General features: G+C 72.0%; 77 protein-coding genes (1 of these 77 cut by a window edge). 14 read left to right on the top strand and 63 right to left on the bottom strand.

Features of this window, described 5'->3' with window-relative positions; all coding sequences use genetic code 11:
- On the bottom strand, positions 1 to 15 hold the beginning of the coding sequence (locus ABZS66_RS19345; protein WP_354759391.1) for a hypothetical protein. 255 nt of this gene lie to the left of the window's left edge; only the first 15 of its 270 coding nucleotides appear in the window; it begins with the start codon at positions 13 to 15; the stop codon falls past the left edge of the window.
- A gap of 130 nt (positions 16 to 145) precedes the next feature.
- On the opposite strand from ABZS66_RS19345, the gene ABZS66_RS19340 reads away from it, so the two are divergent.
- The 10 genes from ABZS66_RS19340 to ABZS66_RS19295 all read left to right on the top strand — a co-directional run bounded on the left by ABZS66_RS19340 (position 146) and on the right by ABZS66_RS19295 (position 6,810).
- The gene (locus ABZS66_RS19340; RefSeq protein ID WP_354759389.1) at positions 146 to 1,222 is read left to right on the top strand and encodes a hypothetical protein; all 1,077 of its coding nucleotides are present in this window, start codon (positions 146 to 148) and stop codon (positions 1,220 to 1,222) included.
- Positions 1,223 to 1,247: 25 nt separating this feature from the next.
- On the top strand, positions 1,248 to 1,556 hold the full coding sequence (locus tag ABZS66_RS19335; protein WP_354759387.1) for a hypothetical protein: 309 nt from the start codon (positions 1,248 to 1,250) through the stop codon (positions 1,554 to 1,556).
- Complete coding sequence (locus tag ABZS66_RS19330) at positions 1,553 to 2,188, top strand: hypothetical protein (RefSeq protein WP_354759385.1); 636 nt, start codon at positions 1,553 to 1,555, stop codon at positions 2,186 to 2,188. The genes ABZS66_RS19335 and ABZS66_RS19330 overlap by 4 nt, the downstream gene beginning before the upstream one ends.
- Entirely contained in the window at positions 2,188 to 2,559 is a 372-nt protein-coding gene (locus tag ABZS66_RS19325; protein WP_354759383.1) for a hypothetical protein, read from the top strand. Before ABZS66_RS19330 ends, ABZS66_RS19325 begins: the two co-directional genes overlap by 1 nt.
- The gene (locus ABZS66_RS19320) at positions 2,552 to 4,069 is read left to right on the top strand and encodes a DNA translocase FtsK (protein ID WP_354759381.1); all 1,518 of its coding nucleotides are present in this window, start codon (positions 2,552 to 2,554) and stop codon (positions 4,067 to 4,069) included. The genes ABZS66_RS19325 and ABZS66_RS19320 overlap by 8 nt, the downstream gene beginning before the upstream one ends.
- Positions 4,070 to 4,141: 72 nt before the next feature.
- A complete protein-coding gene (locus ABZS66_RS19315) occupies positions 4,142 to 4,552 on the top strand; it encodes a hypothetical protein (protein ID WP_354759379.1) in 411 nt (136 codons plus the stop codon).
- On the top strand, positions 4,549 to 5,139 hold the full coding sequence (locus tag ABZS66_RS19310) for a hypothetical protein (protein ID WP_354759377.1): 591 nt from the start codon (positions 4,549 to 4,551) through the stop codon (positions 5,137 to 5,139). Before ABZS66_RS19315 ends, ABZS66_RS19310 begins: the two co-directional genes overlap by 4 nt.
- A gap of 201 nt (positions 5,140 to 5,340) precedes the next feature.
- On the top strand, positions 5,341 to 5,694 hold the full coding sequence (locus ABZS66_RS19305; protein WP_354759375.1) for a hypothetical protein: 354 nt from the start codon (positions 5,341 to 5,343) through the stop codon (positions 5,692 to 5,694).
- A 4-nt stretch (positions 5,695 to 5,698) separates the two neighbouring features.
- Positions 5,699 to 6,076 carry a hypothetical protein gene (locus tag ABZS66_RS19300; RefSeq protein ID WP_354759373.1) on the top strand — a complete coding sequence of 126 codons (378 nt, stop codon included), beginning with the start codon at positions 5,699 to 5,701 and terminating at the stop codon, positions 6,074 to 6,076.
- The gene (locus tag ABZS66_RS19295; RefSeq protein ID WP_354759371.1) at positions 6,073 to 6,810 is read left to right on the top strand and encodes a hypothetical protein; all 738 of its coding nucleotides are present in this window, start codon (positions 6,073 to 6,075) and stop codon (positions 6,808 to 6,810) included. Before ABZS66_RS19300 ends, ABZS66_RS19295 begins: the two co-directional genes overlap by 4 nt.
- An 87-nt stretch (positions 6,811 to 6,897) precedes the next feature.
- On the opposite strand, the gene ABZS66_RS19290 is transcribed toward ABZS66_RS19295, so the two are convergent.
- Entirely contained in the window at positions 6,898 to 7,302 is a 405-nt protein-coding gene (locus tag ABZS66_RS19290; RefSeq protein WP_354759369.1) for a hypothetical protein, read from the bottom strand.
- A 40-nt stretch (positions 7,303 to 7,342) separates the two neighbouring features.
- Here ABZS66_RS19290 and ABZS66_RS19285 point away from each other — a divergent pair, with 40 nt between their 5' ends.
- The gene (locus ABZS66_RS19285; RefSeq protein ID WP_354759367.1) at positions 7,343 to 7,570 is read left to right on the top strand and encodes a hypothetical protein; all 228 of its coding nucleotides are present in this window, start codon (positions 7,343 to 7,345) and stop codon (positions 7,568 to 7,570) included.
- Here ABZS66_RS19285 and ABZS66_RS19280 read toward each other — a convergent pair.
- From ABZS66_RS19280 to ABZS66_RS19265, 4 genes are read right to left on the bottom strand one after another with little or no spacing between them, the layout of a single operon-like run.
- Positions 7,567 to 8,007: a hypothetical protein gene (locus tag ABZS66_RS19280; protein WP_354759365.1), complete on the bottom strand. Its 441-nt coding sequence runs from the start codon at positions 8,005 to 8,007 to the stop codon at positions 7,567 to 7,569. The genes ABZS66_RS19285 and ABZS66_RS19280 overlap by 4 nt on opposite strands.
- A 2-nt stretch (positions 8,008 to 8,009) precedes the next feature.
- Complete coding sequence (locus tag ABZS66_RS19275) at positions 8,010 to 8,861, bottom strand: N-acetylmuramoyl-L-alanine amidase (protein ID WP_354759363.1); 852 nt, start codon at positions 8,859 to 8,861, stop codon at positions 8,010 to 8,012.
- A gap of 25 nt (positions 8,862 to 8,886) precedes the next feature.
- Positions 8,887 to 10,536: a hypothetical protein gene (locus ABZS66_RS19270; RefSeq protein WP_354759361.1), complete on the bottom strand. Its 1,650-nt coding sequence runs from the start codon at positions 10,534 to 10,536 to the stop codon at positions 8,887 to 8,889.
- The gene (locus ABZS66_RS19265; protein WP_354759359.1) at positions 10,533 to 12,854 is read right to left on the bottom strand and encodes a carbohydrate binding domain-containing protein; all 2,322 of its coding nucleotides are present in this window, start codon (positions 12,852 to 12,854) and stop codon (positions 10,533 to 10,535) included. The genes ABZS66_RS19270 and ABZS66_RS19265 overlap by 4 nt, the downstream gene beginning before the upstream one ends.
- 120 nt (positions 12,855 to 12,974) lie before the next feature.
- Here ABZS66_RS19265 and ABZS66_RS19260 point away from each other — a divergent pair, with 120 nt between their 5' ends.
- On the top strand, positions 12,975 to 13,097 hold the full coding sequence (locus ABZS66_RS19260) for a hypothetical protein (RefSeq protein WP_354759357.1): 123 nt from the start codon (positions 12,975 to 12,977) through the stop codon (positions 13,095 to 13,097).
- Here the strand turns inward: ABZS66_RS19260 and ABZS66_RS19255 are convergent.
- The 57 genes from ABZS66_RS19255 to ABZS66_RS18975 all read right to left on the bottom strand — a co-directional run bounded on the left by ABZS66_RS19255 (position 13,077) and on the right by ABZS66_RS18975 (position 49,555).
- Positions 13,077 to 15,965, bottom strand: coding sequence for a phage tail tape measure protein (locus ABZS66_RS19255; protein ID WP_354759355.1), 2,889 nt, complete (start codon positions 15,963 to 15,965; stop codon positions 13,077 to 13,079). The genes ABZS66_RS19260 and ABZS66_RS19255 overlap by 21 nt on opposite strands.
- 381 nt (positions 15,966 to 16,346) lie before the next feature.
- Positions 16,347 to 16,880, bottom strand: a complete 534-nt coding sequence (locus ABZS66_RS19250; RefSeq protein WP_354759353.1) for a hypothetical protein — start codon at positions 16,878 to 16,880, stop codon at positions 16,347 to 16,349.
- Positions 16,880 to 17,377, bottom strand: coding sequence for a hypothetical protein (locus tag ABZS66_RS19245; protein ID WP_354759351.1), 498 nt, complete (start codon positions 17,375 to 17,377; stop codon positions 16,880 to 16,882). Before ABZS66_RS19245 ends, ABZS66_RS19250 begins: the two co-directional genes overlap by 1 nt.
- Complete coding sequence (locus tag ABZS66_RS19240; RefSeq protein ID WP_354759349.1) at positions 17,374 to 17,679, bottom strand: hypothetical protein; 306 nt, start codon at positions 17,677 to 17,679, stop codon at positions 17,374 to 17,376. Before ABZS66_RS19240 ends, ABZS66_RS19245 begins: the two co-directional genes overlap by 4 nt.
- 6 nt (positions 17,680 to 17,685) lie before the next feature.
- Positions 17,686 to 18,015 carry a hypothetical protein gene (locus ABZS66_RS19235; RefSeq protein WP_354759347.1) on the bottom strand — a complete coding sequence of 110 codons (330 nt, stop codon included), beginning with the start codon at positions 18,013 to 18,015 and terminating at the stop codon, positions 17,686 to 17,688.
- 27 nt (positions 18,016 to 18,042) lie between these two features.
- Positions 18,043 to 18,471, bottom strand: a complete 429-nt coding sequence (locus tag ABZS66_RS19230; RefSeq protein ID WP_354759345.1) for a hypothetical protein — start codon at positions 18,469 to 18,471, stop codon at positions 18,043 to 18,045.
- 30 nt (positions 18,472 to 18,501) lie between these two features.
- Positions 18,502 to 18,792, bottom strand: coding sequence for a hypothetical protein (locus ABZS66_RS19225; protein ID WP_354759343.1), 291 nt, complete (start codon positions 18,790 to 18,792; stop codon positions 18,502 to 18,504).
- 95 nt (positions 18,793 to 18,887) lie between these two features.
- Complete coding sequence (locus tag ABZS66_RS19220) at positions 18,888 to 19,283, bottom strand: DUF6093 family protein (protein ID WP_354759341.1); 396 nt, start codon at positions 19,281 to 19,283, stop codon at positions 18,888 to 18,890.
- A 10-nt stretch (positions 19,284 to 19,293) separates the two neighbouring features.
- Positions 19,294 to 20,571 (bottom strand): hypothetical protein, encoded by a 1,278-nt coding sequence (locus tag ABZS66_RS19215; RefSeq protein ID WP_354759339.1) that lies wholly within the window; start codon positions 20,569 to 20,571, stop codon positions 19,294 to 19,296.
- 18 nt (positions 20,572 to 20,589) lie between these two features.
- Entirely contained in the window at positions 20,590 to 21,048 is a 459-nt protein-coding gene (locus tag ABZS66_RS19210; RefSeq protein WP_354759337.1) for a hypothetical protein, read from the bottom strand.
- 18 nt (positions 21,049 to 21,066) lie between these two features.
- Positions 21,067 to 21,480: a hypothetical protein gene (locus ABZS66_RS19205; RefSeq protein WP_354759335.1), complete on the bottom strand. Its 414-nt coding sequence runs from the start codon at positions 21,478 to 21,480 to the stop codon at positions 21,067 to 21,069.
- Between the two features lie 91 nt (positions 21,481 to 21,571).
- The gene (locus tag ABZS66_RS19200; RefSeq protein WP_354759333.1) at positions 21,572 to 22,057 is read right to left on the bottom strand and encodes a hypothetical protein; all 486 of its coding nucleotides are present in this window, start codon (positions 22,055 to 22,057) and stop codon (positions 21,572 to 21,574) included.
- 3 nt (positions 22,058 to 22,060) lie between these two features.
- The gene (locus ABZS66_RS19195) at positions 22,061 to 23,125 is read right to left on the bottom strand and encodes a major capsid protein (protein ID WP_354759331.1); all 1,065 of its coding nucleotides are present in this window, start codon (positions 23,123 to 23,125) and stop codon (positions 22,061 to 22,063) included.
- Positions 23,126 to 23,127: 2 nt separating this feature from the next.
- Positions 23,128 to 23,850, bottom strand: a complete 723-nt coding sequence (locus tag ABZS66_RS19190; protein ID WP_354759329.1) for a hypothetical protein — start codon at positions 23,848 to 23,850, stop codon at positions 23,128 to 23,130.
- A 65-nt stretch (positions 23,851 to 23,915) separates the two neighbouring features.
- A complete protein-coding gene (locus tag ABZS66_RS19185; RefSeq protein ID WP_354759327.1) occupies positions 23,916 to 24,683 on the bottom strand; it encodes a hypothetical protein in 768 nt (255 codons plus the stop codon).
- 57 nt (positions 24,684 to 24,740) lie between these two features.
- On the bottom strand, positions 24,741 to 25,733 hold the full coding sequence (locus ABZS66_RS19180; RefSeq protein ID WP_354759325.1) for a hypothetical protein: 993 nt from the start codon (positions 25,731 to 25,733) through the stop codon (positions 24,741 to 24,743).
- Positions 25,730 to 27,199 carry a phage portal protein gene (locus ABZS66_RS19175; RefSeq protein WP_354759437.1) on the bottom strand — a complete coding sequence of 490 codons (1,470 nt, stop codon included), beginning with the start codon at positions 27,197 to 27,199 and terminating at the stop codon, positions 25,730 to 25,732. Before ABZS66_RS19175 ends, ABZS66_RS19180 begins: the two co-directional genes overlap by 4 nt.
- A gap of 35 nt (positions 27,200 to 27,234) precedes the next feature.
- The gene (locus ABZS66_RS19170; RefSeq protein WP_354759323.1) at positions 27,235 to 28,881 is read right to left on the bottom strand and encodes a hypothetical protein; all 1,647 of its coding nucleotides are present in this window, start codon (positions 28,879 to 28,881) and stop codon (positions 27,235 to 27,237) included.
- Between the two features lie 5 nt (positions 28,882 to 28,886).
- Complete coding sequence (locus ABZS66_RS19165; protein WP_354759321.1) at positions 28,887 to 29,510, bottom strand: hypothetical protein; 624 nt, start codon at positions 29,508 to 29,510, stop codon at positions 28,887 to 28,889.
- A gap of 178 nt (positions 29,511 to 29,688) precedes the next feature.
- The gene (locus tag ABZS66_RS19160) at positions 29,689 to 29,904 is read right to left on the bottom strand and encodes a hypothetical protein (protein WP_354759319.1); all 216 of its coding nucleotides are present in this window, start codon (positions 29,902 to 29,904) and stop codon (positions 29,689 to 29,691) included.
- On the bottom strand, positions 29,901 to 30,143 hold the full coding sequence (locus ABZS66_RS19155) for a hypothetical protein (protein WP_354759317.1): 243 nt from the start codon (positions 30,141 to 30,143) through the stop codon (positions 29,901 to 29,903). The genes ABZS66_RS19160 and ABZS66_RS19155 overlap by 4 nt, the downstream gene beginning before the upstream one ends.
- A gap of 470 nt (positions 30,144 to 30,613) precedes the next feature.
- Positions 30,614 to 31,294 carry a hypothetical protein gene (locus ABZS66_RS19150; protein WP_354759315.1) on the bottom strand — a complete coding sequence of 227 codons (681 nt, stop codon included), beginning with the start codon at positions 31,292 to 31,294 and terminating at the stop codon, positions 30,614 to 30,616.
- Positions 31,291 to 31,473 (bottom strand): hypothetical protein, encoded by a 183-nt coding sequence (locus ABZS66_RS19145; protein ID WP_354759313.1) that lies wholly within the window; start codon positions 31,471 to 31,473, stop codon positions 31,291 to 31,293. Before ABZS66_RS19145 ends, ABZS66_RS19150 begins: the two co-directional genes overlap by 4 nt.
- The gene (locus ABZS66_RS19140; protein ID WP_354759311.1) at positions 31,466 to 31,885 is read right to left on the bottom strand and encodes a hypothetical protein; all 420 of its coding nucleotides are present in this window, start codon (positions 31,883 to 31,885) and stop codon (positions 31,466 to 31,468) included. The genes ABZS66_RS19145 and ABZS66_RS19140 overlap by 8 nt, the downstream gene beginning before the upstream one ends.
- Complete coding sequence (locus ABZS66_RS19135) at positions 31,885 to 32,280, bottom strand: helix-turn-helix transcriptional regulator (RefSeq protein WP_354759309.1); 396 nt, start codon at positions 32,278 to 32,280, stop codon at positions 31,885 to 31,887. The genes ABZS66_RS19140 and ABZS66_RS19135 overlap by 1 nt, the downstream gene beginning before the upstream one ends.
- Positions 32,270 to 32,875 (bottom strand): hypothetical protein, encoded by a 606-nt coding sequence (locus ABZS66_RS19130; RefSeq protein ID WP_354759307.1) that lies wholly within the window; start codon positions 32,873 to 32,875, stop codon positions 32,270 to 32,272. The genes ABZS66_RS19135 and ABZS66_RS19130 overlap by 11 nt, the downstream gene beginning before the upstream one ends.
- A gap of 26 nt (positions 32,876 to 32,901) precedes the next feature.
- Positions 32,902 to 33,711, bottom strand: a complete 810-nt coding sequence (locus ABZS66_RS19125; protein WP_354759305.1) for a hypothetical protein — start codon at positions 33,709 to 33,711, stop codon at positions 32,902 to 32,904.
- Positions 33,711 to 34,130: an HNH endonuclease gene (locus ABZS66_RS19120; RefSeq protein ID WP_354759303.1), complete on the bottom strand. Its 420-nt coding sequence runs from the start codon at positions 34,128 to 34,130 to the stop codon at positions 33,711 to 33,713. The genes ABZS66_RS19125 and ABZS66_RS19120 overlap by 1 nt, the downstream gene beginning before the upstream one ends.
- A 170-nt stretch (positions 34,131 to 34,300) precedes the next feature.
- The gene (locus tag ABZS66_RS19115; protein ID WP_354759301.1) at positions 34,301 to 35,131 is read right to left on the bottom strand and encodes a DUF2303 family protein; all 831 of its coding nucleotides are present in this window, start codon (positions 35,129 to 35,131) and stop codon (positions 34,301 to 34,303) included.
- Positions 35,131 to 35,496, bottom strand: a complete 366-nt coding sequence (locus tag ABZS66_RS19110) for a hypothetical protein (RefSeq protein ID WP_354759299.1) — start codon at positions 35,494 to 35,496, stop codon at positions 35,131 to 35,133. Before ABZS66_RS19110 ends, ABZS66_RS19115 begins: the two co-directional genes overlap by 1 nt.
- 89 nt (positions 35,497 to 35,585) lie before the next feature.
- Positions 35,586 to 35,870 (bottom strand): hypothetical protein, encoded by a 285-nt coding sequence (locus ABZS66_RS19105; RefSeq protein WP_354759297.1) that lies wholly within the window; start codon positions 35,868 to 35,870, stop codon positions 35,586 to 35,588.
- A gap of 4 nt (positions 35,871 to 35,874) precedes the next feature.
- Positions 35,875 to 36,096, bottom strand: a complete 222-nt coding sequence (locus ABZS66_RS19100) for a hypothetical protein (protein WP_354759295.1) — start codon at positions 36,094 to 36,096, stop codon at positions 35,875 to 35,877.
- Positions 36,093 to 36,293, bottom strand: coding sequence for a hypothetical protein (locus tag ABZS66_RS19095; protein ID WP_354759293.1), 201 nt, complete (start codon positions 36,291 to 36,293; stop codon positions 36,093 to 36,095). Before ABZS66_RS19095 ends, ABZS66_RS19100 begins: the two co-directional genes overlap by 4 nt.
- Entirely contained in the window at positions 36,290 to 36,880 is a 591-nt protein-coding gene (locus ABZS66_RS19090; RefSeq protein WP_354759291.1) for a hypothetical protein, read from the bottom strand. Before ABZS66_RS19090 ends, ABZS66_RS19095 begins: the two co-directional genes overlap by 4 nt.
- Positions 36,877 to 37,161, bottom strand: a complete 285-nt coding sequence (locus ABZS66_RS19085) for a hypothetical protein (RefSeq protein ID WP_354759289.1) — start codon at positions 37,159 to 37,161, stop codon at positions 36,877 to 36,879. The genes ABZS66_RS19090 and ABZS66_RS19085 overlap by 4 nt, the downstream gene beginning before the upstream one ends.
- Complete coding sequence (locus tag ABZS66_RS19080) at positions 37,154 to 37,492, bottom strand: ead/Ea22-like family protein (RefSeq protein ID WP_354759287.1); 339 nt, start codon at positions 37,490 to 37,492, stop codon at positions 37,154 to 37,156. Before ABZS66_RS19080 ends, ABZS66_RS19085 begins: the two co-directional genes overlap by 8 nt.
- Positions 37,482 to 37,865 (bottom strand): hypothetical protein, encoded by a 384-nt coding sequence (locus tag ABZS66_RS19075; protein WP_354759285.1) that lies wholly within the window; start codon positions 37,863 to 37,865, stop codon positions 37,482 to 37,484. Before ABZS66_RS19075 ends, ABZS66_RS19080 begins: the two co-directional genes overlap by 11 nt.
- Complete coding sequence (locus ABZS66_RS19070; RefSeq protein ID WP_354759283.1) at positions 37,858 to 38,325, bottom strand: hypothetical protein; 468 nt, start codon at positions 38,323 to 38,325, stop codon at positions 37,858 to 37,860. The genes ABZS66_RS19075 and ABZS66_RS19070 overlap by 8 nt, the downstream gene beginning before the upstream one ends.
- A gap of 3 nt (positions 38,326 to 38,328) precedes the next feature.
- The gene (locus ABZS66_RS19065; protein WP_354759281.1) at positions 38,329 to 39,306 is read right to left on the bottom strand and encodes a hypothetical protein; all 978 of its coding nucleotides are present in this window, start codon (positions 39,304 to 39,306) and stop codon (positions 38,329 to 38,331) included.
- Positions 39,303 to 39,839 carry a hypothetical protein gene (locus tag ABZS66_RS19060; protein ID WP_354759279.1) on the bottom strand — a complete coding sequence of 179 codons (537 nt, stop codon included), beginning with the start codon at positions 39,837 to 39,839 and terminating at the stop codon, positions 39,303 to 39,305. The genes ABZS66_RS19065 and ABZS66_RS19060 overlap by 4 nt, the downstream gene beginning before the upstream one ends.
- On the bottom strand, positions 39,836 to 40,729 hold the full coding sequence (locus tag ABZS66_RS19055) for a hypothetical protein (RefSeq protein WP_354759277.1): 894 nt from the start codon (positions 40,727 to 40,729) through the stop codon (positions 39,836 to 39,838). Before ABZS66_RS19055 ends, ABZS66_RS19060 begins: the two co-directional genes overlap by 4 nt.
- A complete protein-coding gene (locus ABZS66_RS19050) occupies positions 40,726 to 41,568 on the bottom strand; it encodes a PD-(D/E)XK nuclease-like domain-containing protein (protein WP_354759275.1) in 843 nt (280 codons plus the stop codon). The genes ABZS66_RS19055 and ABZS66_RS19050 overlap by 4 nt, the downstream gene beginning before the upstream one ends.
- Positions 41,565 to 41,867, bottom strand: a complete 303-nt coding sequence (locus tag ABZS66_RS19045; RefSeq protein ID WP_354759273.1) for a hypothetical protein — start codon at positions 41,865 to 41,867, stop codon at positions 41,565 to 41,567. Before ABZS66_RS19045 ends, ABZS66_RS19050 begins: the two co-directional genes overlap by 4 nt.
- Positions 41,868 to 41,872: 5 nt before the next feature.
- Complete coding sequence (locus ABZS66_RS19040; RefSeq protein WP_354759271.1) at positions 41,873 to 42,340, bottom strand: hypothetical protein; 468 nt, start codon at positions 42,338 to 42,340, stop codon at positions 41,873 to 41,875.
- Positions 42,337 to 42,543: a hypothetical protein gene (locus tag ABZS66_RS19035; RefSeq protein WP_354759269.1), complete on the bottom strand. Its 207-nt coding sequence runs from the start codon at positions 42,541 to 42,543 to the stop codon at positions 42,337 to 42,339. The genes ABZS66_RS19040 and ABZS66_RS19035 overlap by 4 nt, the downstream gene beginning before the upstream one ends.
- Positions 42,540 to 43,490 (bottom strand): hypothetical protein, encoded by a 951-nt coding sequence (locus ABZS66_RS19030; protein ID WP_354759267.1) that lies wholly within the window; start codon positions 43,488 to 43,490, stop codon positions 42,540 to 42,542. Before ABZS66_RS19030 ends, ABZS66_RS19035 begins: the two co-directional genes overlap by 4 nt.
- 95 nt (positions 43,491 to 43,585) lie before the next feature.
- The gene (locus ABZS66_RS19025) at positions 43,586 to 44,098 is read right to left on the bottom strand and encodes a hypothetical protein (RefSeq protein ID WP_354759265.1); all 513 of its coding nucleotides are present in this window, start codon (positions 44,096 to 44,098) and stop codon (positions 43,586 to 43,588) included.
- Positions 44,095 to 44,577, bottom strand: coding sequence for a hypothetical protein (locus ABZS66_RS19020; RefSeq protein ID WP_354759263.1), 483 nt, complete (start codon positions 44,575 to 44,577; stop codon positions 44,095 to 44,097). Before ABZS66_RS19020 ends, ABZS66_RS19025 begins: the two co-directional genes overlap by 4 nt.
- Positions 44,574 to 45,122 (bottom strand): hypothetical protein, encoded by a 549-nt coding sequence (locus ABZS66_RS19015; protein WP_354759261.1) that lies wholly within the window; start codon positions 45,120 to 45,122, stop codon positions 44,574 to 44,576. Before ABZS66_RS19015 ends, ABZS66_RS19020 begins: the two co-directional genes overlap by 4 nt.
- Positions 45,119 to 45,544: a hypothetical protein gene (locus ABZS66_RS19010; protein WP_354759259.1), complete on the bottom strand. Its 426-nt coding sequence runs from the start codon at positions 45,542 to 45,544 to the stop codon at positions 45,119 to 45,121. Before ABZS66_RS19010 ends, ABZS66_RS19015 begins: the two co-directional genes overlap by 4 nt.
- On the bottom strand, positions 45,541 to 45,771 hold the full coding sequence (locus ABZS66_RS19005) for a hypothetical protein (RefSeq protein ID WP_354759257.1): 231 nt from the start codon (positions 45,769 to 45,771) through the stop codon (positions 45,541 to 45,543). The genes ABZS66_RS19010 and ABZS66_RS19005 overlap by 4 nt, the downstream gene beginning before the upstream one ends.
- Positions 45,771 to 45,923 carry a hypothetical protein gene (locus ABZS66_RS19000; protein WP_354759255.1) on the bottom strand — a complete coding sequence of 51 codons (153 nt, stop codon included), beginning with the start codon at positions 45,921 to 45,923 and terminating at the stop codon, positions 45,771 to 45,773. Before ABZS66_RS19000 ends, ABZS66_RS19005 begins: the two co-directional genes overlap by 1 nt.
- Positions 45,920 to 46,225 carry a hypothetical protein gene (locus ABZS66_RS18995; protein ID WP_354759253.1) on the bottom strand — a complete coding sequence of 102 codons (306 nt, stop codon included), beginning with the start codon at positions 46,223 to 46,225 and terminating at the stop codon, positions 45,920 to 45,922. The genes ABZS66_RS19000 and ABZS66_RS18995 overlap by 4 nt, the downstream gene beginning before the upstream one ends.
- Positions 46,222 to 46,692 (bottom strand): hypothetical protein, encoded by a 471-nt coding sequence (locus ABZS66_RS18990; protein ID WP_354759251.1) that lies wholly within the window; start codon positions 46,690 to 46,692, stop codon positions 46,222 to 46,224. Before ABZS66_RS18990 ends, ABZS66_RS18995 begins: the two co-directional genes overlap by 4 nt.
- 3 nt (positions 46,693 to 46,695) lie before the next feature.
- Positions 46,696 to 48,090: a hypothetical protein gene (locus ABZS66_RS18985; protein ID WP_354759249.1), complete on the bottom strand. Its 1,395-nt coding sequence runs from the start codon at positions 48,088 to 48,090 to the stop codon at positions 46,696 to 46,698.
- Positions 48,087 to 49,163, bottom strand: coding sequence for a hypothetical protein (locus tag ABZS66_RS18980; RefSeq protein WP_354759247.1), 1,077 nt, complete (start codon positions 49,161 to 49,163; stop codon positions 48,087 to 48,089). The genes ABZS66_RS18985 and ABZS66_RS18980 overlap by 4 nt, the downstream gene beginning before the upstream one ends.
- A 125-nt stretch (positions 49,164 to 49,288) precedes the next feature.
- Positions 49,289 to 49,555 (bottom strand): helix-turn-helix domain-containing protein, encoded by a 267-nt coding sequence (locus ABZS66_RS18975; protein ID WP_354759245.1) that lies wholly within the window; start codon positions 49,553 to 49,555, stop codon positions 49,289 to 49,291.
- A 218-nt stretch (positions 49,556 to 49,773) separates the two neighbouring features.
- Between ABZS66_RS18975 and ABZS66_RS18970 the strand changes: the two genes are divergently transcribed.
- Both ABZS66_RS18970 and ABZS66_RS18965 read left to right on the top strand, forming a co-directional pair.
- The gene (locus ABZS66_RS18970; protein WP_354759243.1) at positions 49,774 to 50,226 is read left to right on the top strand and encodes a helix-turn-helix transcriptional regulator; all 453 of its coding nucleotides are present in this window, start codon (positions 49,774 to 49,776) and stop codon (positions 50,224 to 50,226) included.
- Positions 50,227 to 50,469: 243 nt separating this feature from the next.
- Positions 50,470 to 50,970: a hypothetical protein gene (locus ABZS66_RS18965; protein WP_354759241.1), complete on the top strand. Its 501-nt coding sequence runs from the start codon at positions 50,470 to 50,472 to the stop codon at positions 50,968 to 50,970.
- Positions 50,971 to 51,022 lie beyond the last annotated feature (52 nt).

Here is a 51,022-nt window from a genome sequence, read left to right as displayed (position 1 = left end):
GTCGTCGTCGGCCACCCGACCTCCCCTCATGTGGCGCCCATCCTCGCAGATCTCGCCAGTCTCGCGCGACACCCGTGCCCCCCACTCGGGAGAAAGTGTCTCCCAAGTCTCGCAAGTCTCACAAGTCCATGGCACACTGGTCGCCATGACGACGTCCCCCAGCGGCACCAACCGCCGCAGCCTCCTCACGGTCTTCTACGTCGCCGTCGTGCTCATCGCCCTGGCCGGCCAGGCCATCGGCGCTGTCGAGTGGCTCGGCTGGCCGCTCCTCGCCGCGCTCGCCGCCGTCGGCGCGCTCGAGTTCGGCGGTGTCGTGATCAGCCAGCACGCCCTCCAGCGCCAGCAGCTCGGCGAGCGCGCGATCGCCGCCCGCATCGGCTCCGCCGCGGTCGCCGGGTTCGCGGTGGCGTTCAACTGGCTGGGCCACGACGACAAGCTCGTCGCCGGGTTCTTCGCCGGCATGTCCGCCCTCGGCTACGGCGTCTGGCTCCTGGACTCGGCCGCGCGGCGGCGTGACCAGCTCCGCCAGCTCGGCATGCTCGCCGCCGTCCCGCCCGCCTTCGGCGCCGCCCGCTGGATCCGCCACCCGTGGCAGACCCGCGCCGCCCGTGCGCTCGCGATCGAGACGCCGGCGCTGGGCCTGCACGGCTCGATCGCCGCCGCGGCCGCCGCCCGGCGCCGCGACGCCCGGCACGCCGCGATCGCGGTGCTGCTGCGCCGCAAGCTGTCCCAGGGCCGTGACCGGGTCGCCGCCGAGCTGGCGATCGCCACCTACGACCTGGACGAGATCGCCGCCCGGCTCGCCGCCGGCGCGGACTACGACGGCCTGACCGCGCTGCTGTCCGCCGAGCTGACCGCGGCGCGCGTCGCGGGTGCCGAGCCGGTGTCCACCCCGGTGGCGGACATGACCGTGGACATCCGGGCGGACAAGACGACGCCTATGGACACCGTCGCGGCGCAGCCGGGCAAGCCCTCTGACCAGGCGATGAAGACCGAAGACGCGATGCTCGTGGCGCAGTCAATGTGGCTGCAGAACCCGGACATCGACCTGGCCATCATCGCCCGCTGTGTCGGGCGCAGTGTCAAGACCATCAAGCGCTACCTGGTCCCGGTCGGCGGGCCCGCGAGCACGCCGCCGGCGACCTCGCCGGAGCGAGACGACGTGCTGTGGCCGGACGGGCCCCGGCCGCCCCAGACCACCGCGGCGCTGGCCGCGGCCTGACCCGACGATCAAGGAGCAGCAGACCGTGGACATCAACCCGACGGGCCAGGTGCCGCCACATCGGCGCCTGGTCCGGATCAGGGCCTACCTGGTCGGCGACGGCCGGGAGGTCCTCGCCGACCGGCGGTATGTGCGCGCGCTGGACATGTCGGCGCCGGGCATGCCCCGCACCGAGGCCGACCTCAACCAGCTCCTCGAGCAGACCGCCCGGGAGCACGGTGAGGAGCGCGGCGCCGACGAGTACCGGCTGCAGCTGACCGACCCGGAGACCGGGGCGCTGGTCATGGACTGGCGGTACGCGCCGCCCCCGCCGGTGCGGTGGTGGGCGTGGTGACGATCCTGCTCGCCCCGTCTCCTGCCCCGTCGGCGCCGGCCGGCCCGGCAGGCGGCGCTGTCGCTAACGCGGCGGATCACATGATGTCGCCGACGGCGGTCGCGATCGTGCTGCTGCTCGCGCTGGTCGTCGACTGGATGAGCGTCGGCCCGAACTCGATCCGGGACAGGATCGCCTTCTGTCTGGGCCTACCGGCGATCTTCGAGGGGTTCAACGGGGGGCCGCTGGACCGGTGGACGGTCGGCGTGCTCGCCGCGGTGATCGACAAGCTCAAGGCCGCCGCCGGCGACGCGTACATCGCTGGCGCGGTCACCGAGAAAGTGATCGCCGCGCTGGTCGGGCTCCTGTTCATCTACACCATCGGCGTGCTGATGCCCGAGAAGTGGTCGACGAAGCTCGGCCCGTACGCGCGGCTCGCGTTCAGCGGCCGCGGCGGCGGACCGGCCGGCCCGGGAATGGGCGGCGCCGCAGGTCAGAAGCGGCTCAACTGGCGGCTGTGGACGTGCGCGGTGCTGCTCGGCGTGCTGTGCGAGCTGCCCGGCGGTCTCGTCGGTGAGCTGCTGCGCACGTTCGTGTGGGTCCTCGACTCGATCGCGGCGCCGCTGCCCGCCGCGCTGTTCGGAGGTGGCTGATGCACGGCGTCTCGTACAACCTCGTCCTGATCGGTGTGCCGCTGCTGTTCTGGGCGGCGGTGCGGTGGCGGACGATCGCGGCGTGGGCGGTCCGCGGGTGGCGGGAGCACCGCGCGCAGCGCGCCGCCCGGGCCGCTGAGGCGGGGGTCTTCCCCGGAACCGGGCACGGCCGGCCTGCCGATCGCGGGCCGCAGGTCACGCCCCCTGACGTCTCCCGGGGAAGACCCTCCGAGAGACCCTCGGGAGAGGGTCCGGGAGACCCCCCGGGGAAGACCCCTCCGCCGGCCGTGGAGACCCGCGGCGACGGCGTGACCGGGGTGTGGATCACCGTGCCCCGCGCCGACGGCACGGCCGGGGGCCGGGATGGGTGAGCGGGTGGCGCGGTGGGTCGACCGGGCCGTCGAGCGGGCCGCCCGCTCGCTCGGCCTGGACGACCCCGGGCCGCCGCAGGCCTCGCCCGTCCTGGCGGCGGTACCGCCTCGAGCGGTGCCGGCCCGCCCGGCGGCCACCGCGCCGCCGGCCGCCGCGGCGGTGGCGACCGCCGTGCTCGACGGCCAGGGCGCCGTGATCGCGCAGGTCCTCGCCGACTTCGGTGTCGACGCCATGGTGACCGGGTCGGTTACCGGCCCGGCGGTCACGACCTGGCGGCTGCGGCCCGGGCCGGGCGTCAAGGTCGAAAAGATCGCCGGCCTGACCGGCAACATGGCGATGGAGCTCGGCACCGCCCACGTGCGGGTGGTGCCGGTCGTCGACGGCGAGCCGGGCGTGATGGCGGTCGAGGTCCCCGCACCGCAGCGCACCGACGTGTGGCTGCCCGCCCTCCTGGGGCCGCTGGGCGACAGGCACCCGCTGCAGGTGGCGCTCGGCGCCGACACCTACGGCCGGCCCGTCCTGGACAACCTGGCCCGGATGCTGCACCTGCTCATCGCCGGCGCGACCGGCGCCGGCAAGTCCGAATTCTTGAACAGCCTGCTGTGCGGCCTGCTGTCGCAGGCCACCCCGGCCCAGCTGCGGCTGCTGCTGGTCGACCCGAAACGGGTCGAGCTGATCGCCTACGCGGGCGTGCCGCACCTCGTGACCCAGATCGTCACCGAGCCCGGGCCGGCCGTGTCCGCGCTCGAGTGGGCGACCGCGGAGATGGACCGCCGCTACCAGCTGCTCGCCGCGGCCGGCGTCTCCCACATCGACGCGTACAACGCGGCCGCGGCCGCCGCCGGCGAGGAGCCGCTGCCGTACCTGGTGGTCGTCGTCGACGAGCTCGCCGACCTGATGATCCTGGCCCGCGACGACGTCGAGACCAGCATCGAACGGCTCGCGCAGCTGGCCCGGGCCGCCGGCATCCACCTGGTCCTCGCGACGCAGCGCCCGACCGTCGACGTCGTCACCGGCCGGATCAAGGCCAACCTGCCCTCGCGGCTGGCGTTCGCCACGGTCAGCGCGACCGACTCCCGCACGATCCTCGACGCCGGCGGCGCCGAGCGGCTCCTCGGCGCCGGCGACGGCCTGTACCTCGGCCCCGGCACATCCAGCCTCCGCCGCGTGCAGGGCCCGCGCGTGTCGGCCGAGCACGTCCGCCAGGTCGTCGCGGCCGCCCGGGCCACCGGGCTGGCGCCGACCGGCATGCGGGTCACCCTGCCAGCGCTGCCGGCCCGGCCGGCGGCGGCCGACGCCGACGGCGACGAGCTGCTCGAGCGGGCCGAGGCTCTGGTCCGCTGGGCCGGGGAAGGGTCCGTGAACCGGCTGCGGCGCGAGTTCGGCGTCGGCCACGCCCGCGCCTCCCGGCTCCTGGATCTCCTCGAGCAGCGCGGCGTCGTCGGCCCGGCCGACGGCGTCAACCCCCGCCCCGTGCTCCCCGAGGAGCCAGCTGGCACCACCGAGTAACCGGATCCGGATCCAACCCGGGAGCGGCCAGCAGGGCCGGTCCCGCGACCCACCACGCCCAAGGAGGGCACCGTGCACAGGATTACCAGGTACGTCATCGCCGCGGGGGCGGTGTCCGTCGCCGCATCGCTCGGCGCCGCCAACCCCGCGGCCGCGGCCCCGGCTGGCAAGCCGGTCCGCTGCTACCAGCAGTCGCTCGAGCGGGCCGAGATCGGCCACTGGCCCGCCGGGAAGAACGGCCACACCGACCCGCTCGTCGTCGCGGCCGGCAGCCCCTGCCGCGACATCAACGTCCGCCAGGTCCGCGACGTCGACGGCAAGGCGGCGTGCCGCAAGCTCCGCGTCCGCTGGGCCAGCGGCAACACCACCGGCTGGAAGCGGGTCTGCCGCAGTTGGACCGTCATCGCCCGCAACGCCAGCGAGGGCGCCAGCTTCCAGATCGAGGCCCAGGGCCGGCCGGCCAGCGTGGGGGTGCGGTCGTGACCAGCTACCGCGAGATCTCCGACTACCGCGACGACCCGCGCGTCCACTGGGAGCCCGAAGAGCTCATCTCCCGCACCGTCGCCTACCTGCACGACTGGTGGGACCGGCGCAACAGCCGCTACGTCCAGGCGGTCGAGGACTTCGGCGCCGGCTGGGAGCCCATCGGCCAGTACTACGTCATCCGCGGCTCCAACAGCGACGACGCCACGATCACCGACCCCGGCGACCGCTACAACCAGCGGCTGCTGCGGTTCACCACCGCCGACGAGGCGATCGCGCACGTGCTCGGGGCGCCGCTGCAGACCGTCCTGGACCGGGAGGAGTACGCCGCGGCGGCCGCATCCGGCCTGCCCAACGGCGCCGGCACCGAGTGCCGGCTGGTCTTCCACGAGATCGCCGCCGGGGCCTGGCAGGCGGTCGGGACGGTGGTGTGGCAGGGCGGCTTCGCCATCCTGCACAGGTGGTCGCTCAGCTCTGAGGAGCTGCTCGCCGCCGGGCAGTGGGCGGTCGCGCACCACGCCGTCGACCACGCCGGCTACCCCATCCGGGAGGAGACCGCGTTCCTGGTCCACGCCACCGACCGGTAACCCGACACTGGCGGGCAGGCGATCCGCACGCCTGCCCGCCAGCGCATCCCAACTTCGAACCCCCACCCCACTGGTGCCGGGCCAGCGGAGCTGGACGCGCGCGACTGGCCCGGCAGGCCGCAGCTACCCGGCGGCCTGGACCCGAAACCACACCGAGCCTTGGTGTAGTCAGAACTACAAACGCGGTGTAGTCTGGACTACATGAGCGAGACGTACTTCCGCATCCAGACCGCCGACCGGGACCCGGCCGACCTGCTCGACCCCGAGCACCAGATCTCCGGGCACTGGAGCAACATCGAGTCCATGGACCGGCCCGGCGTCTCCGTCTGCGCCAGTCGGGAGGACCTCGCCCGCTACCTGGCCGGTGCGGGGATCCCGTTCGGCGTCGGTGAGTGGGTCCTCGTCGAGCTGCGCGGCGAGCGGTCCGACGTCGCGGACTACGACGCCGCGTTCGGCGCGCTCCTCGTCCACCCGACCGAGATCGTCGCGGTCGCCCCGCTCGACGACGAGTTCTACGACCTGGTCGGCGCCGCCTACGACGCGATGGTGGCGTGACCCGATGCCCAGCGACGACCTGATGGACTGGCTGGGCCCGGCCGCCGACGAACTCACGGCCGAGCAGATCGAGCGCGTGCGCGACGAGGCACGGCGGATCGCCGAGCGGTACCCCGACCCCGACGAGCAGCCCGAGCGCGACGCCGCTCTCTCCGCCACCGTGCAGTACCTGCTCGGCGAGACCAACGCCGCGGCCGCGAACAACGAGCTGCTCGAGGCCCGGCGTCGTGAGCGCGCCGCGTACGTCTCGGCGCTGCAGGTCGCGGTGATGATCGTCGGCGACCGGCAGCACGCCGGCCAGCCCCCCAACAAGGCCGGCGCGGCCCGGGCGGTGGGCATCGACCGGATGCGGCTGCTCGAGGCCCTCGGCGAGCGAGGATGAACAGCGACGACTGGCTGCGCCGCCTGCGCCGCGCCGGGGACGACGTCGCCGACGCCGGCGCGGCCGAGGACGCCGCGTACGCGGTCCTCGACGCGACCATCCGAGCGACCCGGCACGGTCGCACCCTCGCCCACCTGGTGACCGTGACCGGGCTGAGCAAGCCCCGCATCGACGAGGCACTCGCCGCGCCCGTCACGGCCACGCCGATCGACCCGGCCTACGGCGACACCGGCCTGCGGATCGCCGCGTACGCCGCGGTCGCGGCCACCTCCGCCTGGCTCACCGCCCGCGCGCGCCGCGACGTGCTCATCCTCCAGGCCGGCGTCGAGTCCGGACTGCCCTACCTGAAGATCGCCGAGGCGGCGCGCACGTCCCGCCGCTACGAGTGGCAGCTGCGCACCGGCCAGCTCGAGGTCCACCGCAACTCGCCACGCCAGCACGTGTTCCAGGGCGCCGGCAACGAAGCGGCCCGGGCCACCGAGAACGCCCGGCTGCGCCGCCAGCGCCAGGACGCGAAGCGGGACCCTGCCTCCATCCGAGCGCACGGGCTGCAGGGCTACCGGCTCGGCTGCCGCTGCGACGTCTGCACCGGCGCCCGCCGCGGAGTGCAAGACGGCACGATCGAGGTCCAGCACGGCATGCAGGGCTACCGCCACGGCTGCCGGTGCCCGGTCTGCAGCGAACAGCACGCCGCCTACTACCGCCGATGGCGTCGCCGGTCGACAGCCAGGTGACGATCAGCCCGCACACGCAAAGAAGCGGCCCGGCCACCCCCACGGAGGGGGCAGCCGGGCCGCTTCACGTCGTCCGCTCGATCGAGGTCAGGACCCGCCGTATGTCGCCCTGCTCGCCGCGGCCGCCACCGGGCGCGGCACCAGGCTCTCCGCACGGGAGATGGACGGCGTCACGCCGACGCCCAAGACGCCGAGGGCGGCGAGGACCAGGTTGACGACCTCGGCGCTGTCGACGCCGCCGATGATGACCGTCGTCGCGAGGTTCAGGACGGCGAGCAGCGCGGCGACACCCGTCTTGTAGGCGGCGCTGTGCGGCAGGTTCGGCACGAACCACACGCCGAAGACCGTGACCGTCTGGATCGCGATCTGCAGCTGCTCGCCCGGGTCGACCCGGCCGTCGGTCAGCGCCGAGGCGAGCACGGTGAGACCCGCGATCGCGACGGCGACGGTGGCGCGGCCGAACCGCGCCCACAGGTTGCGGAGCATGGACATTCCGACTCCTTCGTACGGACGTTCGAGCTAGGTTCGGGGGATGAAGCGTCCACCGCCGCCCGCCGGCTACGAGTGGACCGGCCACGGCATGGAGATCCAGCTGATCGACCCGGTCGGCTGCCCGGCCGGGCACCCGATCCGGTGGGGGCAGCGCGGCTACGCACCCTGCGCGCAGCACCACGGGCACCCGACATGGACCTGCCGCTGCGGGCAGGTGATCTACGGCCTCGACGGTGCGTTCCTCGCCGAGCTGCCGTGCCGGCGTTAGCGGCCGGTGGACGGCTGGGTGGCCAGCTGGAGCTCCAGGTGGTGGACCTGGGCGCGGAGCTCGGCCACCGTTGCGTCCCGTGCGGCGAGGTCAGCCCGGAGCCGATCCCGGTCGGCCTGCGTGGTGCGCAGCTCAGCGGCCAGATGCGCCTCAGCCTGCGACAGCTGCGCGACGCGGGACTCCAGCTCGAGCACCCGCAGCCGCAGCCGCTCGGCCTCCGCTGAGGTGGCACGCAGCGCGGTTTGCAGCCGCTCCAGCTCGGTGCGCAGGTCGGCGACGACCTGCTGGTAGATGTCCTGCCGCAGGACGTCGGTTTGGGCGGCCAGGTGGTCAGCCTGGGCGCGCCGGAGCCGACGACCGACAACCGCCCCGGTGATCACGCCACCGACGACGGTTCCGCCGGTGCCGATCAGCGCCGTGAGGATCGTCGGGTCCACGCTCAGGCCGTGGGCTTCGGGCTGCCCTCGACGCCGTCCTTCCACCACGGCGGCACGTCGCCGATGATGGTGCCGATGAGGGCCCGGTTGCCGACGACCCGGACCTGCCCGCCGAAGCCGAGCGGGAGGGTGCCGTCGCCGTGCAGCGTCTGCCGGTCGAGGAGCTCCTGCTGGTTCTTCACCCACTTGGCGGTCTTGCCGTCGGTGACGAACACCGCGCCGGTCGGGTCCTTGTCGTACCGCATGAGTGCGCTCACGTCGTCCTCCTGAACTGCCGGTTTCCCGGTCGCCTGCTTGGGCTGCCCGGCCAGCGCCGCGGCAACCTCACGTCGGAACTGGTCCATGTCGATCCCGTTGGGGTCGACCTTCTCGCCCGGCTGGTGCTCCTTGTGACCCGCCAGCTTCGCCGCCGGCAGGCCGAGCTGGCGCAGGATCGCGGCGAAGCCCAGCCGCAGCGAGGCGAGCTGCTCGGGGGGCCACGGCTCGCCGCGGTCGTCGTTCTCGGCCTCGACGCCCAGGACGTTGGTGTTGCCGACGCCCTTCAGCGGGCCCGCCCAGCCGGTCTTGACCGTGTTGCAGCGCCCGGCCGCGATGATGTGCCAGACGCCCTCCCGGTTGACGTACGCCGCGGCGATCGGCCCGGACAGCCCGGGCCGGCCGTCGCGGATGACGGCGATCGCGCCGGCGTCGTCACGCGCGTCCGCCGGTCCGGAGTTGGCCTTGTCCGCGGTGCCGTGGTAGATCACGCCGCGGATCGGGCCGTAGGTGTCGGAGCCGCGGGTCTTCCACCCGGCGACCTCGACGACGTCGACACCGGCGGCGCGCAGCACGTCAGCGAGCCAGGTCAGTCGCATGGTTACTCCTCTCAGGGGATGCCGGCTATCGGCGGCGGGTGATGCGGCGGCCCTGCAGCTGCGCGATCTGGCGGGGCACGGTCACCGGGTACGAGTCGAGCGACAGCGTCGCGGCGGCCGTCGACGCCTGGTAGGTCGTCTCCACGATCCGGAAGACGGTGACGCCGTCCCGCGCGGTGGCGTTGAGGGCGTCAACTCTGGGCAGGACGCCGCGGACCCGGATGAGCTCGCCCGGGCGGATTTCCCACGGCTCGACCATCCGGCCGGAGACCATGTCGAGGACGCGCCGGGCGACGGTGAGCGTGCCAGCGTTCGGCGGCTGCCGGTGCTGGGCCAGCCACTGGTCACCGACCTGTGTAGCGTCGGCCGCCGATCCCAGGTCATCGCCGAGATCGACGGGCCCGTCACGGACGATGCCGGCGGCGTCGAGCTCGGGCACGGTCTGAGTGCGGCGCACGCTGCGGATCTCGCCGGCGGCGTCGCGGTACCGGACCATGACCCCGTTGTAGAGCCCGTCAGCAGAGCCCGGCGAGTCGAAGCCGTCCACGACGTCGGCCTCGTACCTGACGACGGTGGGCCACTGCCGCCACTCGAAGCGGTGCTTCCCGGCAGCGTTCGCCTCCCACGCCGCCCAGTAGAAGTCCTGCTCCAGCTGCATCAGGTCGGCGAACATCTCGGCTGCGCTGATGCCGTCGGGGTAGGCCAGCCGCTGGATCGGGTAGGTCGTGGCGTCGATCCGCGCGTTCGGGCCGTCATAGCCGGGCAGGAGCCTGCCGAGGGCGTCCTCGACGGCATCCGACGCGAGGATCGTGTTGTTGGGGTATGACGCGCCGGTGAGCAGTTCGACGCCGGACTTGTTGTAGCGGGTGGCCTGCACGACCATGCCAGCCCACGCGCCCCACGTGACGTCGTCGCCGACCGACGTGGTCGCGCCGGTCCAGGCGAGGCGCACGTCGACCGCGTCCTTGCCCGCGGTCCAGTCGGTGCCGATGACCCGGGGCGACAGCCCGCCGCCCGCCGTGTTCCCGGCCTCGTTGCGGATCATCGCGAACGTCGACGCCCACGTCGGCGTGTCCCGTGCGAACGCACGCAGCCGCAGGTCGCTGGTGGTGCGACCCGCGTCCCACTTCCAGTCGAACCGGGCGACCCGCTGGCCGGCACGCGCGATCGGCAGGTAGGCCCGGCCGATGTAGCTCACGTTCGTGACCGGCGTCCCGTTGGGCATCTGGAGCGTCATGCTGGGCTCGCCCGGGAAGATCGTCATGTCGTCGCCGACCCTGGCCTGCCCGTCGGGGCACGCTGCGACCTCGACTGCCGTCCACCGGGACATGTCGTCGTCGACCAGGATCAGCGGCACCGTCCGGTCGGACGCGTGCGCGGACGGACCGAGCGCCACCAGGCGCCAGATCTGCCCGTCGTCGCCCGCGCCGCGGCCCGGGTCCTCGAGCCGGCCCTCGCAGACCACCGACCGGTTGCGAGCGTCGTAGACGATGCACCGTCCGTAGTAGGCGATCTCGTCCGGTTGCAAGATCAGCGGCCGGGCCAAGCTGATCTGAATGGACGCGAACCCACCAGGCACGACACTGCGGATCGTCAGGTCGCGGACCTCGGAGGTGACGTGCCGGTCAGCGCGGGACGTCACCAGCCGCACCGTGAGCGGGATCGTGAGGCTCACACCGCACCCCGCACATACAAAAACCTGGGCCAGTAGTAGGCCTTGATCGTCGTGGCTAGGGTCTTGTCGTCGCCGCCGACGACGGTGGCGACGTCGAGCAGCCACACGATCCGGGTTGTCTGCCCCGGCGAGACCATGGGCAGGCCGCCGGCCAGCTCGACCGGCTGGACCGACTGCGCGTCGCCGTTGATCCCGAGTGCGTAGATCTGGCCGGAAGCACCGTCGAGGATCATCGACGCGTTCGCGCTGGGCATGAACTCGGGCCACTTCATCGCTGCCTGCCGGTCGTCGGCGGGGACGAGGACAAACGCGTCCATGTCGAGGTTGCCGACCCCGGCGGCCCGCTCTGCGGTGAGCCGCCATTGCATGCCCGTCGCCGGCAGCGGCACACCGGAGTAGCCGTCCGTCACTGGATCCGCCCCCGCCGGCAGCTGGAACAGGCCCAGGTCGACCCATCTGGGCAAAATGTTGGGCACCGCGGCCGGGGCACCGACCACATTGACGCTGCCGAGGTTGACGGTCAGCAGCACGTTGATCGTGTCGCCGCCGCTGGTCTTGCGGCACCGCAGGAACGCCCGGTAGGTGCCTCGGCTGTCCACGCTCGGGACAGGCGGCCAGATCCCCCACTGTGCCCTGGTCGCAAACGCCGTCGTTGTCGAGAACGACGTCCGGACGAAGTTCTGCCCGAAACCGGACATGGCCGCGTCGTTGGCCTGGAGGCTGCTGTCGCTGTTCAGCGTCGACCCCTCGACCTGCCAGGACAGCGGCGCCTGGACCGGCGCGCCGCGGCGGCGGACACCCATCACAGACGTCCGCCGGCCGGTCACAGCCAGATCGGCGCCCTGCACCGACAGGAACAGTGGCGTCTCGACATCCCCGATGATCGAGGCGCCGTCGATGTCGAAGTAGCAGCCGTTCGCGTACGAACCGCCGATCTCGCCGATCTGCGCGTCGTCGACGTACACCTGCGTGGCGGCTGGCGGGTTGCTGCCGAGCGTCGGCCCGAACTGTGCGAAGGCGGCCCCGACGGGTGCCTGCACGGTGAACACGCGCCGGGCCCACGTCGCGGCACCCAGCGCGCTCGATCCGCCGTTGTCGGTCGACATATACGTGTGGGAGGCGTCGAGCCAGTCGACCGACGCCGACACGGACCCGTAGCCGGCGACGCTGTAGCACCACATCGACACCGTGTACCAACGGCCGGCGACCACCGGCGCCTCAGCGCGGGCGTACGCCTGCGCCGGCGTCCCGGTGGTCGTGAGCAGCAGCGACGCGGATCCCGTGCGGAACTGCGCCGTCGACCGGGCCAGTGTCGCCGACGTGCCGTTCCAGCCGGACGCGTCGATCTCGAAGTAGGGGTTCGAATTGAGCGGCGGGGACGGCTGGGTCGAGTCGTTGAACACCTCGAACGCCGGCGACAGCGTGGCCTCGTCCACATAGAGCAAGTTCCCAGCGGGCGGCGTGCCGGTCATCCGCACCCGCAACGACGCCTGCACCGCACCCGGCGGCGGTACCACGATCGTCTCGAGCAGCGTCCAGGTCAGCCCGGTCACCGCGACCGTGACACCGTCCGCGCTGTTCAGCGACCCGCCGGCGGATACGTTGGCACCGCCGGCATCCGTCCAGGCCGCGGCCAGGTCCACGTTGCGGGAGACCGAGCACCGCACCCACGCCGCCGCCCGGTACTGGACGCCCGGCGTCACCGGCACTGGGTCGGCCAACGCGAACACCAGCGAAGCGACACCCGACGGTGTGAGCAGCCCCGCCGCGACACCCTGATGGGACTGCGCCGTCGACCGCACGAACGTGCCGCCGGTCGGCGTCCAGCCGGCCACGTTGGCCTCGAAGTAGGGGTTCGAGTTCATCGGGGCGCACAGGTCGACCTTGACCCCGTACGCGAACGGCTCGGCCGGAATGATCAGGCTGCAGCGCTTCTGCGAGGGCTCCCAGATCACCCGCCCGAACTCGGGGAACAAGGTCCTGAAGAAGACGGGCTGGCTCGTGCCAGGCTGCCACCTCAGGATGTTGGCCGGGCGGCTGATTTCCCTCGTCAGGTTCTGCACATGCGCAGCGGCATCGTCCTCGGTCACGCCGTCCAGGAGCAGGAGTTCCAGGCGGAGGACTCGGTTGCCGTACGCGGCCGCAGTGACGGGCCGTCCATCAGTGAGCAACGACCCGCCGTAGGCCCGATCGACAGCTGGTGGCGTCAGGTCCGAGTCGGCCTGCAGCGACCATATGTCACCGCAGACGTCGAGCCGGACTGTCGGGTCCGTGCCGATGCGGTCGACGAATTGGACGAGATACGGCTCGTCGGCCATCTACTCTCCCTTGCGCGGTATGTCCGCCTTGCGGCCCGTCTGGGTGTTGGAACTGGGTCGTTCGTTCGACGGTCGAGACGAGCCGAACGGAGAGCGAGGGCGCCGCTACCATCGACGCCCATGGGTGCACTCAAGCCGTGGCATTTGGCCACCTGCGGGATCTGTGTTTTGGCCGTCGTGGCCGTCGTCGTGCTGATCGTTGTGCTGGTCAAGCGGCGCGGCTCATCCTCCGCGCCGAAGTAGGTCTGCCTCCCGGCCCTGCCCCTGGCCGACGAGGGTCCCGTTGAGGTAGACCTTGACGCCGCCAGACAGGGCGGCGACCATTTCTCGGGCCATCGCCCGCACGTCGGAGACCGTGGCTGCGGCCGCCGGAGCAGCGCTCGCCGACATAGGTGTGGGCCAGGCGGTGAAACGGTTGCCGCCGGCCGCCAGGATCCCGTCGTACGGTCCCTGGTTGGCGATGGCTCGCTGGGTCAGGGGGTACCCAAGGCGAGCGTCCGTCTCCGTGAGGATCTGGATCGACCGGCCACGCTTGGACTCGGCGAACGGGATGTAGGCCTCACCCTTGGTCTCCGGCTCGGCCCACACACGCCACGCGCCGGCGGGCGCGATCTGCGCGACGCGGTTGGGGTCACGGACCCCGCCCGCGGCGTAGAACTCCACCACCCCGCCGTCGGCCTGGTGCATAAGCATGCCCATGGAGATGCCCGGCGGCAGGTTCGCCCTGACGTTGATGTTGATCGTCTTGGAGCCTGGCACGCGCTCGAGGGACTCCTTCAGCAGCCTGATCTGCTCCTCGGCGTTGTCGGTGCCGTACAGCTGGACGTTCGTCAGTACCGTCTTCGGCATCTGCATGTATTGCTCCGCCAAAGCTTCGGCCTCGGCCCGGGTGAGGCCACTCTGGTCGAGTGTCTCGATGAGCCGCTGCTTGTAGCTCTCGAACGTCGCGGCGGCCTGGTCGACGCTGCCGGTCTGCTCGTACGTGGCCTGCGCGGCGGCCGCGGCCGACTTGGCGACCTCGTTCAGCATCTGCTGCGCGTCGCGACCCGCCTGGGTGTTCAGGTCGTAGCCGGTCTTCGACGCGTTGAGCTTGGCGTTGTGCTTGTCGAGTTGCTCGTCGAGCCCGTCTAGGGCGTCCTCGACGGCGATCTGGGCCTCCGACATGCTGATCGCACCGCCGTTGAACTGCTCCCACGCCGCCTGGAAACTGCCCAGGGATGAGATCACGGCTCGCAGGCTGCTGTTCATCATGATCAACGACTGGTTGTTGCGTTCGTTGACCTCGATGCCCTTGAGCTGGACCGCGTCGGCGTCCGCCATGGCGGCGACGTACTGAGGCAGGCCGGCCTTCAGCTCGTCGATGGACACGCCCTGTTTCTTCGCGGCCTCGGCGATGCGGTCGAAAGCCTTCTGGGCCTCCTCGGCATTGCCGGAGGTCACCATCTGGGCGAGTGCACTGTCGAGCTCACCCAGGCGCTGCTTCGCGTGGACGAGGCTCTCGTCGGCGACGTTCCCGAGGCCGGTGAGACCCTCGACGGTGCCGGCGAGCCAGTTGCCGAACTTGGCGCCGCCGCTGGTGTCGAGCGTGCCCAGGTCGTATTTCAGCAGCTCCAGGTCCCTCCCGAAGTTCTTCGCCGCCTCGCCGGCGACTTTGCCGCTGTTGGCGAACTCCTCGAGGTCCTTGGCGAGACGAGGGATCTTCAGGGCTTCCGCCGACGGGTCCGACCCGAACGCGGCCCACGCCGCCGAGAACGTCTGCAGCGCGATGGCAGCGACACCCAGCCGTGTCGCGGAGGACGCCATCACGCTCAGCGCCCGCGAGGCCCGCGCGCCGGTGGGCCCCATCTCGCTCATGGACCTGAGCGCCTCGTCTGTGGCCTGCTTAGCCTTGAGCAGGCCAGCGCCGGCGAGGAGCGCGGCACCGCCGACCCCTCCGAGCACGACCAGGCCGGTCTGGAGGGAGGCCGGTAGGGCGGAAGCCGAGTCGACGACAGAGTCCAGGCCTTGGACCAGCTTCCGCAGACCGCCGGACGCCCCGGAGCCGCTGTCGATGGCCAGGGTCTCGATCGATCCCCGCAGCCGCTCGAGGTCGCCGGCGAGGTTGTCGAGCTTCTTCGCGGCGACCTCGGCGGCGGCGCCCTGGTCGTTCACGTCCTCGGTGTACTCGCGGATGCCGCGGGCGCCCTGCTCGTAGAGGATGTTGGCCGCTCGCATGGCGTCGGCGCCGAAGATCGTCGCCAGGGCGGCGTTGCGCTGCTCCTGGGTCATGCCACCGAGCGACGTCTGCAGCTCGTCGGCGAGCTTCGCGACACCGACGAACGTGCCGCCGGTGTCGTACGCCTCGATGCCGAGGTCGTGCATCAGGTTCGCCGACTTCTCGGTCGGCGCCTGCAGCATCATCAGCATGGTCTTGAGGCTGGTACCGGCATCGGAACCAACCAGCGCGTGGTCGGCGAACGCGGCGAGGGTCCCGACGGTCTCCTCGAGCGTGATCCCGGCCGCGTTGGCGGCAAGCCCGCCCATCTTCAGGGCCTGGCCAAGCTCGTGGACGTCGGTGGCCGACTTGTTCGCCGCCGCCGACAGCACGTCGGCGATGTGGCCGACGTCGCGGCCGGACAGCTGGAAGACGTTCATCGTCTTGGCCGCCACGTCCGCGGCCTCGGCGAGGTCGAGGGACCCGGCTGCGGCCAGCGACAGGGCCCCGGTGAGGGCGCCGCCGAGGATCTGCGACGTGCTGAGGCCGGCCTTGGCCAGCTCGGCCTCCGCCTTCGCAGCCTCCGTCGCCGAGTAGGCGGTTGCCGCACCAGCGGCCAGGGCGGCCTCGCGCAGCTTCCCGAGTTCCTGCCCGGTCGCGTCGGCGACCGCACCCACCTCGGACATCTGCTTGTCGAACTGGGTGGAGGCCTTCACCGCGTACCCGGCCGCGGTCAGCAGCGCGAGCCCCATCCCGCCGGCCGCCATCGTGATGTCGTTGAGCTTGTGCGGCGCCTCCCGGCCCAGCTTGGCGAGCTCCTCGTTGAAGCCCTTCGTCGCCCGCACGGCGGTCCCGAACCCGGAGACGAGATCACCGACCTGCGCCTTGAGCGCGACGGACACGGTGCGGACGGCCATCGTCGGTTCCCCCCTCTCGTCGCTCGGCCCAGAAGATCAGCGCATGCGCCGCCGGTACGTCCGGGTTCTCGTCGTAGGACTTCCGGGCGTTCGCGATCGCGGTTGCCCGCTGGCACCGGATGGGCGCCGGGACACGCCAGCCGCCCTCGCTGTCGCGGTCCCAGCACTGGCGGAGGTCACCTCCGCAGACGTGGCAGCGGTTGGCCTCATGCTCGGCCAGCGCGAGCATCCAGCCCTGTTCGGTGGCGTCCCATTCGGACTCGACGGATTCGAACGACCGGACCAGCCGGCCGGTGGCGCCGTCGTACTCGTGGACCGTGACCCGCTGCGGGGTCCACCCATCGAACGCCCGGAGGCTGATGCCGAGCCGCCGCGCGGTCTCTACTCGGGTTCGGAGCCCTGAGTCAGCTGCGAGGCGGCGCGCGAGAAAGGGACATCGACATCGCGCACGTTGAGCGCCTGCGCGGCGCCGACGATCGTCCGCCACTGGCGTGCCGTGAGCACGTCCAGAACCTGGTTCCACTGCTCGGCGGTGATCACCGGATCGATGATCGACGCGCGGACCAGCGCCTCGAAGAACGTGTCACTGTTGTAGCCGAGGGCGGCGTGTTCCTGGTTCCCCTCCAGCGGCGGGTGCGCCTTGACCAGGGCGTCCCACGATCGACGGGCGAGCGCGCGCAGCCGCAACGCCACCGTCGACTGCTGCATCTGCTCGCGCAGCTCGGCCGCCTGCTCGGCGATGCGCCGCCGTGCCGCGCCCGACGTGAGCCGGCCGTCGCCGGCGGGCGCCTGCTCGGCCTCGTCGAACTGGCGGTCGAGTTCCTCCAGCTCGGCGACCAGGTCGCCGCGGAGACACACGGAGACGGTGCGCTCGGGCAGGCGGGCCTGCCCGAGCAGTTCCGCGAAGTCGGCCATCAGGAGACGACCACGTCGCGCCGGACGGTGCCGGTCACGAACATCTTCTGCATGACCTTGAGCACCGAGTTCGCCTCGGGCGGAGACTTCCGCTGGATGCCGCACTTCACCGGGTAGACGTCGACGATGTCGCCGGCCGCGATGTCGTCCTCGAAGTCGAGACCCCACCGGGTGACGATGTACCCGGCTGTGCGGTAGGCGAACGTGGTGTAGGCCTGGTTGTCGCCGGGCGAGGCCGGGTTGTGGACGTAGCCGAGCTCGAGGCTGTCCGTGTACCGGCCGGGCTGCTCGAACGTCTGGCGGGAGCAGAGCCGGTTGTCGACGATCGCCTGCTCGTCGGTGTTCGGCGTGAAGCCCGTGTCCGTCAGGTAGCACGAGGCGTCGAGGGCGCCGCCGGCGTTGCATTCGGCGGCGGTGGGGTTGGTCGGGTCGGCCAGGACGGGCACCCAGACTGCTTTGAGGCTGCCATCGGCGGGCACGGACGTCGGCTGGGTCATGACTGCTTCTCCTCGCTCTCAGCCGGCGCGGCCGGTCGGGTTCGCTGGCTCTTTCCTCGAGTGGCGGTCTCGCCGGTCGGGGATTCCGACTGGTCGCCGCTGTCGTGGAGCTCGCTGGGCGCCGGGCGGTTGGCCGGCTTCCCGTCCTTGTCGACGAGCGTCTTCGCGGGCCGCGGCCGCGCGTTCGGGCCGCTGTTCGCCGGGTACGACGCGATAGGGGTGACGCCGGGCCGCAGGGCCCGCTCCTCGACGTCGAACTCGTGCCCGGTGACGTCGTCCTTGACCCTGATCCAGTTGGGCATGGCCGCCTACCGCTTGACGACGGCGCGGGTGATCCCAGCACCAGTAGCGGACCAGGTCAGGTGTGCCTTCCCGTCGGACGGGTCGCGGTAGGCGTCGATCAGCGGGATCCACACCTCACCGGTGGTGGCCGCGATGGTCCACTGCGGGTCCGGGTTCGGCTCGCCGTAGGACGTGTTCCCCGGCACCACGATGGTCAGGGTGACCGATGACCCGGTGGTGTTCTTCGCGACCAGGAAGTAGCCGTCGCCGCACCTCGCGGTGTCGCCGGCGGCCGCGTTGTTGAGTGTCGGCTTCGTCCCCGCTTTACCCAGGGTGACAGGCAGAATCTCCGCCATCGATGCTCCTCGTCGTACGTTGTGCCCTCAGCCGGGCATGGACTCCAGGCGGTACACGTCGACCAGGTCGACGACGAGCCCTCCGGTGGACTCGTTGGGCTCGGGCGGCGGCTGGCTGGCCTCGTGCCGGATCGGCCAGCAGGCCCGCCCAGCGATGACCGGCTTGACGTCGAGCACTGCGGCAGCGACCTGGTCGGCGACCGCCTGAGCAGCGGTGGTGGTCTCACCCACGCAGTGGAAGTAGCCGCGGACGACCATGCGCGTCGACCGGCCGTCGAGCCGGCCACCCGACGGCCGTTCGGCGGCGAAGTAGGCCACCACGTACGGCGGTTTCCTGCCGGCGGGGACGATGCCCCGCCCGCTCCCGGGCGTCCCTGGCGCGACGGGCAGGACGACCAGCCCGGCGGACTCGCGGAGGAGCCCGAGGAACGCGTTGGCGTGCAGCTGCAGCGACACTCGCCACCTCCGTTCGAGCGATCGGCAGAGCTAGCTCAGGAGCTTCATCGGCACGCCCTCGAGCGCCAGCGCGAACTTCGGCTCTTCGGTCTGCAGCGCCGGGAGGCCGCCCGGGATCGGCGCGTTGTTCTCACTGCCGAACTCGATGAGGTTGGCCAAGGCTCCCTGGCGGCGCTGCTTATCAGGGCCGATCTCGGCGTTCACCGCGGTCAGGGTGTAGAACACGTCGAACGTCACCGCCGAGCCGAGCGCCGGCGCGTGGGCGATCCCGGACCACCGCTGCCGCCAGTCGTTCTTGATGTTCAGGGCACCCTTGGTCACGACCGCCCGCACCTCGTCCGGCGCCCGGCCCTGCGCCCTTGTCAGGAGCGCTAGAAGTTCGCGTTCACCGGTCACGGTTGCTGTTACGGCCACCATCAGCTCGTCACTTCCACGCAGGTCAGACGCCGGGCCGTCGCGTCGGTCTTGTCGGGCACGTCCCGGACCCGGAACGTCCTCCCGACCAGGTCGGGATCGTTGACCGAGGTGGTCATCTCCACGTCGTCGCCTTCCCGCAGCCCTGCCGCGGACATCGGCAGCTGCAGCTCGACGCGCAGCAGGACAAGCGACGCCTCTCCGATGTTCTCCCGCTGCGCCTCGGAGCCCCGCCGCTGCACCCGGCATCTGCCGTCGTAGAGGGTCTCGACCACCGAGGTCGTCTCGCCGGTGGTCTCATCGGTGTCGACCGCGGTGACCCGCGTGATCCGGCAGGTGTCGACCATGCCCCGCTCGGCGGCGCGGCGGCCGGCGGCCAGGACGCTCTCACGAGACACGGGCACCTCCTCAGGGGCGGATCACGCGGCCGGTGTCGGGTCGGATGACCCGGCCGGTGTTCGGGCGGGCGACGACGGGCCGTCCGTGGCTGGGCGCGGTGACAGCGTTCGCGGTGTCGGTCTCGGCGGCTTGGCCGAGGCTGCGCCGCTTGCTGCGCCCCAGCACGCTGGCGCTGCTGGTCTCGACGGCCTGGCCGAGCACCACGACGGACAGGGTCGACAGCGGCAGCGCGAGCTGGGTGTCGATCGCCTGGCCGAGGACGACGGCGCCGCCGAGCGTCAGCGGTCGGGCCGTGTCGGTCTCGACGGCGCCGCCGAGCGTGGTCCGCTTGGACCGGGCCAGCTGCATGCCGGTGTCGTTCTCGACAGCCTGGCCGAGGAGCCGCAGCTTGACCCGCGTCAGCGCGCCGCCGGTGTCCACCTCGATGGCCTGGCCGATTGCCCGGCGCTTCGACCGGGTGAGCGGGTTCGCCGTGCTGGTCTCGGTGGCCTGGCCGAGGCTGCGCCGCTTCGTGCGGGTCAGTGCGGCCGCGGTGTCCGACTCGACGGCCTGGCCGAGGACCACGGGCGGGTTACCGGCGGTGAAGAAGCCGCTGAGGGCAGCCGGTTCAGCAACGATCGTCGTGCCGGTGATCGCCGACGAGGTGGCGCCGTTCCCGGAGTCGTCCGGGACCGGGTCCGTGCTGGTGGCCTGGTTGAAGGGCCACGCGCCGACCAAGCCACTGCCCAGCCCGCCAGCGTCGAGCCAATCGGCCCAGGTGGCACCGCCGGCCGGGTCCAGGTCGAGCGTCTCGGCGTCGGACAGCTCACGATTCCACGTGGCCAGGCAGAACAGGTCGGCGTTCAGGAACTCGCTGGCGGGCCACTGGCCGATCCGCAGCTGTCCGGTGACGCCGGGCGCATCGTTGTCCGGGAGCGAGGTACCGGCCGTGACATCGGTGACCGCGCTGCTGGCGTCGAGGTTGATGACCCGGCCGCGGGGGAACGCCGATCCACCGTCGGCCTTCCGTACGACGAACACCGCGAGGTCACCAATCGGGGCGTCGCCGATATCGCGGGCCGCCACCCTCGTGCCGTAGTTCCACGCGTTTCCGGCGTGCTCGACCCACCAGCATTGATCATTGTTCGCCGTCGACGAGCCGATGCGGGTGTGGATGACCGCGCCGTCGGTCTGGTCGAAGAGGCGGGCGATGTACGCGAACGTGCGGGGGCCGCCGTCCAGCGTGCCCAGCACGCTGCCGATGTTCATCAGCAGGAAGTCGCTGCTGCCGTTGAAGCGCCGGCCCACGGCTGTACCCCCTCCGTGTTACTGCGCGCGGTAGAAGCCGGCGGCGGCCAAGGAGACCACCTGATCTGTGCCGTCGGTCGTGAACACGCAGTCGTGGTACGTCAGCGGGATGATCGAGCTGTCCGTGCCGGTCGTGGTGTCCGGGTCGTAGCAGACGATCGCCTTGCCGATGCTGTTGTTCGTCGCGCCACCCGCCGACGTGTAGGTGAGGTCGGCGGCGTCGGCGTCGAACCGGTTGGCGGTGTCGTCGACGGTGTTCGTGATCGACGCCAGGGTCTTGCGGGTGTAGTTCGTGAAGTCGGCCTCGTCGTTGGCTGCGGCGAGCAGCGCGGCCAGGTCGTCGTAGTTGTTGAGCGTGTCGTCGGCCTCGAGACCGCTGGCCTTGATTAGCACGACGATGAGCGCGTCGTTGGTTGCGGGCAGCTCGGTGTAGTACTTGACCTTGCCCTTGACGTTGTTGAAGACGCCGTCGGCCATCCCGGCCGCCTCCGTTTCCTAGTAGATCGGGCGCCGGTACGCCGGCGAGCACGCGTGCCGTGGGCGTGGGCTGGCTGGGGTGATGGTGTAGGCGCCGCCGCTGGTCCGCATGCCGAAGATCCGCCGGACCCGGTCTTTCTCGTCCTCGTCGAGTTCGGTGTCGCCGAGCGTCTCTGTGGCGTTCGTGTACTCGTAGTCGTCGATCCGCTCCGAGCGGCGCATCTCCGCGTTGAGGTACAGCCGGCGGGCGATGTCGAGGGCGAGGCCCTTGAGATCGGTGGCCTGTCCGGTGGTGAGTGCTGCCCACCGGGCCGGGCCGACGACCAGCCGGATTCCGGTGGTGGTCAGTTCCCGGGCCAGGGTGGCGCTGGATGCGTCGAGGTCCTGCTGGAGGTACGACGCGAGCTCGGTGAGCTCGAACAGCTCCGGCACGGGCCGCCTCCTTGAAGTTGTGTCCGGCTGTGGCTGCCGGCCCGCTCCGGCAGCCACAGCGGGTCTGGATTCCGCTCCCTCGAGGAGGGTGCTACTTGGTCGGCACGCCGGCGGTGTCGAGCGCGGCGATGATCTCGTCGCGCTTGGCGTCGGCGGCCACGTCGACGCCGTTGCGGGTGGCGTAGGCGGCCCACGATTCGCGGTCGGAGCCGGCACCGGCCCGCGGCGGCGGCTTGCTCGCGCTGTCGCCGGCCGGGCCCGGCTCGCCCGGCTCCCCCAGCTCGCCCGGTTCGACGTCGTCGTCCTCGTCCTCGTCCTCGTCCTCGTCGTCGACGTCGACGTCGTGCTGGTCGGCCAGGGCGGCCTCGGCGGCCTCCCGCGCGGCGTTGGCCTCGGCCAACTGGCGGCGCAGGTCGGCGACCTCGTCGACGGTGTCGGCGGGGTCGCCAGCGCTGGTCAGCAGGTGCTCGCCTACCTGGTCGGCGGCCCACCGCGGCACGGGCATGCCCTCGGTGAGCAGGGCGAGGGTGCCGTCGGAGGCGCGGACGATCGTGTTCGCGTTGAGGATCTTCGCCATGGGTTACAGCACCTTCACGGACATGACCAGGTCCGGGTCGGTGAGCACCGGCATCGCGATGCCGGTGACCAGCGTCCCGGTGTGGACGGGGTTCTCCGACTCCATCGCGACCGCGACGAGGCCGGGGGCGTTCTCGGCGCTGATCCGGTTGGCGCGCTGGATCTTCTTCGCCTCCTCGGTCAGGCCCCACTGGGTCCGGCCGACGATCATGCCGCCGGGCTGGCTGGGCCGCTTCGGCAGCAGGATCATCCGGTCGTCGGGGATCTGCCGGACCATCTTGCCGGTGTGGTCGGGGATCTCGGTGTCGTCGACGATCAGCTCCGGGAACTCCCGGTCGGTCAGCAGCGACCGCAGCGCCTGCTCGCTGATCGACGGCGGTGCCCCGATCAGCGTCGCGAGCAGGTTGCGCAGGTCGGTGTCCTTGAGCATGACGTTGCGGATGCGGGTGGAGATGATCGCCGCGCCGGGCACGACCTCACCGCCGGTGCCCTTCTTGTAGACCTGCTTGTACAGGTCGAACTGGCCGAGGATGTCCGGGGTCGGCGCCGACCACAGCGTCGCGGCGGTGATGTAGTTCGCCGCGGGCAGGCCGAAGTCGACGGAGCCGAGCTGGAGCCGGTTCTCCGGCGCCGCCTGGGTGCCGATCGTGACCTTCCCGGTCGAGATCACCTCACCCTGGGCGATCATGATGCGCTGCAGCGCGCCGCGGGTGAGGTTGACCAGGTCCTGGTCGAAGACGTCGGCGATGCCCTGCTCGTCGCCGGCGGCGCGGGCTGCGTCGAGCAGCTGCGCCTCCTCCTCGAGCAGCCACAGGATGCCGGACAGCGGCAGCATCCGGCCGGTGACCTCGTAGTTTTCGCCGCGGTCGAGCGGCACGGCCGGGGTGTTCCAGGGCCGGAACGGCATCGCCCGGCGCAGCGACCGGTCGGAGCGGCGGAACCGGTAGCGGTGGTCGCGGCGGGTCTGCGGCGGCAGCCACTGGTCCAGGACACCGCCGGGGAACGGGATCTGCCGAGCGACGAGGGTCATCTCCTCGGGGTCGGTCAGTTCGAGGGCCATCGTTGCCATGATCAGGCGCCCACCTTGTCGTAGTAGATGCTGGCGGCGAGGTCAGCGCGGGCGTTCTCGTCGAAGAGGCTGCCCGCGGGGAGCAGGTCCTCGTAGACGCGGCCGCGGTAGTAGAGGGCGGCGTCGACGTGCTTGCCGGCGCGGACCTGCCGGTCGTTGAGCAGGTGCCCGCGGGCGGTTTCGGTGCCGGCCGAGCCGAGCTCGGTGCCGCCGGCCGTGGTCGTGGTGACGGTGACCGTCGGGGTGCTGCCGCCGGTGAGGCCGGCCGAGTTCGCGGTCATCTGGGCCACGTTGGTGTTGGCCAGGGTCCCGACGAACGTGACCGTGACCGCGGTGCCGGGGTGCGGGCCGCCGGCGGTGGTGACGTTGCCGGCGCCGATCGTCGACAGCGCCTCGAGGGCGGTCTTCACCTGCGCGGCGGTCGCGTTGTAGGGGATCGCCGCGGTGGTCTGCCCGTTGAACGTCAGCGTGTACGTGCCGCCGGTCGGGGTGCCGGTAATCGTGACGGTCTGGACCTCTTCGGAACTGCCGCCGTACGGGGCGTACCGGCCGGTCGCGGTGACCTTCGCGATCACCACACCGGACGGGACGTAGCCGTCGGTGAAGACGGCGAGGAACGCGTCGGCGTCCAGGGTGATCGGGGCGACGTCGACGGGGAACTCGCCGGCCCAGCTGGGCCCGCCGGTCACCCCGGACGTCTTGGTCAGCCCGATGTCGCTGTACATGGATTCCCTCTTCTCGTGATCCGGGCCGCCGACCGTGCCTCATCCGGGGTACGTGCGGGGCTGGGTCAGCTGCTCGTTGGCTTCTTCAGGCCGAGGCGGACGAGCCGCGCGCTGGCCCGGTCCGCGGCGGAGGTGGTGGCCTTGTTCCGGGCGCCCTGGGAGGCGTCCTTCTGCTGGCCACGCTTCTTCGCTGGCGTGGCCGCCAGGTACGGCTTCTTCTTCAGCAGGTCGTCGATCGCCTCGGCGATCGCGTCCTCGTCGACGTCGCCGTCGTCGTCGACCTCGAACTGGCCGAGGTCGAGGTGGACGAGGGCGTCCTTCGGGTCGGAGAGCTTCCCCGTGGCGGCGGCCTTCACCTCTGACCGCACGATGCGGGCGTTGGCCTTGTCGGTCGCGGCCGTCGCCGCCTCCCGACGCTGCCGTTCGGTGTCGGCGTCCTTGTCGTCGCCGGCCTTCCTGTCGACCAGCGCCTTGACCTCGGCCGGCGTGGACACGCCGAGCTCCCTCGCCAGGGTGGTCCAGGGGCGTAGGGCGGCAGCGGCCTTGCGCCGCTTGTCCTTCTCCCGGGACAGGGCCTGCTCCCCGGCACGGCCGAGCGGCTTGTCCTTGTCCTGGTCCTTGCCCGAGTCCTGGTCATCGTCGCCGGCATCGTCCTGGTCGTCGTCGCCGGCGTCCTGGTCGTCGTCGCCGCCGTCCTCGTCGTCGTCTGCGTCGGGGGCGCCGCCACGGACGGGCCAGATCGGGGCACCGTTGCGGCGCAGCCCGATCGCGGTGAGGCCGGTGTAGGGGTGGACCGGCAGGTCTGGGCCTACCACCGGCAGTGTGATCTTCACGTGTGACTCCGTTGCGGAATCAGCCCGGCGCCTTGCGCGCCCGGGTGGTCTGAGTGGCTACCGCAGGTAGCCGTTGGCGCGTAGCAGCCGGATCGCCTCTTCCCGGTCGCCGTCGGCGATCCGGTAGATCGATTCGGGCATCAGCCGCGGCGCCTTCGCGCGCCGGTAGCGGTCGCCGGCGGCCTTCGTGGCGGTGGTGCTCGCGCCGAGCCGGCGACCGGCGACTCCGCGGGTCGTCGTGCCCTCGGTGGTGACCGCCAGGTCCCGGCCGGCCAGCCTGGTCGTGCTCATCCCGCGGCGGGCGTTGACGACCTGGCTGATGTCGGCGCCGTCGCGGATCGCCTCCGCCCCGGCTTTCGTGAACAGCCGGTTCTGGTCGGCGGTGGGGAGGCTGGCGAAGTACAGCCGCGGGTTGGTGCGCAGGTCACCGGCCCGGTCCTCAGCACTCGGGATATGCCGGCACCGGCAGCGGGGATGCCGCAGGAAGCCGGTGTTCCAGCGGTACCAGCGCCCGGCGAGGATCGCGCACCGCGAGCAGCACCGCCCGGAGATCATCCGGGTGTAGCCGCCGACCCGCCGGCGGGCGGTGAGCGCGACCTGGTCGGCGGCCCGGCCCGCGTCGCCGACCTGGGTGGTCGCGATCAGGTCCAGGGTGGCGTAGCCGGTGGCGAGGGCCCGCGTCGGCGTCGCCCCGGCGCGGATCGCGAGCTTCGCGGCGACGACCGGCCGCTGCAGCAGCGTCTCGAGGGCCCGGCCGTCGCTGGCGATCCCGGCGAGCCGCTCCGGCACGACCCGCCCGGCACCGGCCGGGTCGATGCCCTGCTCGGCGAGGACCGCGGTGAGGTATGCGTCGGCGGTGCCCGCCGCGGCGAGCTGCGCGGCGGTCACGGTGACCAGCGCGGTGTCGGACACCGCCAGCCATGACCCGTCGAGGTCGGCGAAGGTAACCGACGACCACAGTCGGCGCATAGCGGCGGACACGGACCGCATCAGCCGCCGCTGCCGGCCGGCGTGGCGCTCCGCGACCCGCAGCGCCCCGGCGGTGCTCACGCCTGCCCGCCGCTGTCGTCGTCCTCCTCGTCGTCGGTGCCGGGGCCGTCGAGGTCGGGCTGGTCGGCGCCGCTGCCCGCCTGCTGGCGGGCGATGTCGGCCAGGGGGTCGGCGGCCGCGGCCTTGGCGTCCTCGGCCTCCATCTGGTCGATCTCGGCCGGCTGGAAACCGAGCTTGATCCGGGTCTGCCGCAGCGGCACGATCCCGGCCTGGTACAGCTTCACGGCGGCGTCGGCGGCCTGCGCCACCGTCGGCGTGGCAGGGTCCCGCCACACCGGCTCGAGCCGGCGCAGCCGGGCGTCCCAGATCCCGGTCAGGGACCGGTGCCAGATCCGCATCGTGAGTTTCGCGGCCTCGCCGAGCGCGACCTGTTTGTCCTCGGCCCGGGCCACCATCCGCGAGTCCGACGCCCGGATCCCGTCCGCCGAGGCCGGGTTGTCGGTGTTGAACGACATGTAGTGCGGTGGCAGGTCCAGCATCTGCCCCGCCAGCTGCGCCAGCAGTTTGATCGTGTTGTGGAAGTTGGACAGGTCCGCCTCGGGGAACTGCCCGGCGGCGACTTCGTCCGGTTTCTTGTCGGTGGCCCACAGCCGGCCGGCGATCGACTGCCAGGTCGACAGGGCCTCACCGACCTCGTTGACGAAGTCGTCTTCCTTCATGCCGAACACCCAGCGGCGCGGCATCGCGTGGAACTCGCCGGAGATCATCATGTCGGTGGCCATTTTGTTGGCCGCGTCCGCGAGCGGGATCACGTCGCGGAACTCCGACGTGCCGCCCGGGCGCAGCAGCCGGTCCTCGTTCGGCCACTTCACGACCGGCACCACGCCGAAGCCGTGCTCGTCGCGCTCCTCCGGCAGCTCCCGCCACTCCCCGGAGGTCATCCGGTAGTGGCGGGTCTCGTCCGGCAGGTACAGCGTCGCGGCCTGGGTCTCGTAGTCGTCGATCCACCGCTTCACCGCGGCCGCGGTCTGCCGTGTGCGCGGGTCGGCTTCGCTGTACACCTGGGTGGGGTGCTCGACGGTGATGAGCGGCAACCCCTCGCCGTCGCTGTCCTCGTCGTCGCCGCGGCCGCCGATGATCGTGTACCAGCGGCCGTTGATCAGGCCCTCGATGATGCCCTGTCGGCTGCCGGCGACGAGCCCGTTGTCGATCCAGCCGCCCCAGATCTCATCGTCCAGGTCGTCGTCCGGGACCGAGGTGACCGGCCCGACCGGCGCCCGCCGCGGCCGCGCGTACCGGAACCCGATCAGCCGCAGCCGGTACAGGTAGGAGCGGGTACCCAGCCGGGGCCAGTTCAGCACCAGCTCGGTGATCCGGTCACCGAGCTCGTCCTGCAGCATCGGCGCCATGAACTGCAGCGGCTGCTGACCCTCGTAGTACAGGTCGTTGAGCTTCAGCCGCGGCTCGTCACGGACGAGTTCCTGGTACAGGTACCCGACGGCCTTGTCCGGGTCGGAGGGCAGCACCAACGTCGTCGCCCTCCTTCCGAGGCCTGCGCGTGTCAGCGGCGGACGATCATCTTCGACTTCACCTTGGGTTTCGGCCACAGCTTCGCCGCCGTGACGTCGCCCGCGGCCTCATGCGCGATGACCGAGGTCACTGCGGCGTCGATCTTCTGTTTCGGCGAGGCCTTCTTCAGCACGTACACCCGCCCGGTTCGGGCGGCCTTCCGGGCGTTGCGCACATGCCGTTTCGTGATTACGCAACCGTCGTGCGTGAACGTCGAATCGGCCTTGAGCACGTCGGTGTGCAGCCGTTCCACGGCGGCGTGCATCTGCACCGACCGGTACGTCTCGAACCGCACGACGCGTTTCTCACCGAACTTCGCCGCCCACCCGTCCCCTTCGGTCTTCCAGTCGGGCGGGTCGAACATGAACCGCACGACGTCGTACCGCTCGAAGATCTCGTCGACGGCGGCGGCGACCTCCAGTCGCGGCACCTGGCCGCCGTGGTCGGCGGGGTTCCAGATGCAGGGCTTGTGGTCAGGCCCGTAGGTTGGCGTGAACTGGTAGCCGTCCTCCGTCTCGAGCCGGATCGCCGTCCAGTCGTCGGTGTCCGACCCGTCGAGGCCACCCACGACCGGGGTGCCGTCCGGGACGTTCCGCGGCCTGGCCAGGGCGTCCCACTTCTCGCCGTCGAGCCACTCGCCGGCGCCGGCGTCCGGGATGTTCCAGTAGAACCGCAGCGCCTGACCGGGGTCCTTCTCTGCGATCTCGACGGCCTCGCCGTCGATCCGGTCCATGTTGACCCACTTGCCCGGGCCCATCGAGTCGCCGTAGGCGATCCGCAGCGCCCGGCGGCGCTCCGCCTTGTTCTGCAGCGACGGCCGCGGCGGGATGCGGTGGTCGCGGTGGACGTCCCGGGCCGACGACTCGTTCGTGCGCTGCGCGACGGACTGCTCCGACGGATCCCACGCGTTCGTGGTCTCCACCGCCCGGCCGCCGGTACCGGACAGGTTCCGGCGCTGGTTGTCGGCCAGTTTCCAGCCGCCGTTGCTCTCCAGCCAGCAGTGCGTCTCGTCCTGCACCGCGAACGTGATCCGCTGACCGAGCCGGGCCCGGCCTGAAGACGTCACGACCTCGATCAGGCCGCCGCCGGGCACGTTGATGTCGCTCTTGCCCAGGTCCGGGATCACGTTCGCGAGCGGGCCAGCCGAGATCATCGGCAGCAGGACCCGCCACACGTTGTCGGTCTGGTCCTCCGACGTCGCGGTGACCTGGATCCACACCGACGAACGCGGCCAGGGCCGGCCCATCGGCTCGCCCGGCTCGTAGACGTACTCCCAGCCGCAGCCGCAGCCGTGGTCGGCGCACCGGTACCGCTCGCCGCCCTCGGCCCAGCCCGCGAACCGGACCGGCCCGATCGCCTCGGCGCAGATCATCGCCGCCGTCAGCGGGCCCTTGCCCCACTTCTGCGGCCGGACGAGCTGGGACCTGCGGTACGCCCACGCCGCCTGCCACTCCTCGACGGTGGCCTTCGGACGCAGCCGGTAGTGGAACGTCAGGAACGTCCACATCTCGTCCGTGAGCAGGTACGGGTCACCGATCCGGTCGCCGTCCGGGATGACACAGTGCCGCTCGATCCACTCGCCGTTCAGCCAGCCGAGGCTCGGGAACTCACCCGGGTAACTCGGCCCGCGCCACGGCATCGCCGCTACGCCCCAGCCGGGTCAACGACTCTCAGCCGCTGCCTCGCCGACACCCCCGGCCCGGCCTGCGCGGCCGTCTGCTGCCGCTCCTGCCGTCGCGCCGCGGTCTCGTCGACGACGACCTTCCACCGCAGCCGCAGCATCGCCAGCGGGGTCAGCCCGAGCCGGTCCGACCACTGCCTGGCCTCCTTCGCCGAGTCCAGGTCGCCGAGCTCCGCCATCACTTTGTGCCGCACGTACTGCGCCACATCCCGCGTCCAGCCCAACGCCTCCCACTGCACCGCCTGCGGCAGCCGCCACAGCTCCTTCCACAGCGTCGCCTCGAGCTTGCGCTGCTCGCCGAGCTGCCGCTCCAGGATCAGCAGCGCCTCCTTGGCCCGGTCGAGCCTGCCCTCCGCCACGCCGCACGGCTTACCCGCAGCGCGCAGCTCCCCCAGGGCGAACTCGGCCTCCTCGACCTTCCACGACGCGAGGTCCCGCTTCGCGGTCAGCACCACGTCCGGGATCAACGGCCAGTTCGGCGCCCGCTTCCCGCCGCGGCCCTCCGACGGCAGCTCCGTCATCGCGACCGTGGCGTTGCGTCGGCGCCGGTCCACGTCCGCCTTGGGCGGTGGACCCATACCAGGCATGCGTGTTCACCCTCTCACGGCCTTGCGCCGCAATCGGTCTCCGTCACCTTGCGTGACGAAAAGGCTGTGCGTGGAACTCCCAGACCCGTACAGACGGGAAGCTGCCTCCCCGGCGGTCCTGCGGGAATCGGACATAGGGGTCATCCCCCCACCCCTGATTACGTTGGGTGACCTTCGGTCAGGGACCGAGGTCGGCGTGCACGATGTGCGGGAAGGCGTGCGTCCGCTCGACCATCACCATGGTGTCGGCCAGGTCTGCGAGCCTGGCCATCAGCTGGCCGTGCTGCTGCTGGTGGCCGGGGCACAGGTGGATGGTGGTGGCTGGCCCTCGGGTCAGGTCGCTCGGGCGGGGCGGGTGGCACATGCCGCACACGGGGCCCTGTGTCTGGGTCACGGTTCGCCTCGGGCGTAGTCGGCGTGCATCTTGATCCGTGCTGCCTCGACGATGCCGATCGCGAGGGGCCATTGCATGTCGCCACCCTGGTAGATGGTGGCGACGCCGGATGCGGTGTTGTCGCCGTCGTGGTCGACGGTGGCGACGAGGACGATCCAGCCGGCGGTGACGCCGGTCCAGCCTTCGGCTTTGGCGTGGGCGGCGATGGCTTCGTCGATGGCGTTTTCGGTGGCGCTCACGGCTTGGTCCTCAGCGTGGTGGGTGTGCGGCGCGTCCGCCGGCGGCGCGGTTGCAGCTGCTGTGCTCTGGCCCGGTCCAGCTGCGCCGGTCGTCGGTGTGGCCGAGGTCCCACGGTGTGCCGGGTCGGATGCGGCGGGTGGGCTCGAGGCAGCGCTGGGCGTGGCAGTCGACTCGGCCGGCGTCGACCTTGGGTTTCCACTGTGCGCGGAGGCGGTCGTGCTCGGTGGTGTAGCCGCGCTGCTGTCGGGTGCCTCGGGCGCGTTCGGCAACAGGTGCGCAGCGGCCGCAGCGGCGGTTGGGGGTGAGGTCGGGGCAGCTGCCGGGGTGGGCGGGGCAGCCGATGCAGCAGCAGACCCTGAGTGCTCGGGCCATGGTGTTCCCTTGGGGTTCCGGGAGCGTTTGGGCTGCTCGACCGGGCTGTGGGCACAGGCCACCTGTAGCAGCCAGTGTGTGATCACAGGGTACATGATCATGCGGCCTGGTTGTCAACACTCGTCTTTTGCCTGGCTGTGAGCCCTGCGACAAGCTCAGCGTCCGCGAAGCGGTACCAGCTGTTGCCGGTCCGCGGCCCGCCGGTGCGCACTGCCGGCAGCAGCCCGTACAGGCGGTCGCCGGCGGTCCGGGCGCGGCGCGCCCAGTCCCGGATCCGGGCGGCGTCGATCGGCCGCTCGGGCGTGGTGAGGCGGGCGGCGATGCCCTCGGCGGTGTCGTAGTAGTCGGCGAGCTCGCCGAGGTGCGCGCGGATGCGGCCGTCTTCGCCGACGAGCCACAGGGTCAGCTCGGCGCAGGTGGCGGGCTGGAGGGTGGGCAGGGCGGCCTCGATGCTGTCGAGCGGGTTGCCTGCGGTGGGCAGCTGCAGGCGGCGGACGATCCAGCGCAGGGTGTCGGTGACGCTGCCGGTGAGGTGCTCGGCGCGGGCGGACTGGCGCTCGGCGCGGGCGACGCCGCCGATGAGGACGCCGGCGGTGGGGTCGCCGTGTCCGCCGGTGCTGCCGCGGGTGCCATAGCGGGGGCTGCGGAGGCCGTCAGACTTCGCCCGCGGGATGCTTCGGGCCCAGACGAGGGCCTGGCCGACGCGGTAGCTCAGCGCGTCCAGGGCCGCCCTGAGGGAGTCGAGGGCGGCTTGGGCACGGTCGTGGTACAGGGTCACGGGGTGCGGCTCCGGCGGTGTGCGGCGACGAGGGCCCGGGCGTCGGCTGGGGAGAGCCAGCAGCCGCAGGGGTAGATGGCGATGACGTTGGCCTGGCTACCCTGCCCGACGTCGGGGCTGGGCTGGAGGCGGTCGACGTCGGCGCCGCAGGTGGGGCAGGTTGGTCGGAGGTCAGGCACGGCGGTCGCTCCCCTCGGACAGCTTCGCGGCCCGTGTCCAACGGAGCACGATGAACGGCAGCGGCAGGACGTAGACCGCCTGCGGTGCGACGTAGACGCCGATCCAGGCGTCCCGGGGCTCGACGTAGAGCTGGAGGCGTCCGAGGGTCAGGCGGCGCCGCGTGGACCTGTCCTCGGGCTGCTCGGCGAGCCGGGCCATGACGTCGGCGTCGGTCACCTCGGACTGGAGCTCGACGCTCGCCCCGTCCGGGACGCGGTACCAGCAGATGGTGGGTTCTTCCCAGTCGGGGGCGCTGGCCTGCAGCTCGAAGCGCATCCAGCCGGGGTGTGGCATGTCGGCGTTGAGGACCTCGAGCTTCAGGAGTGCCTGGGGCTCGGTGCCGCGGGTGACGACGAGCATGCGGCGGGGCATCAGGCACCGTCCTCGGGCTGCCCGGCGGGCTGTCGGTCTTGTACGTCGCAGACCAGGCACCGAAGGCCGGCTGGGATCGGCCGCGCTTGTTCGGTCGCCCAGATGTCGTCGCCGCACACGGCGCAGGTGGTGTCCTCGGGGACGACCACGAGCATGGCGGCGAGCGGTGTGAGTGTGACTTCGTAGCCGAGCGCCTTGGCCCACCGGCGCAGGTGCTGCAGCGACACGGAGTGCTTGCCCTGCTCGACCTCGCAGACGAAGCCGCTGGACAGCCCCGACATGGCTTGAAGCTGCCGGTATGACGTGCCCTGGTCGGTGCGGGCGGCGGCGAGCTGGTCGATGATCGGGTCACCCGCGCGCTCACGGTCGGCGTCGGGCTGCTGGTCAGGTGTCACGGTGGTCGCTCCCCTCGGCGACACGCCGGTGCGGCCAGCCGCACGGCAGCGGCTCGGCAGTCTCGCCCGGCTCCAGCGCGATGAGGAGGCCGTGGTCGAGCATGAGCTGGCGGTAGGCGGCCTGGTCGTAGGCGTCGGTGCCGCCGCCCGCCTGGCGCCACAGTTCGTACGCGGAGATCTCAGCCACGGTCGGCCTCTCGGGTGTGGGCTGGTCGGTCTCCCACGGGCCGACCACCTCGAGGTAGTCGGCGAGGTGCCGGCGGATCGGCTCCGTGGGGCGTACCGACTCGGGCGTGCTCGACCACCAGGTGGTGTAGCGCTCGTCGTCGCGGAGCGCGGCGACCGCCACGGCGAATCCGCGATCGACGCCCCGGTCATACGCTCCGGCGCGGTCCTCGGTGGCCTGGCGGCGGCCCTCGGCGATCAGCGCGAGCGCCTGCTCGCGGAGGTCGGCGAAGTTGATCCAGCCGCAGAGGCTGCACCGGCTGACGGAGATGCGGGCGTTGGGCTGGACGCTGTGGACCAGGTGGTGCGGCTCTCCGGGGAACGCCGAGCAGTAGTCGTCGGTCGATCCCTGCATGGGCTGGTCGGTCATGGAGATGCTCCTCCGGGCGGGTGTGGTCATCGGTGGCCCTGCCGGGGTGGGCGTGCTGCGCCGGCGACGGCGCGGGCTGCTGCGGCGCCGTTGCGTGCGCGGTCGGCCTGTGTCGGGTCGTGGGAGCAGACCTGGGTGCCGCGGTAGCCCTGGTCGTCGCAGAGCTTGCAGGCGTCGATGGCGGCTCTGGCTGTGGCGGCGTGGTCGCGGGCGCGGGCTTGTTGCGCGGCGGAGGCCGTTGCGACTTGTTCGCGATCCCAGCGTTCTCGGGCTTTGCGGGCGCTGGCGCAGCGGCCGCATGCGGGTGGGTCTGGGTCTTCGAGGTGTTCGGGGCATTGGGCGGGGGGTGCTTCTCGCGCGCTCGCGCGCGTCCCTTCCTTTCCTTTCCCTTCCTTTCCTTTCCTGTCACGAGGGCTCGATGCAGGCTCGCGAGGGCTCGCGAGTGTTTCGCGAGTGTCCTGACCTGCGGGTACGTCCGCTTGGCCGGGCTCGACGATGGACCCCTCAGTCGGGGCGGGGATAGTGCTCTTCGACGGCCGGTCGACCTTCTGGTGTTCGTCCCAGTTGGTCACCTGCAGGTAGGTTCGGCCGTCGACCGCGTACCGGTACAGCAGACCGGCGGCGATGAGTTCGTCCAGGTCCTCGGTGACGTCGCGCAGTGAGACGGCGTCGAGGGGCCACACGGCGGCCTTGATCAGCTTCACGTTGTCCCGGTGCCGGCCGTAGTCGTCGCAGTGCGTCCACAGGCCGATCCATGTCAGGCGCGTGCGGAACTGCAGCGCGGACACGGTCTCGGAGATGAAGAAGTCAGGCTTGATCGTGCGGATACGTGGCATCAGCGCACCGCCGCCATGGCAGCGCGGAGTTCGGCGGACATCCTGACAACGACCCGGCGAGCGCACTCCTCCAGCTGGAACAGCGGAGGGATGCCCTCTGCGACGACCTGGCCGGCCAGCGGGTTGATGTAGTCGTCACCGAGGTGGTCGCTGACGATGTTCAGCAGCGTGCTAGCGAGGCTCTGGATGGTGCGCTCGTCGATGTCGTCGATCGTGCCGGAGATGAGCATGCTGGCCTTCCCTGCGTTGCAGTCCTCGCAGGCGGTGACCAGGTTGGTGGGCTCGGTCTTGCCGCCCAGGGCTTCGGGGACGACGTGGTCGGGGCGGAGCTGGGCTTCGTCCGGCGTGGCGCCGCAGTAGCGGCAGCGGAAGCCGTCGCGGCGGAACACCTCGAAGCGCAGTCGCTTCGGAACGCTCATTGGCTCCCCATGTATTGATCTCAATTGATTGTTGATCTAGTGCGCCGCCGGCCCGACCCACAGGGAAGTAGGGTCGGGCCGAGCGATCTTGCAGGTCGATTGGCGGCGACGGTCGCACGAGTTGTGCGAGTTCATCGCCAAATGTGGCTAATTTCTGGAGACAAACCTGCTCATGCCGGCGTCCCGCGCAGCACGGTGGTGGCGCAGGCCTCGGTGACCTCGGCGACGACGCCTTCGAACGCGGCGTCGACGATGTCGTCGGGCCGGTCGAGGCGGTACTGGAGCTTGAGCTGGCCCTGGACGAGGCGGTGCCGGAACCGGGCCACGAACTGGTCAGCGACCGGGGCGCCCTTGAACACGAACAGGGCGAGTTCGATCTCGGCGGGGATGGCCAGCTGCCCCTGCGTGCCGGAGCGGGACTCGGTCTCCTCGGTGTAGTTGAGGACGCGCTGGCCGTCGGCGAGCCGGTGCCCGGACGCCCAGGAAACCTTCGTGGTGGCCTGGATCGACTGGGCGACCTCGAGCATCTCCGCCGCCGGCGGGCTGATGATGTCGGTGCGGTTGTCCTCGAGGAAGTTCGCGAACTCTTCCTGGGACATGTCGATGCCCGACTTGCTGGTCCACGCCTTGTAGGCGGTGGTGTGCTCGAGCTGCAGGACGAGGCGGTGCTGGCCCCAGCCGGTGGCGTCGAGGGCGGAGCCGTGGGTGTCGATCACGGCGGTGACCTTGAGCCCGTCGCGGGTGGCGTAGACCTCGGACCGGCCGGGCTGGTGGTGCTTACCCCAGTACGCGGCGAAGCTCGCGACGTCACGGACGGTCGTGGCGCCGGTCTTGCGCTTGGGCTGCTCGCGGTAGCCGTCGCCGGTGAAGTCGAGGGTGACCGGGCCGTTCGGGCCCATCGCGACGTACAGCTTGCCGGGCTCGACGTGTGACGGCTCGGTGGCCGCGGTGGCGAGGTCGGCGATCTCGGTGACGGCGGAGCCGTCGACGGTGGTGGTCATCAGGCGTTGGCTGCCTTTCCGGTGGGCAGGCCGCGGAGCGGCAGCTGCGGCTGGCGGGGGTCATCGCGGGTGAGGACCCCGGACGGGGTGGCGAAGAAGACGGAGGCGGGTGCGGCGTCCTCGCCCTCGGGGACCTTTGCGGTCGACGAGCCGGTGACCATGACGGCGTGTTCGCCGGCCTTCCGCATCGGCTCGACCCTGACGGTCAGGGTGATCTGGCCTTTCTTGCCGGTGGAGGCGACCGCAGTGGTCAGCTCGGCCAGCTGGGCGGAGAGGCGGGCGGCGAGCCGGCCGCCGCCGATCTCGGCGAGGATCGCGGCGAACGGCCGGACCTGGCCGTCGTCGTCCTCGGGCGTTTCGGGCACTTCGTGTCCTTCCTGGTTGGGTGGGCCACTCGCCAGCGGCGAGCGGGAGGTACAGGGTCAGCAGCCGCAGGCGCCGTTGGACGCGGGAATCACAGCCAGCACTTCGGGCAGGCGTCGCGGCCGGTCTTCCCTCGAGGCAGGACCCGGGCGATCGCCGCCTGCGGGTCCTCGTCGACGGACAGGCCCTCGTCGGAGCGCTGCAGGACGGTGAGGTCCTCGTCGGGCCGGTCACCGCAGCAGTCGAGCCCCGATGGGGTTTCGTTGCCGGGGACGTTGAACAGCAGGTCGCCGGGCTCGACGGTGGTGGCGCAGGAGCCGCAGGCGCCGGGGTGCTGGGCGACGAACGCGCGGCGCGCGCCGACCTGGACGGCCATGTGATCAGTCCTCCTGATGCTCGCCGAGGCGTCTGCGCTCGGCGTCGGTGATGTCGGGGTCGACTGCGGGCAGCTGGTCGACGTGGAGCTCGCTGGGATAGGGCTTGCGGCCGATCGGGAGGTTGCAGACGGTGCAGCAGCCGGGCACGTCGACCGACTCGACAGGGACGTGGGGGCGGGTGCGCCTGGTGACGGCGGCCGACCGGGGGACGATCCGGCCGGTCACGGCGGCCGCCGCACGTGCGGGTCGCGGGGAACCCAGGGCCGCCACGGGTCGCCCGCGGCGGCTGCGACACGGCCGAAGAGCCGGACGTGCGGCTCGGACGAGCCGACGCCGAGGTGCGGGCGTGCGCCGAGCAGCAGCGCACGCCGGCGGTACCGCTCGAACGCCATGAGCCGGCGTCGGGCCCGGGCCGCAGTCATGGCTGCCTCGCGTCCGCGCGGATGGCCCGGGCCATCCAGCCAGCGCAGAGCATCCCGGGCCGGCCGTCGGCCCGGAACGGGATGCCGGAGACGATCGGCGGCTGCCAGTCGGCGGTGGACCCCTCGATCCGCCGGCCGTCGGGGTGCTGCCAGTACGCGGGCCGGCGCATGCCGTCGTGGCAGTAAAACGCCTGGCCGAGGGCGGCCAGCTCGAACAGGGCCTCCTCGAGGAAGCCCTCGGCGCGTTCGGGCGAGCCTTTCCGGAAGGCACAGTCGCCGCACATCGAGCCGCGGACGGTGATGTCCTCGGCCCGCTCGGGCGGCTGGGGTGGCTGCTGCTCGAGTTCGAAGACCGGTGTCCAGCAGGTGCACCGGTCGGGGCCGCCGAGGTCGTTGCCGATGCAGCAGCCGACCGGCCAGTCGGCCTCGTCGGGGTGCTGCTCAGCCCAGGTGCGGGCCGGGTAGGAGGTGTGGCCGGCGTCCGCGAGCTGGTTGGCGATGGTGGTGACCTCGTCGGGGACGGTGACGCCGGCGGCCCGGGCCTGGTCCACGATCCGCTGTACGGCGCGCAGCTCGAAGGTGCTCATCGCCGCCCCCGCCGGTGGGAGGCCGCGTGCGGGCAGTTGGCGAAGTGCGACCGGTAGCGGTGGCGGACGCCGAACAGCTGCGCCGGGTTGGTGGTGACGACGGCGAGCGGCGGCAGGCTCGTGCCGCGGTGGGTGAGCTTGATGTTGCCGTCGTCGGCCGGGGTCGAGTCGACGGGCATCCGCTTGCCGCTGGTGGTGACGGTCCAGATGACGAGCGCGCCGCAGGTGCACGCCGATGTCGGGTACGCCGGCGGTGGGGGCGTCGAGGCCTCGTCAGCCATGGTCGGCCTCCTCGCGGAGCACGGCGCGGGCGAGTGCGATCAGGTGCTGGCCGTTGATCCCGTCCCAGCCAGCGAACGGGGTTCGTATCGCGTAGCTGTCGAGCAGGTCGGCGAGGGCCAGCGCGACCGGCGGGTGCATGGCGGTGATCAGCGCCCGGTCGCTGTCGCGCGGGAACCGGCCCTCGGCGATGCCGACGGAGTAGACCACCCGCCGACGGTCGGGGCCTTGGACGCTGCCGGTGATGTCCTCGGTCCACGGCCCCGGCGTGGCGGCCTCGGCGATCTCGCGGAGCTTGGCCGCGGCGCGAGTGAGGAGCTCCTCAGCCGGCATCGAGCACCTCCGTGAGGGGTCCGTCGGTGCGCTGGAGCTCGAGGAAGGGGAGGCTGTCTCCGGCCGGGGCTGCGTAGGTGGAGCCGTACTGCGACACGCGCCGGTAGACGCGGCCGGAGGCGCCGCGAACGGCCTCGACGTCGGGGACCTGCAGCTTCGGCCAGGTGCGCGGCTCGCGCGGCGGGGTGATGTCGGTGAGGGGGCCGTACGTCAGGACGTAGGCCCAGGTGCCCGAGTCGCCCGTCATGGCGCCCTCGACGCACTCCCAGAAGTCGTCGAGGGGCGCCTTCACCCAGATTGAGCCGCCCATCCCCTGCACTCGCGTGACGCCGGGCGGGGAATGTGGCACTTCGAACACCTGCGGCTCAGCCACGGTTGCTCGCCTCCTGCAGCGCGAGCGCCGGTCCGCAGGTCGGGCATTCGCGGCGGACGTCGGGTGCGGGCAGGCCGGCCATGGCGTGGTCGAGGTCGTCGTTGGAGGCGTCGCCGAGGGTGGTGCCGCAGCCGTTGCAGGCCCGCTTGACGGTGACGCGGGTGCGGGTGCGCCCGTCGGGCCCGGTGGTCTTCTCGTCGAGGGTCCAGGCGCGCAGGCCGGTGGCGCCGGCGAGGCCCATGTGGACCCGGCCGTCCCACAGGGGGCTGCCCTCGGTGGTGGTCTCGCCGCGGCGCTCCTCGATGAGCCTGGCGATGATCGTGGCCTGCTGGCCAGCGTGGTTCTCCAGGTTGCTGATGAAGAGGCTGCGCTGGTTGTTGAACTCGCGGATCTCGGCGAGCGCGGCGTCCAGGTCCGGGACCTGCACGGCGGCCGTCGGGGTGGGGCTGGTCGTGGTCATGGGTCAGATCTCCCGGGGCATGACGAGGACGTGGACGGGGACGAGGGGCCGGCGGCAGTCGGGGCAGTCGCCGGGGTCGAAGCGCCGCTGCGAGCAGCGGCGGCAGAACCAGGCGGTGTACGCGAGCAGCGCCTGCCCGTCCAGGGCCACCACGTCGGGCCGTCGGGCTTCGGCGAGCTCGGCCCGGACGGCGTCGAGTTCGGCTTGCCGGGCGGTGTGCTCCCGGGCCAGCAGCGTCGCCTCGCGGCGGTCGCGCTCGGTCTGCCAGATCACATCGGCGCGGGAGACGTGGTCCCAGCCGGGCTGCCCTTCCCGGCCGACGAGGGTCTTGAGGCGGGCGACCTCGGGAAGGATCTGGTCGAGCCCGTCGACGCCGAGGACGGCCATCAGCCGGTGGTCGGTGGCGGCGTGTGTGCCCGGGCAGGTGGGGTCGGAGGTGGCGGCCGCCGCACGGGGAACGTCGGCCGCCACCTCCTGGTCCGCGTCGCCGTGGGGGGCCGCCGGCGGCCGACTGGGTTCGGCCCGGCGGGAGCGACGCGGGGGTTTCACCGGCTGCTGGTCGGCCGGCTCCCGGAACGTGACTGGCGCGGCGGTGGGTGCCGGGGCAGGCGTGGCCGGCGGCTGGGGAGCGTCGGCCGGTGCGGGCGTCGTGGGAGCGGGTGCGGCATCGGTGGCCTCCGTGGTGAAGCCGCGGCATGCGCAGCGGGTGCAGGGCGAGCCGGAGCCGCTCTGCTGGTGCTTGCCGCGCCGGTGCGGGCACCGCGCGCATGGCGGGTCGAGGAGGTTGAGGGCGCGACCGTCCGGCGGCTGCACTGCCGGGGCGGGGGCTGGCTCGGCGCCTGCGGTTGCTTCGGTCAGGTCGTCGGGGCTGAGCGTGCACCAGCAGCCGGTTCGGCCGCAGCCGGTGGACGCGCTGTGGAGCCGGCCGGGGTGGCTGCAGGCGTAGCAGGCGGCGGCGAGGCCCGGCTTGACGGCGGTCATCGCCGGCGCCCGAGCAGGTGGGCGAGGGCCTCGTCGTCGGTGAGGACGGTGAGCCGCGGCGCCGGCCCGGTCCGGACGTGCTCGGCGACGGCGCGCATCGCGTCCTGCCACCGCGGCACCGCCAGCCCGGACGGGCGGCCCGGGACGAGGCGGAGCACGACGCGGATGTCGTCGTACATCTGCCGCAGGCCCTGGATCTGCCCGTCGGTGAGGGAGACGACCTCGACGTCCGGGCCGGGCTCGGGGTCCCAGCCGACAATCACGATCGGCCCGTAGTAGGGGCGCACGACCGCGCCGAGCGAGGCGAGCAGGCACGACCCGACGAGGTTGCGCTGGTAAGGGGAGGTCGGCAGCGCGCTGACGCCGTTGACGTACGCGGCGGTGCGGACGTGCTCAGGGCCGTACACGGCGGCGGCGTTCGGGAGTCCGACCCGGTCGGAGCCCTCGGGGCCGACATCGCGCAGCGCCACGTCGTAGCGGGGTGCGGTGCGCTGCCGCAGCTGCCCGTCCTCGTCGACGATCACGTACTTCACCGGACGCTCCCCTCGCCCGGCGCGTCGGCTGGCGGCCCGGCGACGGGTGGCCAGTCGCCGCCTTCCGCCGACGCGTGGTCGGGGCTCGGGGCGGGCCTCGGCGCCGGCCCGCCCAGCTCGGCGACGGTCACCAGCTCCGGCGGGAACTCGTCGCCAACGGTCGTCTCACCCTGCTGGATCGACCGGTACACCACGCCCAGGTCGGCGACGTCCGCCGCGGTCCACTGGCCGCGCTTGCGGTCAAGCCGCTTCTCGATCTGCGGCACCTTGATCCCGATCCCGGCGAACGCCTGGACGAGGTTCGCGATGCGCTCGACAAGCGGCTTGCCGTCGCCGCGTTCGATCGTCTGCCGGCAGATGTCCTGCGCCTCAGCAACGAAGTCCGCCGGCAGGGCCGAGAAGATGCACTCGCGGACCGCCCGGGCGCCGATGTTCTGGTTGTTGAGGTAGACGTCGCCGAGGTCGGTGAGCGGCTTCCGCTCGCGGCCGACCATCCGCTGGTGCGGCACTTGCAGGGTGCGGGACGGCCGGACGTTGGTCTGCTGGTCCCAGGCGAACGTGCGGACCTCGGACATGCCGCGCTCGTCGTCGCGGGACAGCTCGTGGACGCCGTAGTCGAGGTTCCCCCAGATCCGCGCGAGCTCGCGGGCGAGGTGGATCGACGGCCTGGATGTGCCGCGGTTCTTCACCGTGTAGAACGCACGCTCGGCGAGGCTGAGCCGGGAACAGGCGGCCTGCATGTCGGCCCAGGCGCGGCGGATGTCGCGCGGGCATTGCTGCGCCACCTGCACCGCGGCGAGGACCTCGGCAACCGCACGGGCCTGCTCGACAGCGGTCGTCTGGGTGGGCCGGGCCAGGGCCGCGGGCATGGGGTTGAGATCGGTGGTCATGCGGTGCCCTCTCGGTGTTCTGCCCACGGGGGCAGGGAGACGTAGTCGATGTCTTCGCCATAGCCGGGCCACTGGCCGGAGGCGGTGCAGTCGGCGAAGATCTGCGTGGCCCAGTCCTTCAGGTCGCGGCCGGTTCGCAGCGCCGGCGGGTCCAGCTGGACGCAGCTGACCAGGTACGGGGCTTGTTTCTCCTGGAAGATCAGGACGAACAGCGTGTCCGCGTCGCCGAGGCTCAGGGCCCGCACTCCGTCGCGGTAGAACGCGCCCTGGATGTGGTAGCCGTACGAGTGGATGACCTTCGGCAGAGCGTCGGGGTGCGCGCTGAGGCAGGTCTTGTAGTCGACGACGACGGTCCGGCCGCCGGCCCGCTCGTGCAGCCAGTCGACGCGGGCACGTTCAGCCACGCCGGTGAGGCGGTCGGTCCAGAACAGCGACAGCTCCGGACGGCCGTGCGCGGGGTTGAGCAGCGCGGCGGCCATCGGGTGCCGGGCGAGCTGCCCGGCCATCGCCTTGATCTCGTCGTACGGCCCGCGCTTGAGGGGGATGCCGCCAGCGGCGCGGATCGCCGCCACCTGCGCCTTGACCTCGGTGGTGTCCCAACGGTCGCGGTCGACGAGGACGAGCTTCGGGCCGATGCCGAGGACTTCCTTGTGCGCGGCCTGGCCCAGCTCGAACACGGCGCGCTGCTCGGGGTTGTCCTGCCGGTGCTTGAACATGGCCGGGCAGTTCGGCGGCAGCAGCAACTTGGCGCCGGACGACGACAGCGCCGGATCGGCGTGGTACGCGTCGGCGGGCATGCCGTCGTAGACCCCGACATCGGCGGCGGCCGGGGCGGTCACCGGTCACCGCCGACGTACCGCGCCCACACCTTGCCGACCCGCGCGGATCCCCGCTCAGCCGCCGGCGCGGTGCGGGCCTTGGTCTCGAACGACCGCGCCGGCGCGAACGGTCCCATGCCGGCACGGATGTAGGCCGCCAGCGCCGCGTGGGTCTCGCCACGCCGGTCGACCTGGCCCTCAGCGATGACCGCCCACTCGCCGGGCCGGGCCCGCAGCTCGTCGGCGAGCGGCCGCCACCGGTCGGCGCGCTGCGCTGCCCGGACCTTCCGGCTGTCCGGCGGCTCTTCCCACCGCAGCACGGCGCTCACCGCTCGCCGCCGGGGAGGAGTGCCAGCATCCGGCCGGTCTCGTAGGCCTCAGCGATCCGGGGCAGGGTGTGCTCGCCGACGGTGCGCCCGTCGGGCATCACGATGTGCGCGAGGAACTCCTGCTCGACGGTGGTGATCCCGGCCTCGACCGCCTCGAGCTTGGCCTTGATGACCAGCGCGAGTGCCCGCCAGCGTTGCCGGACGCCCTGCTCGTATGCCTCGTCGATCGAGGCCTCGCTGCGCCGGTAGCCGCGGCTGGGCGTGTGTGTGAACTCGCGGTCGTTGCGGTTGGGCATCGGCAGCCGGAACAGCACCCGGCGGTGCGCGATCTCGAACATCACGGTCGCGGCCGCCGCGTCCCAGCCGTAGGCGAACGCGGTCGCGCGGTACCGGCGCAGCGTCTTCTCGATCTCGGTGCGGCTGCGGTCGCTGGAAACTTCGGTCCGGTCGGCGTAGCGGCTCACCAGCCACCACCCCACGGGTCGCGGACCGGGGCGCCTCCGGTCGCGTGGCCGGTGGCCCGGCCCTTCGCGCGGGCCTTGGCCTCCTTGGCGGCCATGCGCCGAGCGGTGCGGTTGCCGGCCGGGTCGGCCTGGATGTAGCCGATCGGGATGTCGCGCTTGCGGGTGCTGACGCGGGGCTTCTTGCCCTTGCCGCGGCTGCTCACCGGTTGTCTCCGTTCTGGGGTTGGTGGGCTGGGCAGACGCCGGCGGCGGTCAGGTCGGTGGACCCGCACGGCTCGAGGCCGGTGTCGGGCAGCACGGGGCAGGTGGCCGGGCCATCGGGGTGCTCGTCGGCGGCGATCGCGCGAAGGCCGGTGAGCATGTCCTCGGCGAGGCGACGAGCGGTCGGCGCGGTCGGGAAGACCGGCTTCAGTCCGTCCTCGCCGGCCCACGGCTGCTGCGGGTGCGCGGTCTGGCAGTGCCAGTCGCGGAGCCGCAGGCGGTAGGTGTCGGTGCCGAGCTCACGGTCGTAGGTGCGGCAGCTGCGTGCGAGTTCTCGGTGGTCGCCCATCTGGCCGGCCATCAGGAGGACCCTGCCGACCGGTGTGAACTGGTCGCCGACTGTGCCGGAGATCGCGTGGTGGATGAAGCGCCGTCCGCCGAGCTGGAGCAGCTGGGCGACGGCGACGGGGGCGGGCACTGCACCGTCGGGGACCACGACCGGTGGAACGCCGCCCGCGTGGCGCGGTGCGACGGTGACGTCGATGAGGACGGTGCCGTCCAGCTCCGCGCCGTACAGGCGGGTCGAGCCGAAGTCGCTGGTGGTGATGGAGACGAGCACCGCGGCGGCCGGGTCGGCGAGCACGCCGCGGGCCCAGTCGACGGCGGCCAGGCGCCGCTTGAGGTGCGACGGGCGGACCTCCGCGAGCCGCTGGGCGCCCCAGCAGCCGTCGCACAGGCGCCGGTTGTGGTTGTCCCAGGTCTGCAGCGGCTCGCCGCTGACCGCGGCGCAGCGGGCGCAGGTCCGGTCCGCGGTCCACCGGGCGAGCCGGCCGGGACTGAGCGGCGGCAGCTCCTGCGAGGCCTCGACCTCGTACAGCGGCGCGTGCTGGTTGCCGTGGTAGAACAGCGTCGCGACCGGCTCCTGGCCCTCCGCGGGCCGACGCCGCATCCGCTTGAGCATCGTGGCCGTGGCCAGATGGGAGGGAATCTCCCCGGTCCGGTACATGGGCCGGCCGGCTGGGCAGTGAGTCTTGCGGCGGCTCGTCATCGCACGCTCCGGTAGGCGATCTTGGCGTCGCGGTTGTCGAGGCGGGCGCGCGCGTCGGCGAGCTGGTCGCTGAGCGCCACGTTGGCCCGGCGGTGCCGCTCGGCCTCGCCGCGCCAGTACAGCTCGGTGTCGCCGCCGCACACGCACGCCGCCGCGGCCGCGGTGCGGGCGCTGAGGAGGCCGTTGAGCCGGTCCACCTCGGCGCGGGCACTGGCCAGCTGCTGCTCCAGCTCCGTCGGGCTCTGCCGCTCCAGATGCAAGGCCACCTGCTGCAGCTGGTCCCAGGCCGCGTCGTGCTCGGCCTGGCTCGGTGTGCGCTCCAGCTCGTTCTCCAGCTGCCTGACACGCGCCCGGGCCGCCTCGCGCTCGCCGGTGCGGATGGCCAGCTCGCCGTTGAGGACGTCGAGCAATCGGCGGAGGGTGGCCAGCTCATCGGCGGCAGGGGCGGCCGGGACGGGCCCGGACCGCTCGAGCCAGGCCCGGACCCGGGCGATCCGCGCGGCGATCACGACAGGCCCGGCGACTGCTGGTAGACGGTGTCGAGCTGAGCGATGAGCACGGCCATCGCGAGCTCTTCGACGGCGTCGTGGACGGAGGCCATTGCGCCGTCGACGGTGTACGCGGACTGCGGCGGCTGGCCGGCGAGAGCCCACTCGGCGCGGGCGAGGCCGTACGCGGCGACGAGGGCGAGGATGTGGTCGAGCACCGGCAGGGCCGGGGCTGCTTGACCACCAACACCCTCTTCTGCGGATGTGGCCGGCCCCGCCGGTGCAGTCTCGGGGGAGGTGACGGCGATGAGCGCGGCGCGCAGCTGGGCGGGCGTCAGGCCGTCGAGGATGTCGTTGATCAGGCCGGCCATCGCGACGGCCAGGTCCTCGCGGCCGCCGGCGGCGTGCCGGAGGCGGGAGGTCTGCAGCGCGCGGATGCGGGTCAGGGCGACCTCGACGGCGGCCGTGGCCGCGGTCGGGTCGTGGGTGAGGTCGGTCATGCTGCCGCTCCCGTCGTGGCGGCCGCGGCCAGCGCGGCGAGGTCCTCGGTGGTGATCTGCTCGCGCGGCCCGGCGAGGAGGGTGGCCAGGTCGATCTCGTCGCAGCTGGTGTCGACGAGGTTGACCACGCGCCAGCGGCGCTGGACTGCATCGCTCTCGTCGAGGGCATGGCGGGTCGGCTGCGCGGTGCTCAACTCGGCGACAACGGCCTGACGCTCGGCGACGGCGACCTTGGTGACGCTGTCGCGGTAGGTCTCGCCGGTGCCGTCGTGGCGGCGGATCTCCGTCGTGAGACGGCGGGCGCGGCGCACGCGCAGGACGATGCGGCGCTGGGTGCTGCGCCGGCGCGGGATCGCCACCACCCGGGGCAGCAGCACGTCGGGCCGCGGGACGCGGATCCGAAACCCGGCCTGCCACAGCGCCACCGCCGCGGCGCCGATCAGTCCCAGCACGAGGGCGACGCAGATCGACCGCCACGCGAGCAGCAGCTGGTCCGGCGTGATCCAGCCCTCGACGTGGGGGATCATCACCGTGGGCGGGATCATGCCGGCCGCCCGAAGCGGGTCCGGACGACCTGCCCGAACTCGGTGTGGACGTGGGTGGCGTCGTCGAGCAGCCTGCCGGACGTCCACACGGGCGCGTACGGGTTCGGCATGTCCGGCAGCCCGTACGGAATCGGCTCGTCGACGATCTCGCTGCGGGCCGCCCGGGCCGCGGCTTCGACGACCGGGACGCCCTGCACGACGAGGACGAACCGCTGGTGCAGCCGCCAGTACGCCTGCCGGTCGCGGCGGGTAGTGGCTGCGGCCCGCTCGGCGTCGACCTGGCGCAGCGCGCGCTCGGTGGCTCGGCGGGCCCGGTCCGCCCGTCCGTACGACCGGTCGATCGTGGCGAAGACCACGATGCCGAGGGCGATGAGGATCAGGGCGACGCCGAACGCGTCGCCGTGGTTGTCGAGGAAGTTCATGGGCGTATCCCCTGGTTGTGCGCTTTGATCAGTGGGCAGCGGTTGCAGGCGACGGCGTTCTGCGCGACGGCCCGGGCGACGGTCATGGCGACCAGCGGGCCCGGCCACGAGCACCACGAGGTGGACGGCACGTCGTCGCGGGGCAGGTGCATGACGGAGTAGGTGGCCTCGCGGCGGCCGAGCTGGCGGACCGCGGCGGCGAGCAGGATCACGGTGTCGGCGGCCATCACCAGACCGCCGACACCACGTGGATGGCGCCGACACAGGCGAGGGCGAGGATGCCGAGGCCGACCAGGGCCAGCAGGCACGTCAGGCCGTACGCGGGCCTGGTCCCGTTGCCGTCCCCGATCGGCCCGCCCGGCCGCCCAGTGCTGCTCATCGCGCCGCAGCCCGCAGAATGTCGTTCAGCTCGGCCAGCCGGGCCTGCCGGACCTGGATCCGCAGGACCCGGCCCAGCAGGTAGCCGACGATCTCCTGCTCCTCACCACCGACGCCGGGCTGCGTGAGCGGCTGGACGTCGAGGGTGTCCATGCCCTCGACCAGCCACCGCAGCTCGGACGGGGCCAGGCCGCGGCCGTAGATGACCACGCCCCGCGGGCGGGAGACGACCAGGTCGTGCGCGACGGCGGTGCCGAGGGTCCGGCACGCGGTCGCGATCTGGTTCTTCGACGGCATCGTCACGACGCACCACCGGCAGTAGCTGCGGCGCGGACGTCGGCGACGAGCTGCTGCGGCTTGATCGGCCCGCACGTCTTGCACCACGGGTCGCCGCCGATCGACGAGTACGTCACCTCGGGGTGGCCGGCGCCCCGGCACGCCGCCTGCTCGGCGGCGCGCTTCGCGGCGTACTGCACGGCCCGGTGCGAGTCGACGTGGGCCTCGCACTCCAGGCCCGGGTAGGAGCCGCCGTAGGCCGAGCCGTAGACGTCGTCCCAGTCGCACCGGTCCGGCGAGCGCATCTCGGGAAAGGCGTGGACGAGCGTCTCGTCGTCGCGGACCTTCTCGTACCAGGCGCCGTCGTTCTGGAGCCGCTGGAGGGCCTCGGCCTGCGAGTCGGCCCGGAGCCACACGACGTGCTTCTTCTGCTCGGTGACGATGACCGGGTACGAGCACTCCGGCTCGGCCAGGTTGTTGACAATGTCTTCCACCGCTCAGCCCTCCGACTTCCGCTGGCACACCGGGCAGCGCGGGCAGCCGAGCTCAAGGGCCTCCAACAGCGACACCCGCAGGCCCGCCGTCGTGCCGCGCCCGCACGCCGTGAGGTCGCCGACCAGGTCGTGGTAGTTGATGCCGCGCCGGCGGACCGCCATCCACACCTCACCGGCGGCGCCGATCGGAGGCCACTCGTCGTGGGGCAGCTCGACCATCCCGAACTGCTCCACACCGGCCGCCTCGGCCGACGAGTAGTGCATCGACCAGGCGTTGCCGAACCGAGCGAACATCTCCTCGCGGGCGGCCATGAAGGTGCCGTGGATGACGACGTACATGCCGTCGTACGTCTGGCCGGCACCGAAGGTGAACCACCAGTCCTGGACCGGACCGTCCGGGTCGGCGATGTGCTGCTCGAGCGCGGCGACCGCCTCGGCCTGCGTGTCGAACCCGGCGACGACGGTGCCGCACGCGCACTCGGCGTCGTTCTCACCGGGCCCGCCGACCGACCCGGCGACGTGGTGGTGCCCGGTGGCCGGCCCCGATTGCAGCTCGGGGCCGACCACCTCTCCCTCAGCACGAGCAACGTCGTGGGTGCCGTCCTGGGTGGCGTCCCCGGCCCCGGGGGTCGTGGGGCCGGGGACCTCCGACGGGTCAGCGCCGCGAACCGCCGCCCCGTCCGCTGCCGGCGCTGCGTCAGCGTCCGTCGTGGCACCAGCAGCCGTCTCATCGGTGGGCTCGACACCGTAGTTGACGTGCGAGATCCGCAGCTCCACCGGACCGAACTTGGCCTCCACCGCGTGGTGGCGGTGCCCGTTGCTGTCGACGATGTGGTTCTCGACCTCGACGCCCAGGACGGCGGCCGCGCGGCGGAGCCGCTGGACTGCAGAGGCGTCGTCCCTGTTGGGAAGTCCGTCGGATACGTACGTCGCGCCCCAGCTGACCGACGCCGTGAAGCACGAGACAGGCAGCTCGGGGCTCGAATCGACCAGGTCCGCCAACTCCCGCAGCCCAGCGGCAACGGCGGCGTGGTCGTCGTCGACGGGGGTGTCGCCCGGCTGGTCGGTCGCAGCGACCGCCGGGGAAACCGCCTCGCCAGGATCAGCGGCTTGTTCCACGAGGTCCCGGCCAGCCGGGGAAGTCTCCATGCGGCCAGCCATGCCGCGCAGCGCACCGACCAGCTCGCCCATCTGCTCGACGAGCGCACCGACCGCAGCCCGCAGGCCGTCGTCGCCGTCCTCATCGGCCGGGCGACGGCCGCCGTTGAGCCACGCCACCCGATCAGCCGCCGCCCGCGGGCTGCTGTGGTCGCTCTCCGCCTCCCAGTCGACGCCGAGCGTCCCCGAGCCGACGGTCCACAGACCGGGCTCCAGCGACACGTAGTGGTAGCCGCTCACCGGACCACCGCCGCAGCCGCCGGGATCCGGACCTCGGTCCGCGCGTAGCCGGCGACGTGCCGCGACACCTCGAAAACGCCGTCCGCGATCGTCAGCACCTTGCATGCCACGCCGTGCTCGCAGTTCAGCAGGCCGCACTTGGGGGTGCCGACCACGAGCTCCAGGTGCTCGGTGCCGGCGATCTCACCGACCAGCCACATCCCCACCGTCACGTCCATCGCAAGGACGTGCACCGGCGCCGTCAGCAGCCGCACGTCGGTCTCGCCGGCGAGCACGGCGAGCACGTCCGGCGTCGGCATCAAAAGGTCGGCGCCGTCCTGGTCCGCGATGCCCTGCGCCTGCTTCACCAGCGACGCGAACCCGTGCGCGCCCGACTCGTACACCCAGTCGGTGTCGACGTACGGCACACCGACCGCCCGGCCACCGACCCGGGACACGATGCCCGCCCGCGCGTGCTCGCCGACCAGGTCCGCGTCGTCACGGTTGAACCGGGCGGCCTCGGCGGCCCGCTCGGCGTTCGCCAGGGCGCGCAGCTCGGCGGTGAGGACCTCCAGCGACACCGTGCGCCGCCCCGGGGCCGGCTCAACGGCCGACTCGACCAGCTCGGGAGCACGCTCCCCGAAGTAGCCGAACTCCGGCCCCTCGGCGAGCTCGTCGCGGATTGCGTCGAGCAACGGGCCGGTGTAGCTGGACCCCGGCTCCCAGCCGCGCTCGTCCCGGTCCCGGTCGTAGGTGACCTCGCGGCCGCCGAACGCATCGGCGTGCTGCTCCTCGGTCAGCGGCTCCCGGTCCTCATCGACGAGCTGCTCGAGCGTGATCCGAGTCCGGTCCCCGACCAGGAAGCTCCGCCCGTCGCGCATCGTGATCCCGATGCGCTGCGACAGCGGCGTGTCCCATCCCCGCCAGAACGCGTTCACCAGCTCGCCCTCGACGCGGCCGCTGTCCGGCAGGGTCATCGAGATCCGGCGGCCGATGAACTCGACCCGGCGCTCCATGAGCACCACCGCGTCGAGCACCAGCGGTGTGACGTTCCCCGGCTCGCCCTCAGGCGGCCGGTCCGATACCGTCTCCATCAGGGAGTCACTCCTCCCGATCTGGGGACCCGCCCGACGCCCTGCACGGCGTCGTCCAGCGGGTCCCGAACTTTTGGGGTCTGTCCCGGCGCTCAGCGGATTCGGCACGCCGCAGCCCCGGGCTTCTACGCGCTCGCGCCCACCGGTTCGCTGGTGGCACGCTCGGTCTCGATCAGCTGCTCGGCGAACGCCTTGAGCGACGAGACGAGCACCAGCTGGCGGCGGCCGTGGTGGGCGCCCAGGAGATCGCCGCTCTCGAGGAGCCGGTAGATCTCCCGGGTGCTGAGCTTCCCGAGGTAGACCGCGGCGTCCTTGACGCTGACGAAGGGAGGCTCGAGCTCCTGGACCCGCGTCTCGCTGGCGAGACTAGAGATGACTGGATTCTCGTCCACGAGACGACTATGACACATTCTCGCCGACGAGACGCCTCATACTTTCGGACAGTATGCGACTACGTCGCGGAGAACCTAGATTGGTATCTATGCACGTGCAGTCACACGCAGTCCTGGACTGTGCAGCTCACGGGCCGCCCAACGAAATGCCCTCTCGTCGGCGCGAAGATTCCCGCGAGCGAGACGGCATTACCGCAGGTGGGACGTACCGTGTCGCCATGCCAGCCGCCCCTGACGCGCGCCGCGACGCGTGGGCCCGGTTCGTGAAGCGCGTGACCGACAACGCGCGCACGACCCGGGGTTGGACCGTGCCGATGATCGCCGAGGAGACCAAGCGCCGAGCGGCGCGCGGCAACGGCGTCAGCGTCAGCCCCGCCACCATCTACCGCTGGATCAACGGCGAGTGGGAGACCTCGCCCAGCGCCGATGCGGTGGAGGCGTTCTGCGACACGAACGACATCCCGGTGGTGGCCGCGTTTGCGATCTTGTGGCCGGGCAAGACGGGCCGGGCGAAGGTACCGGAGCCCATGCCGATCGACCCCGACTTCGAGACCCTCCTGCGCCGGCTGCAAGACCCGAACGTGTCAGAAGCGGAGAAGTACCACATTAGGGAGACGATCCGGACACTTGCCGCAAGGCCTGCCAGCAGGGAGCGCCCGACCGGCAGCTAGGAAACGTCAGACTACGGAACGTGTTGTAACCGATCGGTCTAGTGATGACTGCGCGCGACTGGACTACCGTGGCGCGATCGGAGCCAATGCCGGGGCAGGGCAAAGGATTCGAGGCCATCACTACATCCGTACTCCATGTGTGAAAGGGAACCGCACATGACGGAGGCACCAAACCGTCTGCCCACAACGGAATCAGTTCGACCGAGCCGAATCAGCCTGGTCGCCATCACACTGTGCGTCTCCATGACGCTCCTCAGCTGGCCGCTCGTGATCGCCATGGCGTTCACCGGCTCAGCCTCCGGCGAGACGAAGGTCCTGGCACTGGCCGCCTTCGCCACCGCCTTGTCGCTCGGCACCCTCGTCCTCGCGATGCGCTACCTGATGCGCGACGCCCGCCGACGAGACCACGAGGCACTGCGTGCGGAGCGCGCCCAGGAGCGCGCCATCCTCACGGCCGAGCTGCAGCAGCTGCGCGAGCAGATCACCGCCCACGCCGAAGACACCACACGCGAGCTCGACGCCCAGTTCGTCCAGATGGTCGCCCAGAACGCCATCGCCCACGCCCAGATCGCCGCCATGTGCGAGCAGATCAGCCTCAAGCTGGACGGCATGTGGTGGGGCGCCTACACCAACGCGGCGCACGACCTGGGGTACGCCGTGGACGGAGAGGCGAAGGTCATCGACCTGGTGAGCCGGCTCGGCGAACGCGGGACCATCCGCCTCCGCGGCCGCGACGGGGCCTGATGGCCGCGCGCCGCGGCAGGAACCCCGCCGGCCGCTACAAGATCTCACTCGG

It is taken from the genome of Dactylosporangium sp. NPDC005572 (assembly GCF_040605515.1).
In the GTDB taxonomy this organism is placed as follows: Bacteria; Actinomycetota; Actinomycetes; order Mycobacteriales; family Micromonosporaceae; genus Dactylosporangium.
Note: the sequence above shows the minus strand (reverse complement) of the source record. Positions and strands in the feature narration are given on the sequence as shown.

Coding starts and splice junctions, on each gene's coding strand:
- ABZS66_RS19245 (WP_354759351.1), bottom strand. CDS start 17,377: ATGACCCAGCCGACGTCCGTGCCCGCCGATGGCAGCCTCAAAGCAGTC.
- ABZS66_RS19255 (WP_354759355.1), bottom strand. CDS start 15,965: ATGGCCGTCCGCACCGTGTCCGTCGCGCTCAAGGCGCAGGTCGGTGAT.
- ABZS66_RS19105 (WP_354759297.1), bottom strand. CDS start 35,870: ATGGCCGTCCAGGTCGGCGCGCGCCGCGCGTTCGTCGCCCAGCACCCC.
- ABZS66_RS19095 (WP_354759293.1), bottom strand. CDS start 36,293: ATGACTGCGGCCCGGGCCCGACGCCGGCTCATGGCGTTCGAGCGGTAC.
- ABZS66_RS19320 (WP_354759381.1), top strand. CDS start 2,552: ATGGGTGAGCGGGTGGCGCGGTGGGTCGACCGGGCCGTCGAGCGGGCC.
- ABZS66_RS19265 (WP_354759359.1), bottom strand. CDS start 12,854: ATGGCCGACGAGCCGTATCTCGTCCAATTCGTCGACCGCATCGGCACG.
- ABZS66_RS19285 (WP_354759367.1), top strand. CDS start 7,343: ATGAAGCGTCCACCGCCGCCCGCCGGCTACGAGTGGACCGGCCACGGC.
- ABZS66_RS18980 (WP_354759247.1), bottom strand. CDS start 49,163: ATGGAGACGGTATCGGACCGGCCGCCTGAGGGCGAGCCGGGGAACGTC.
- ABZS66_RS19030 (WP_354759267.1), bottom strand. CDS start 43,490: ATGCGGCGTCGGCCCGCGGAGGGCCAGGAGCCGGTCGCGACGCTGTTC.
- ABZS66_RS19130 (WP_354759307.1), bottom strand. CDS start 32,875: ATGACCGACCAGCCCATGCAGGGATCGACCGACGACTACTGCTCGGCG.
- ABZS66_RS18970 (WP_354759243.1), top strand. CDS start 49,774: ATGCCAGCCGCCCCTGACGCGCGCCGCGACGCGTGGGCCCGGTTCGTG.
- ABZS66_RS19300 (WP_354759373.1), top strand. CDS start 5,699: ATGCCCAGCGACGACCTGATGGACTGGCTGGGCCCGGCCGCCGACGAA.
- ABZS66_RS19080 (WP_354759287.1), bottom strand. CDS start 37,492: ATGCCGGCTGAGGAGCTCCTCACTCGCGCCGCGGCCAAGCTCCGCGAG.
- ABZS66_RS19295 (WP_354759371.1), top strand. CDS start 6,073: ATGAACAGCGACGACTGGCTGCGCCGCCTGCGCCGCGCCGGGGACGAC.
- ABZS66_RS19165 (WP_354759321.1), bottom strand. CDS start 29,510: ATGCCTGGTATGGGTCCACCGCCCAAGGCGGACGTGGACCGGCGCCGA.
- ABZS66_RS19325 (WP_354759383.1), top strand. CDS start 2,188: ATGCACGGCGTCTCGTACAACCTCGTCCTGATCGGTGTGCCGCTGCTG.
- ABZS66_RS18965 (WP_354759241.1), top strand. CDS start 50,470: ATGACGCTCCTCAGCTGGCCGCTCGTGATCGCCATGGCGTTCACCGGC.
- ABZS66_RS19090 (WP_354759291.1), bottom strand. CDS start 36,880: ATGAGCACCTTCGAGCTGCGCGCCGTACAGCGGATCGTGGACCAGGCC.
- ABZS66_RS19020 (WP_354759263.1), bottom strand. CDS start 44,577: ATGACCGACCTCACCCACGACCCGACCGCGGCCACGGCCGCCGTCGAG.
- ABZS66_RS19085 (WP_354759289.1), bottom strand. CDS start 37,161: ATGGCTGACGAGGCCTCGACGCCCCCACCGCCGGCGTACCCGACATCG.
- ABZS66_RS19065 (WP_354759281.1), bottom strand. CDS start 39,306: ATGACCGCCGTCAAGCCGGGCCTCGCCGCCGCCTGCTACGCCTGCAGC.
- ABZS66_RS19010 (WP_354759259.1), bottom strand. CDS start 45,544: ATGAACTTCCTCGACAACCACGGCGACGCGTTCGGCGTCGCCCTGATC.
- ABZS66_RS19290 (WP_354759369.1), bottom strand. CDS start 7,302: ATGTCCATGCTCCGCAACCTGTGGGCGCGGTTCGGCCGCGCCACCGTC.
- ABZS66_RS19195 (WP_354759331.1), bottom strand. CDS start 23,125: ATGGCAACGATGGCCCTCGAACTGACCGACCCCGAGGAGATGACCCTC.
- ABZS66_RS19250 (WP_354759353.1), bottom strand. CDS start 16,880: ATGGCCGACTTCGCGGAACTGCTCGGGCAGGCCCGCCTGCCCGAGCGC.
- ABZS66_RS19260 (WP_354759357.1), top strand. CDS start 12,975: ATGGGTGCACTCAAGCCGTGGCATTTGGCCACCTGCGGGATCTGTGTT.
- ABZS66_RS19140 (WP_354759311.1), bottom strand. CDS start 31,885: ATGCCCCGCCGCATGCTCGTCGTCACCCGCGGCACCGAGCCCCAGGCA.
- ABZS66_RS19240 (WP_354759349.1), bottom strand. CDS start 17,679: ATGCCCAACTGGATCAGGGTCAAGGACGACGTCACCGGGCACGAGTTC.
- ABZS66_RS19190 (WP_354759329.1), bottom strand. CDS start 23,850: ATGTACAGCGACATCGGGCTGACCAAGACGTCCGGGGTGACCGGCGGG.
- ABZS66_RS19340 (WP_354759389.1), top strand. CDS start 146: ATGACGACGTCCCCCAGCGGCACCAACCGCCGCAGCCTCCTCACGGTC.
- ABZS66_RS19015 (WP_354759261.1), bottom strand. CDS start 45,122: ATGATCCCGCCCACGGTGATGATCCCCCACGTCGAGGGCTGGATCACG.
- ABZS66_RS19000 (WP_354759255.1), bottom strand. CDS start 45,923: ATGAGCAGCACTGGGCGGCCGGGCGGGCCGATCGGGGACGGCAACGGG.
- ABZS66_RS19120 (WP_354759303.1), bottom strand. CDS start 34,130: ATGAGCGTTCCGAAGCGACTGCGCTTCGAGGTGTTCCGCCGCGACGGC.
- ABZS66_RS19115 (WP_354759301.1), bottom strand. CDS start 35,131: ATGACCACCACCGTCGACGGCTCCGCCGTCACCGAGATCGCCGACCTC.
- ABZS66_RS19170 (WP_354759323.1), bottom strand. CDS start 28,881: ATGCCGTGGCGCGGGCCGAGTTACCCGGGTGAGTTCCCGAGCCTCGGC.
- ABZS66_RS19210 (WP_354759337.1), bottom strand. CDS start 21,048: ATGGCCGACGGCGTCTTCAACAACGTCAAGGGCAAGGTCAAGTACTAC.
- ABZS66_RS19125 (WP_354759305.1), bottom strand. CDS start 33,711: ATGCCACGTATCCGCACGATCAAGCCTGACTTCTTCATCTCCGAGACC.
- ABZS66_RS19055 (WP_354759277.1), bottom strand. CDS start 40,729: ATGACCACCGATCTCAACCCCATGCCCGCGGCCCTGGCCCGGCCCACC.
- ABZS66_RS19070 (WP_354759283.1), bottom strand. CDS start 38,325: ATGACCACGACCAGCCCCACCCCGACGGCCGCCGTGCAGGTCCCGGAC.
- ABZS66_RS19235 (WP_354759347.1), bottom strand. CDS start 18,015: ATGGCGGAGATTCTGCCTGTCACCCTGGGTAAAGCGGGGACGAAGCCG.
- ABZS66_RS19275 (WP_354759363.1), bottom strand. CDS start 8,861: ATGCGACTGACCTGGCTCGCTGACGTGCTGCGCGCCGCCGGTGTCGAC.
- ABZS66_RS19305 (WP_354759375.1), top strand. CDS start 5,341: ATGAGCGAGACGTACTTCCGCATCCAGACCGCCGACCGGGACCCGGCC.
- ABZS66_RS19200 (WP_354759333.1), bottom strand. CDS start 22,057: ATGGCGAAGATCCTCAACGCGAACACGATCGTCCGCGCCTCCGACGGC.
- ABZS66_RS19005 (WP_354759257.1), bottom strand. CDS start 45,771: ATGGCCGCCGACACCGTGATCCTGCTCGCCGCCGCGGTCCGCCAGCTC.